Source organism: Bacteroides ihuae (assembly GCF_900104585.1).
GTDB classification, from domain to species: domain Bacteria; phylum Bacteroidota; class Bacteroidia; order Bacteroidales; family Bacteroidaceae; genus Bacteroides; species Bacteroides ihuae.
In genome coordinates this window covers 980,417-1,038,087 of the sequence record NZ_FNVX01000004.1, presented here as the reverse complement: position 1 = coordinate 1,038,087, position 57,671 = coordinate 980,417, and the positions used below count along the sequence as shown (strand labels likewise).

Below are 57,671 nucleotides of genomic sequence, written 5' to 3'. Positions count from 1 at the left end.
CATTGATGTGAAGCCTGTTTATACAAAAGAAGATCTTGAGGGAATGGAGCATCTTAATTATGCTGCCGGACTTCCTCCCTATCTTCGTGGACCTTATTCGGTGATGTACACCCTTCGTCCCTGGACTATCCGCCAGTACGCAGGTTTCTCTACTGCCGAAGAATCAAATGCTTTCTATCGTCGTAACCTGGCTTCCGGTCAGAAAGGTCTTTCTGTTGCATTCGACCTTGCTACACACCGCGGCTATGATCCTGACCATGAACGTGTGGTCGGTGATGTTGGTAAAGCAGGCGTTTCTATCTGCTCTTTAGAGAATATGAAAGTATTGTTCGATGGCATTCCATTGAATAAAATGTCTGTATCTATGACGATGAACGGTGCGGTACTTCCTATCTTGGCATTCTATATTAATGCCGGTTTGGAACAAGGTGCTAAACTAGACGAAATGGCCGGAACTATTCAGAACGATATTCTGAAGGAATTCATGGTTCGTAATACCTATATCTATCCACCTGCATTTTCAATGAAGATCATCTCAGATATCTTTGAGTACACTTCTCAAAAGATGCCTAAGTTTAACTCTATCTCCATCTCTGGTTATCACATGCAGGAAGCTGGTGCTACGGCTGATATTGAGTTGGCTTATACATTGGCTGATGGTTTGGAATATTTGCGTGCGGGTGTTGCTGCCGGTATTGATATCGATGCGTTTGCTCCCCGTTTGTCTTTTTTCTGGGCTATTGGTACAAACCATTTCATGGAAATAGCTAAGATGCGTGCTGCACGTATGTTATGGGCTAAGATTGTGAAACAGTTCAATCCGAAGAATCCTAAATCTTTGGCTTTGCGTACTCACTCTCAAACATCAGGATGGTCACTAACTGAGCAAGATCCATTTAATAATGTGGGACGTACTTGTATCGAGGCTATGGCTGCTGCACTGGGACATACACAGTCTTTGCACACCAATGCGCTTGATGAAGCGATTGCTTTGCCAACCGATTTCTCTGCACGTATTGCCCGTAATACTCAGATATACATTCAGGAAGAAACATACATTTGCAAGAATGTAGACCCGTGGGGAGGTTCGTTCTATGTAGAGAGCCTGACAAATGATTTGGCGCACAAAGCTTGGGAGTTGATAGAAGAAGTAGAAAAGCTAGGTGGTATGGCTAAGGCTATCGAGACAGGTATTCCAAAGATGCGTATCGAAGAAGCTGCTGCCCGTACACAAGCTCGTATCGACTCGGGTTCACAGACTATTGTGGGTGTGAACAAGTATCGTCTTGAGAAAGAGGCCCCTATCGATATTCTTGATATTGACAATACTGCTGTTCGTAAAGAACAGATTGAAGGCTTGAAAGAGCTTAAAGAAAAACGTGACGATGCAAAAGTACAAGCAGCCCTTGAAGCCATTACTAAATGTGTGGAAACAAAAGAAGGTAACTTGTTGGAACTGGCTGTAGAAGCTGCTCGTGTTCGCGCTACTTTGGGAGAAATCTCTTATGCTTGCGAAAAGATTGTAGGACGTTATAAAGCAATAATCAGAACTATATCAGGCGTGTATTCAGCAGAAAGTAAAAATGATGCAGACTTCAAGCGTGCTTGCGAACTAGCCGAGAAGTTTGCCAAGAAAGAGGGACGTCAACCTCGTATTATGGTGGCGAAGATGGGACAAGACGGTCACGACCGTGGTGCCAAGGTAGTAGCAACAGGTTATGCTGATTGCGGATTTGATGTGGATATGGGACCTTTGTTCCAAACTCCTGCTGAGGCTGCTCGCGAAGCTGTTGAAAACGACGTTCACGTAGTTGGTGTTTCTTCACTGGCTGCAGGACACAAGACATTGATTCCTCAGATCATGGAAGAATTGAAGAAGCTTGGTCGTGAAGACATCCTAGTGATTGCCGGTGGTGTAATTCCTGCACAAGATTATGATTTCCTTTATAAAGCAGGTGTGGCTGCTATCTTTGGCCCGGGTACTCCCGTTGCCAAAGCTGCTGGTCAGATTCTGGAAATATTGATGGGAGAGTAATCGTTCACTGATAATCTCTTAATAATTTAAAAAGGCTATCTCCATTGTGAGATGGCCTTTTTTTGACTTATACTTAAGCTTCTTGAATTACAGTACATACAATTTTGGATATTAACTCTTGTTTTCCATACAATTATGTAGGACTGTTATTCAGCACGTAGAGATATACTTATCCCAATATCCTATACCTTTTCTCCTTTAAATCAGCTGATAATAAGGTTTGTACGCTTATAAACCGATTCACTCCTTCCTAGCTAACTTCCATGCTCTTTCCTTTTGGTCTGTTTTTTGCGTTTGCTTTATCAACATAGCAAGACTATGTATAATACGGCTTATGATATTAAATTGGAGAAGAAACTTTTGTGAAAGGTATTCCAGACAGAATTATTGCGTAACCGGGGCAACAATTTTGTTGGGATTGAGTGTGCTTTTGCTATTTACCGTTCTTCTCTCATTCTCAATAGGGCGATACTCTGTACCCGTGGCTGATATTGTGAGTTATCTTTTTACGGGAAAATATAGTGATGCGAATCTGCCTCTGCTTCTGAGTGAGATACGTTTGCCACGTATCTTGGGGGCGGTACTTGTAGGCGGATCCTTGTCTGTATCGGGTGCTGCTTATCAAGGCATTTTTCGGAATCCAATGGTCAGTCCCGATATCTTGGGAGTTAGCTCGGGTGCCGGCTTTGGAGCATCGTTAGCTATCCTGCTTTCGTTTGGTCTGGTTGGCATTCAGAGCATGGCATTCATTATGGGTCTTGTTTCTGTTTGCATAGCGTTATCTGTTAGCAAGATAATGGGTGGCACACACGACCGTATTCTCATGTTGGTACTTTCGGGTATGATTGTCGGATCCATGTTTACTGCTCTGATTTCATTGATGAAATATCTAGCTGATAGTGAATACAAACTCCCCGATATTACATTTTGGTTAATGGGTAGTTTAACTGAAGTTACTCTGAGAGAATTGAAGACTGTATTCCCGTTTATTGGTTTGGCATTGATACCACTGCTACTCTCATCGTGGAGGCTCAATGTACTCTCCTTTGGCGACGAAGAAGCACGGGCGTTAGGAGTGAATGCTGCTCGGTTGCGTGTCATTGTTATTGCTTGTGCATCCCTTATTACAGCTTCAGTAGTTAGTATCACAGGACTTATCGGTTGGGTCGGATTGATTATTCCTCATTTCGCTCGTTTTCTGGTGGGACCTAATCATAAAGTCCTGTTTCCTGCATCCTTCCTGGTGGGAGGTATCTTTATGTTGATTGTTGATGACCTGTCGCGCTCTGTTTCCTCACTAGAGATACCTCTAGGTATTATCACTTCACTCATTGGAGCACCCATGTTTCTCATTATTTTGCGTTTATCCTCTAAACATACATGGTAAATGATGAAATTAGAAATTAAAAATGCATCTCTGGGCTATCATCGAACGATGATTCTTCAAAACGTCAATATGGAACTCCATACAGGCGAAACGATTTGTGTTCTGGGGCGAAACGGTTCGGGTAAAACCACTTTGTTTCGCACTCTGCTCGGTTTGTTGCCTTTGCAATCGGGAGAGATTTTGCTGGATGGCAGAAACCTGTCTTCTTGGAATCGCACTCAGTTCGCCCGTAAGGTAGCCTATGTGCCCCAAGCCCGGTCATTACCTTTTCCTTTTACGGTGATGGACGTTGTTCTGTTTGGACGAACCTCCCACCTGAAGCCGTTTGCCTCTCCCGGTAAAGAAGACAAAGCCATTGCCGAGTGGTGTTTAGATAAACTCAACATTATTCACCTGCGTAAACGAGTCTTCACGCAGTTAAGCGGAGGAGAACAACAAATGGTCATTGTAGCCAGGGCACTGGCCCAACAGCCTTCGTTTCTTGTTATGGACGAACCTACCTCGAGCCTTGATTTTGGTAATCAGATAAAGATTATCAGACAGGTCAATGAGTTGAAAGACGAATCACTAGGTATTTTGATGGCCACACATTCGCCCGACCACGCCTTTATGTGCGATGCCAAAGTAGCCGTGGTGCAAGAACAGAAAGTGATGGTACAAGGAGATTGTAAGGAAGTGATTACCGAAGAACTTTTAAAAGAGATTTACGGAGCAGATATTCGTATACATGCATTGACTCACAACGCAATACTATCTCGCAAAATATGTATTCCCGAGATTTAACAACACATTAAATTCATTTTATTTAAAACAAGAGAACATGAAAGAAGCATTTGGAAATTACTATCCGGTATCGATTGTCGGCACAGGTCCAGGAGGTCCAGATTATCTTACAGTAGACGCAAAACGAAGATTGAATGAAGCCGATTGTATTTTGTATGATTGCCTGCCTGCTGTTCACATACTTGCCGAGGCTGGGCCACAGACAGAAGTGCGCTTCATAGATAAACATCCGGAGGGGGAAGAAGAGCCGGTTGATCTGCTTAAAATTGTAGAGCAGTTATATCATGAAGGCAAAAAAGTAGTAAGGCTGAAAGCTGGTGATGCCATGATGTTTAATGGGGGTGGGGTCGATTGTGCACGACTAAAAGAGATGGAGATCCCTTTTGAAATGGTTCCCGGTTTAACCGCTGCCGCTGCCGCCGCAAGTATCTTTGCTATTCCTATCACAGAGAAATTCGAAAGTAATAGCATTGTATATGCTATTGGAGATCACATCGAAGACAACTGTGCACATTTTCGTGACATCTCTAAACTCTTTAAACATGGAACTACTTTGGCTTTGTACATGGCTTATGACAATCTGAAGGAAATCTTCCGTGCATTCGAAGAAGAAGGAGTACCAACCGATATGCCGGTGGTCATTGCTTCCATGATTTCACTCTCGCACGAAGATTGTGCTTGTGCTACACTAGAAACCGTTTTTGATGTGATCAATGAGAGAGAGATGCTTGCGCCGTTTGTGTTTTTCATCGGCAAATACGTTAAGATTCTTTCCCGATAAGGGAGAATGCCTTTTTTTATTATCCGTTATCTTTCACAGGTATAACGGCCTTGTTTACAGGTATTGATTTTATTATTCTAAATTCCTAAAAAAAGACGAGTATGAAAAGACGTTTAGCATTTATTGGTGCTCTTAGTTTGTGTTCCATGATTTATGCCCAAGCCGAGAAGGATGCACCGGAAGATTCTATATCAAGAGTATATACGCTAGGGGCAGTAGAGGTGATTGGCAAAACAACCAAAGCATCCGTACCGGACAAACTGGATATGATACAGATGCGCGAGTTCAACAGAGACAATCTTACGGATGCGGTGAATCTGATTCCAGGCTTAACCATCTCCGAAACCGGAGCCCGAAATGAAGGGGCATTCTATTTACGAGGATTCAGCATGCTTCAGACTCCTATCTTTTATGATGGAGTGCCCATTTATGTACCCTATGACGGAAATGTAGACATTACACGGTTTACCACTTTCGACTTGGCTCAGATCAGCGTATCGAAAGCCTTTACCTCTGTTCTTTATGGTCCAAACACGATGGGTGGAGCTATTAATTTAGTGTCGCGCAAGCCGGCAAAGAAGCTTGAGATAGATGGCATCTCAGGAATGAAGTTCAGTAAGGAAGGTCTGAATGGATACAATACCGGGATTAACATTGGTTCCCGCATGAAGAAATTTTATTTTCTGGGAAGTTTTTCTTTTCTCGATACAAAATTCATGTCACTCTCTGATAAGTTCACCCCTACCGACTACGAAGATGGTGGACGAAGAGAACACTCTGCGGCAAAAGATCTCAAAATTAGTGCAAAGGTTGGCTATACTCCCAATGCTACAGATGAATATTCGGTGAGCTTTATCATTCAGAATGCAGAGAAAAACATTTCTCCATCCATCTTGGGAGGACAGTACAGGGATTATCCTAAGTATGATAAGAAGAGTGTTTATTTTAAGTCCAATACCTATCTGGGTCTTGCCACAAACATTAAGGTTACTGCTTTCTATGATAACTACTATAACATCATGGATCAGTTTGATGACAAGACTTATTTGCTGCAGAATACTAAAAAGGCATTTCATAGCATTTATAATGATTACTCATTGGGCGGATCCTTTAATCTATCCAACGAATCAATAAAGAACAATGTGCTTCAATTCGCTTTTCACGAAAAGTACGACTCGCACAAAGAGCATAACGGAGGCATTGCGGCCAATGAGACAACCGGACAGACTGCTGTAACCGGAGAACCCATACAAAAGTATCTGGATAATACCATTTCGGCGGGACTAGAAGATACCTATACCTTCAATAAATACATCATCGCAGTGGCAGGTCTTAGCTATAACTCTCGAAGCAATAGCAAGGCGCAGGAATATGGCACGCACTACCTCACGGGAGAAAAAAATGTGCTGTATGACTTTCCAACAGGTTCTGATGACGCTTTCAACTATCAGTTGGCTACCATCTTGCACGTGGCTAAGGGACACGATATAACCGTCTCTGCTTCTCGTAAGTCGCACTTTGCATCGCAAAAAGATCGTTATTCGAGCAAATTTGGTTCTCAAGAGCCCAACCCCGACCTCGCTTCGGAGTTTAGTTGGATATTCGACATCACTTACGAAGGTAAGATCACCGATAAGTTTCAGTACCAAGCATCTGTGTTTCGTAACAATGTAGACGATGCCATTTATCAGATAACCGTTGGTACGCAAGATAATGGCGACCCCATCTATCAGAATCGGAATGTAGGTAAATCAGTCTTCCAGGGCTATGAACTATCTTTTGGTTGGGAAGCAATGAAGAACCTCACCCTAGGGGGTAATTATAGCTACATTCACAGAGAGAATAAAGAAGATAAAACAGTGAAGTTTGTTGGCGTTCCCGATCATAAGTTCATTGCTTACGGCAAATACAAACTATCTTCTTGGGATGCCTACTTCCATTTCGATACGGAAGTAAATAGCAAAAGATACGTAACCAGTACTGGTACTACAGTACCCGGATATATGTTGATGAATGCAAAGATACATTCTCAGGTATGGAAAGGACTAGCTTGCGAAATAGGTTCGAGAAACCTTTTCGATCGAAACTACTCTATTTCACAGAACTACCCGCGTGAGGGACGAACCTTCTTCACGTCCGTAGTGTATAACTTCTAAAAAGATTGTTTGATGAATAAGATAAAAAAATCAGCGATATGTTTACTTGTTCTGTTTGTTTGCCTCCTTTCAGCCTGCCGCAATAAGGCAGGCAAGGAGGTAGCTGGCAGCACTCGGACGATAACAGATATGGCAGGAAGAAAAGTAGAAATCCCTCAGCACATTCGTTCTGTGTTTGTTGACCGCCATTCCTCTCAAATGTTTTATGCCTTTGATACAGTTATGACAGTGAACAGGGTGTTCAATTACAATGAATCCGAGAAGAAATTTCTCAAGAAGTCCTTCTACGAAAACAAACCTTATGCTATAGAAGGAGGTTCGGAAGAAATCATCCGATTGAAGCCAGACGTAGTCATCTACTCTCAAGTGCTTACGAAAGCGAATATCGAGGCAGTCAATGCGTTGCAGGCTAAGATACATATACCTGTCATTCTGCTTGATATGGATATCAATAAATACAAAGAGATTTTAGCCTTTATGGGGATAGTGCTCAACAAGCCCGAAAAGGCAGAGGAACTTATCAGCTTTATAGAGACTTACATCGATTCAATTCCTGTCAAAGCTCATACCATTGCCGAGAAAGACAAGAAACGGATCTATTATGCTGAAGGGATGAGAGGCCTGAAGACCGATCCGTCCGGCTCAGTGCATAGCCTGCTGATTGATTTGGTCGGTGCGAAGAATGTAGCAACTGTCGATGTATTACCCGAGAAAGGAATGTCCAATGTATCGATAGAACAAGTTTATGCATGGAACCCTGATATTGTACTGGTTTGGTCGGGTAATTTTGACGGATTAGACTCTTATAAGTTTATTCGCACCAGTCCCATCTGGACACAACTCAAAGCCGTAAAGCAAAATATGTTGTATCAGGTTCCTTGGCGTCCGTTTGGATGGATAGACCGTCCGCCGGGCATCAATCGTCTGATCGGTTACATTTGGCTTTCACATTTACTATATCCTACTGTATATAAGTTCGATATGCTTGCAGTAACGAAGGAATTCTTCCATAAGTTCTATCACTATGACATGAGTGATGCTGAGGCACTCGATCTATTGAACCCTCAACCGTCCATCAATGAGCTACACTAATTTTATTAAAACACTCTCCAAATATTAAACTATGTTATAAAACACATGTTTTCGCGCACAGTCCTTGCAGATATCAAAAAACTCCGTATATTTGCACTGTGTTTTTCATAGTATTAGATTTAAGGTTAACAAAGGTTGGAGTCAGGCGTGACTCCTTTTTTTATGCCCATACCTCACCTCTCTTTCCTGCTTTTTCCCTACCTTTGCCTAAACAAAAGAATTAAAATGATAGTTTGCATTGCCGAAAAGCCCTCTGTGGCACGTGATATAGCCGATATACTCGGAGCTCGAACCAGAAAAGATGGATATATGGAAGGTAACGGATACCAGGTGACCTGGACATTCGGCCATTTGTGCACCCTGAAGGAACCGCATGAGTATAGTCCGGCCTGGAAGTCATGGAGCCTGAGCAGCTTGCCAATGATTCCGCCACGCTTCGGCATCAAACTGATTAGTAACCCTACTTACGAGAAGCAATTTCATATCATAGAGAAGCTGATGCAGGCGGCAGATGAAATCATTAACTGCGGTGATGCCGGGCAAGAGGGAGAGTTGATTCAACGTTGGGTGATGCAAAAGGCCGGAGTTCGTTGTCCGGTGAAGCGTTTGTGGATCTCTTCCTTGACAGAGGAATCTATCAAAGAAGGATTTGCCAAACTGAAGGATCAGTCGGAGTTTCAACCACTCTACGAAGCCGGATTGTCTCGTGCCATTGGCGACTGGACGCTAGGCATGAATGCCACCCGCCTTTATACCATTAAGTACGGGCAGGGTAGGCAGGTGCTTTCTATCGGTCGGGTACAAACGCCTACGCTGGCACTCATCGTTAACCGTCAACTCGAGATAGAGAACTTTAAGCCCGAACCCTACTGGGAATTGAAAACGGTTTATCGGGAAACAACTTTCTCGGCCACCAAAGGTAAGTTCACCACTAAAGAAGAAGGAGTTGCGTTTCTGGAAACAGTGAAACAATCCGATTTCGTGGTGACCGATGTCTCTGCCAAGAAGGGACTGGAGTATGCACCCCGCTTGTTCGACCTTACCTCCCTTCAGGTAGAATGCAACAAGAAGTTTGCTTACTCTGCCGACGAAACACTGAAACAGATACAATCACTCTACGAGAAGAAGGTAACCACCTATCCGCGTGTAGACACCACCTATCTGACCGACGATATGTATCCTAAATGTCCCGCTATCTTAAAAAACTTGAGAGACTATGCCGTGCTCACCGCTCCGCTGGAAGGTGGAAAGCTGCCTAAGTCAAAGAAAGTGTTCGATAATGCGAAGGTGACCGATCACCATGCCATCATCCCTACAGGAATATATCCTCAGAACCTTACCGATATGGAGCGACGCGTGTTCGATCTCATCGCCCGTCGGTTTATTGCAGTGTTCTATCCCGATTGTAAAGTCTCCAACACCACCGTATTGGGCGAAGTGGACAAGATCGAGTTTAAGGTAACGGGTAGACAGATTCTGGAACCCGGTTGGCGAGTAGTGTTTGCCAAAGAGCAGATAGAAGAGAAAGAAGGTGATGACGAAGAAAGAGTACTTCCGCTATTTGTAAAAGGAGAGAGCGGCCCCCATGTGCCGGACTTGAACGAGAAGTGGACACAACCCCCTAAAGCGTTTACCGAAGCAACCCTGCTACGTGCCATGGAGACGGCAGGTAAGCTGGTGGACAATGATGAACTACGTGATGCGTTGAAAGAGAATGGCATCGGTCGCCCGTCTACCCGTGCCGCTATTATCGAAACCCTTTTCAAGCGAAACTATGTTCGCAAAGAACGCAAGAACCTCATTGCCACCCCCACCGGTGTGGAGTTGATACAGATTATTCACGAAGAACTACTTAAATCGGCCGAGCTGACAGGTATTTGGGAAAAGAAACTTCGTGAGATAGAGAAGAAAACCTACGATGCCCACCTGTTTCTCGAGGAACTCAAACAGATGGTATCGGACGTAGTGCTGAGCGTGCTTACCGATAACACCAATCGCCGCATTACCATTCAAGAAGCCGTAGTGGTAACCGAAGAGAAAAAAGAGCCAAAGAAGCGAGAACGTAAAGCGGTTGCTCCGAAAGAGAAAAAAGAAAAGCCCGTAGTTGCGAAGTCGCCTGCTGAGAATGTGCAATCCATCCCGGTGAGCATCCCTACTGCTGACCCGTTGGTAGGGCAACCCTGTCCCCTTTGTGGCAAAGGCACCATCATTAAAGGCAAAGCCGCTTACGGTTGTTCCGAGTGGAAAAGCGGTTGCTCCTTTCGACAAGCTTTTTAATTAATCTATACAAATAGACCTTTTCAAACAGACCATACTACTTAAGCGTGGTGAACTAGTTAGTTCACCACGCTTAATTAACTAGTTCACCGCGGTGAACTAACTAGTTCAGCAAATCCCTCTCACAAGGCTTCTGAACGGTCTTCCTGAAACTTGACAAAAAGCCTCTCGTAAGCTCCTTTTTGTCAAGAGACGAATTATACACAATTAACGGAGGATGCGCGTTTCAAAGACAAAAAGGAGTTAGCGGGGTAACATATAGACGAAATATCTTTTTCATTAGGAGTTATTCCGATAACAAATAAGCATATTGCCAGAGAGCAACCGTCTCTTGGAGCAAGAGAACCGTGCAGATTACCCAACTGAACCGTTCTTTTACCCACTTTCCACCCTTCTTTCGGCTAATTTTCACCCAATAAAAACAAAAAACGGGGGAAGTTGTTGCTTCCCCCGTTTACCGTAGTTTAATCTCAAACTACTTTATGATTACACTCACAAAAGTAATACATTTACTTGGCAAAGCCAAGTGTTTGAGGAAGAAAAATCAATCCTTACTTATTGTTATGCTTCGCTAACATAATGTTTGTTGAGCATAATAATAAGTTGGCTTTTTATTCAGCTATAAAGAGTAAAGTGATGTAGAGAAGTCAAGGTTGAGCTCTTGCTGCAGCAAGAGTAACAGCAAGAGTTATCAGGTAAAACTCTGTGTATAGAAATTCTTGAAAAATTATCTGATATTGCTCTGCCATTGTAAGATAGGTTGTTGAGGCTTGTAAGGTGCAAAATATCAGCATGGGCGACCATTTTCGTGGTTTCACGAAAATGGTTCAGCTTGGCAGTGGGGCAAAACGTGAAGAATTAATCTTTTTGTTTCGCTATTCTATAACATATTATTTCATATATTTACAACATGTATGGTTTTGTTTAAGGTAATAAAACATATTTGGTATGAAAAGTTATATCGTCCATATCTTATGTATATCAGAGTATTGAACGAATACTTTTCTATTCCAACAAAAGAACTACAATAATAATTATGACGAAAACAAATAAAATAATAGTAAAAACGGTTGCGGTTAAGACATTGCAAGTAAATGGGATAGACTATATCAGTATAACCGATATTGCCAAACAAAAAAATCCATCGGAACCAAAAGATGTAGTTAAGAACTGGATGCGTTTAAAAAACACATTAGAGTATCTCGGTTTATGGGAACGTTTGAACAACCCTCGATTTAAAGGGGTCGAATTCGACCCCCTTTTAGCAGAAGCCGGGAGTAACGCCTTTACTATGAGTCCATCTCGTTGGGTAGAAATTACAGATGCTATAGGACTTATAACAAAAAATGGTGCTGGTGGCGGTACTTATGCTCAAAAAGATATAGCTTTTAAATTTGCTAGTTGGGTTTCCGTAGAATTTGAGTTGTATTTAGTAAAGGAATTCCAACGCCTAAAAGAAGAAGAACAAAAACAGATTGGATGGAGTGCAAAGCGCGAACTATCTAAGATAAATTATCATATTCACACTGATGCTATTAAACAAAACCTTATTCCTGCAGAATTAACCCCGATGCAAACTTCCGTGATATATGCTTCCGAGGCCGACGTGCTCAATGTAGCACTCTTTGGAATTACCGCTAAAACATGGCGTAATCAGAACCCCGAGATGAAAGGCAATATTCGTGATTATGCTAGTATCAATGAGTTAATTTGCTTATCGAACATGGAAAACATCAATGCTGTTCTGATTAATGAAGGTTTGGAACAATCGGAACGATTAATTAAACTGAATGCTATAGCTATTCAGCAGATGAAAGTGTTACATGATGTAGAAAACAAGAAATATTTGAAGTAGCTGGTTTACCGATAAAAACAATTCGGAGGAAACAGTACTGACTCGTCTCTCTTCTTTGGGTTTTCACAAAAACGTGCCTCCTTATAATGCCTATATGCAGGGTCAGTTGGTGGATTTGCCATTTCTTGGAAGTATTTATCTTAAAGATGATAAGTTATGCGAGGAAGAGTAAATAAGAGTATTGCTGTTATTGGTGAAGGGGAAAATGAATGGCTCAAGAATGGAAGAATCAAAATAGGATATAATCATGCGGTGAGGGACGGTTTATCAGTTCAATTACTAGAAGGCATTCATCAGATGAATTATATCTTTCGGCAATAGTGTTTCTTTTGTGTCGCCTGAAGGCTGATGCTTTAGAAATAATTTCGCCACTATGATATGATTCTTCGGAAATGGTAATTTTTCGGCTTTGGCTTTCAACTCCGACAATAATCGATCACTGTTTTCTCCGGTTGGACAACAACAAATGATGTATTGTCACCTGCGAGTGTTTTGGTAAGTCATTCGCTCTCTTCTATTCTATCTACAAATTCCATACTGCTTATTATTATGCTATACGAACATAATGTTTGTTGAGCATAATAATAAGTATTGTGCTATATTTTTTGGTGCAAGCTTAGTCCTATTAAAAAACTTCTTATATTTGTATTCTACTTAAGTAAAGATAACAGAATGCAAAATGAAAAAACTTATATCTTTGGAGGTGTTGCTTATTTATGTAATAAATGCTTTTGCACAACAAACCACGATTAACTCTTTGCTCATAGATGAACAGACGAAGGCTCCCCTTATGTATGCAACAATATATATAGGTACGGATCATGGCACAATATCCAATCAAGAAGGTGAGTTTTCGATTACTGCTTTACCTACAGATATGCTACGTATTTCTTATGTCGGTTATGAAACACGGAATATAAAAGCCTCAAATGCTCCTGCTACCATTTCACTGAAACCTTTGGTCGTCAATTTGAATGAAATAGTAGTAAAGCCAATAGATATGCATGAATTCTTAATGCGAGTTCATGATAAATATAAGAAAGATAATGATACATTCGGAAAGGTAACAAATTCTTTTTTTTATAGGCAGATTACTCAAACAAATTCTGTCTGCAATGAAATCCTTGAAGCGTTTTTAAATGCAAAGCCACATCTTAGCATCCTAAATATAGAATTGATAACAGGTCGTTATGCCGATCTGCCAAGTGACTCCGTGCATAAATACATGCATTTTAAAAACTTCTTTTATCAATCCCAGCTTCGTCCAGTTGTATTGAGCAAAAAAATTAAAATAAAGAACGATACATATATACAACCTTTGTTTAAAGACTATGATAAATATTATACGGTTGATTATGATATTCTCTACAACCCCAATGATGCTTCCACGATTTATAAGATTAGCTTTAATCCACGGAAGGGAATTGTGAACCCAGTTATAAGAGGTGACGCGTTCATTGATTCTTCTACTTTAGAGCTAAAGCGTTTTGAAAGTGACGTTTTAAATAATATTATTATATTAACTGATTATGAGACGGGTGAGAAAAAGCGGATAAATGATGTTAAAACACATTTCGAAATTAATTATAAAACAATGGGGGGGGCTTCTTTTGTTGAATCTGTGATAGTAGACATGCATTACTATGTACAAAAATCCGGAAGGATGGATATTCATTCTATTATGTATAATATGGGGAGTGAAATGAAAGATAGTACAAAAAAACTTCATAGAAAGAGCAATCTATTGGAAGAGGTAGCTAGCCAAGAGTACAATCCTTCTTTCTGGAAAGAAAATGCCATTATTAAGCGTACCCCTTTGGAGAAATCTGTTACTGAAATGTTTGAAAAGAAAGATTTATTTGGAACATACTCGCTTAAAAGATAGAAAATATGAATTATGAGGCTTTGAAACGACTTTATGATTATACGTATTTTAGTGTTTTATAGCACTAATTTTAAAGAAGCTGCTTTTTAGTTTGTAATAAAATATTATATCGATTATATTAAGCTTATTTATCGAGATAATACTTCCTCAAATTAAACAGCCGTAACAATATAGCTTCTAAGTACTTTAGTGCAACTATTAGACAATATCTAATTTATCCAATTACAGAATAAAATATTATTTACTTTTTTACGTTTAAAAAGACAATGAAAAATATATTATCTAAAAGGCTCTTCTCTATTTTGATTATTCTTTTAATTATATTAATTGACCAAATTATAAAAATCGTAGTAAAAACGAATATGTGCTATGGCGAAAGCGTACATGTGACAAACTGGTTTTATATATCTTTTGTAGAGAATCCAGGCATGGCTTTTGGACTGCAAATAATCCCTAAAATACTTCAAACGTTTTTCCGGATTATGCTTTCCTGTGCTTTTATATGGTACATTTCAATAATTGTAAAAGCTAATTATAAATATGGTTACATAGCGTGTACTTCATTAATCTTTGCCGGGGCAGTAGGTAATATTATTGATAGTATTTTTTATGGTGTCATTTTCAATCAAAGTTCACAATACGAAATATCTACGTTTGTACCTATTGGAAATGGGTATCAGGATTGGTTTTATGGGAAAGTGGTAGATATGTTTTATCTTCCTATGGTAGAATTTAATTGGCCTAATTGGACACCAATTATAGGAGGAGATAAGTTTGTGTTTTTTAGTCCCGTATTCAATTTTGCTGATGCGTCTATTAGTTGCGGTATAATTCTCCTTATTGCTTTTTATTCTAAAAGTTTTAGTCATAGTTTCGAATTGGTAAAGGAAAAAATAGCTAACTACTCAGGTCCTTTAAAATTGAAATAGTATTGTAATTGGTGTTGGTATTCGGTTGATAATCTATCGGTCATTTTTTCTTTGTATTGGTCTTTACCTTTGCACTGTGGAAGAATAATTGAATGATATCCCCTTTATCCTCTCTAGTTTATATGAGGAGTTGACTTCCCTTCGCAACCAGTTTTCCAGTGTTGCAAAGGAGAAAAAGACTCTTTTCAAAGAGTTGGCTTCCAAAGATCGTCTTCTTGGTTTGAAGGATCAAGAGATAAAACGACTCACCAGTGAGAACCTCAAGCTGCAAAAGAAACTATCCTCTTTTGAACTTCCTGTGAAGAACAGCTGCAATAGCAGTATCCCAGCCTCAAAGAATCCGATTGCAAGGGCACAGATATTGCGCACCCGTTCGCTCCGCCGGAAATCGGATCTGCCCACCGGAGGGCAGCCCGGGCATGAGGGTCTCACTTTGGAGTATTGTCCTGATTCCGATGTTATTCAAACCCACGTGTGCGAGTATTGTAGGCATTGCGGCGGTTCTTTGTTAGGGATTCCATCCAGAGTCAGGTCATTGATCTTCCTCCGCTTACAAGGAAATACGATCTCGAATTGCCCATTCACAGGTGGCGGGAGCTGATGAGACAGAGGTGTCAATTAACGGCAAGAACCAGTGGACATGGGTGTGGCAAAACAAAAAGCTTAAGTATGTCTATCAGAGCCCTTGCAGAGGGAAAGCCGCCATTTATAAAGAATTCCCCAAGGGATTGCTCAAGGCCACACTGGTGACCGATCGTCACAGTTCCTATTTCTGCATACCGGTAAAGGATCATCAGATTTGTCTGGCTCATTTGTTGCGGGAGTTGAACTATCTGAGCGAACTCAATAGAAAGCAGACATGGTCCCAAAGATTTCTAAAGTTACTGCGGGATGCCATCCACCAAAGGAAGAATACCAAGTGGGAAAATATACCAAGGCAGGAGTTTGAGCAAAAGCTCGATGAGCTGTTAAACGAACCCTTGTGGCAGTACCAAGAAGAGTTTTGGGGATTCAGAAAAGCTTTGGCAAAAAAGAAAGACTATATATTTAAATTCTTCTCCGACCCCGATGTGCCATACGATAACAATGCTTCAGAAAGTGCGATAAGAATTATCGACACTATCCAATATATTGTGTCTTGTTTATTTGTTTTATTTCCAAGGGCTTGCTTTGTATGATGACTTTATCTCTTCTCCCATACCTCCTTTGTAATAGCGGTATTTTTTTGATATAAAGTTGTCTTTCAGGTACTCATCCCCATTTGTATTATCGGAATATCGATCTTTAATAATTTCGCATCTTTTCTTTTTCTCTTCAGCATTATTTGTATTAAAGGATGGAATCCAACGAGTTGTTTTAAGAACATTCACATCGGTAGCTTCATTTAGGACAACACAGGGAAAATTTTGTGGAGTATCCAATGCATTAAACTTATCGAATAAATCATCCATACAGTTATACGGACCTGTAATAATCTTGCTAATACCCTTTTCGTGCCTTAGTAAGCTTCGGATAAGTATACCACCAAAGAAATCTCCTTCAGCTACTTTACTGCTTGGCTCTTTTCTGTATTCGCTTTTGCTTTTGAATGTTATGTCCACTCCACTCATGTGAAAAAACCATTCGCCGACATTTGCCGTTCTTGGATATGTAACAATATCTCTATGCTCTCTACTATAGTAATAAAATTCTATCTCCAAAAAATCATATCGGATATCTCCTTTTTGGATATGATGGTTTTGGAATAATACTGTCGCCAATTGCTCGAATCTATTTTTCACTTCTTTATCAGAGGCTAATCCGCTTAAATCTAGTAACTTTTCTAAATCTGTTTCCATAATACTTTTCTTAATGAGACAAATGTACTAATAATCTTTATATGTTTACATTCTTATACCAGTTTCCTCCATTTACCTTAGTTCAATCCGAATATGCTTTATGGTTACATTAATAATATTGATACATTTATTTGCTAAGATCAAGTGTTTGGGCAAAAAAAATAGAGAGAAGAAACAAAGTAGTTGGCGGTATAAATGTTGAAGTTGGCGGAATAAAGCTTCTTATAAGTAACATTAAACATATAAAGGCTACAATAAGGCTAGAATTGGTTAATATTAAAATTCCCTCAAGTTGCTGCAACAAGAGTTGCAAGCAACTTGAGGGAATGAATTACTTAATAGGAGTAGAAGCGTCATTATGCTTCTCATACAACTCGTCAATCATGCCATCTGCAAGACCAATCACTGGTACATGGATGTATTCCGCTCTTATCACCTCGGCAATGGTAAGAAAAATCTCAGCAGCCGGCACAATCACATCTGCACGATCTGCCTTTAGACTAAATGCTTCCATACGTTCCTCCGGTGTTAAGAGGGTTAATTGATCACATATAGTCTTTAAAGAACTCACTGGCATTCTCAACTTCTTCTTGTCTTTTTTGCCCGCCAAGCGATACAATCGGTTGATGTTACCGCCAGAGCCAATGATGTTCACATGATCCAGTCCTGTAGTCAATCGGCTAAGATCATCTTTCATTTGTTCCCAGATGCCTTCCTCAACAGCATTTCTCAACATTCTTACCGTACCTACATTGTAAGAAAGTGACTGTTTCAATTCCCCGTCAATCTGCAAGTTGATCTCGGTGCTACCGCCACCTACATCCACATAGACATAATTGCCTAAACTTTCCGTGGAGTTTTCAAGATGATACTTATAAATTAGTTGGGCCTCTTCCTGACCATCAATTATCTCAATCTCAAGTCCTGTAGCCTTCTGAATCTTCTTGATAACAGACTTACCATTGGTGGCCTCCCTCATAGCCGAAGTAGCGCAAGCCCTATAATCCGTTACCTCATAAATCTTCATCAACTGTCTGAAAGCTTTCATCAAACGTAATAACTTCGTTGACTTACCGTCAGAGAGTTCTCCTAGGGAAAATACATCAAAGCCCAGTCGCAACGGTACTCGTAGCAGCAATACTTTAGAGAACTTTTTATTCATCTGCATTTCATCGGACTTCACTCTCTTTATCAACAAACGCACTGCGTTAGAACCAATGTCAATTGCAGCATAACATGTATCTGCCATAATTTTTCTCCTTTACTCTTTTAGTTTATAATCATTATATAACTCCTCTTGAGAACGAAATGGCAGAGTGTTTCCATCTTCTCTTGTCCATGGTCGGTTTTCTCCCGTGCCATCCACCACACAACCCTGACAGGTATCACGAAAACCGAAATCAAATACCTTTTGTAGATTCTCCTTAATTAACGGATCATAAACAGGGGTAATCACCTCCACTCTATTATCAAGATTACGTCTCATCCAGTCAGCCGAACCAATAAAGGTTTTATTCTCTCCGCCCGCAGCAAAGATAAAAATACGGGCATGTTCCAGATAACGGTCAATGATGCCATTGATCCGTATTGTATCGCTCAACCCAGAGATGCCCGTTAGTAGTGTACAGTTGCCCCGCACCAAGAGCTCTACAGGCACGCCGGCCTTCGACGCTTCATAAAGCTTCTCTATAATAGCATCATCCGTTACATGATTCACCTTTACATGGATATATGCAGGCAGTCCTGCTTTCTTATTCCTTATCTCGTCCGAAATCAAGCTAAGGAAGCGTTTCTTCATCTCATTAGGAGACACGAGCAATTCCTTGAATCGTTGAGATAGATAAGGCTTTTCAATAAAATCGAATACACTGTTTACATCCCGCACTATACTAAGCTTAGCGGTCATCAACAAGTAATCTGTATACATTGAAGCATTCCCTTCATGAAAATTGCCTGTACTGATGCAAGCGATGTCTCCGCCTCTCTTCATACTTATATGGGTAATCTTAGAGTGCACCTTCACTCCCTCTAGTCCGAAGAGAACCTGAATACCGGCATCTTGCATTTTCTTTGACCAGTTTATGTTTGAAGCTTCATCAAAGCGGGCTAGTAACTCGATGACTACCGTTACTTTTTTGCCGTTGAGCGCAGCACAAATCAATGCTTTGACCACTTTCGATTCTTTAGCTAGGCGATACAGAGTTGTTTTGATGCTCCTGACCTCCTTACTGACAGCAGCTTCCTGCAGCACACGGATATAATAATCGAAGCTATGATAAGGGACATGGATATAGCGGTCTTGCTTCTGAATCAATTTCAGCAGACTCTCGTCTCTCTTTAATTCAGGTTTCAGGATCGGTACCCATGCCGGATATTTTAGGTCTTTCCGCCCACAGTCTGGGAAAGACATCAGATCTTTATGATTGTGATAGCGTCCGCCCTTCTGCACTGTGTCCGATTTATCTAGGTTCAGACGCTTCATGATACGACTCAATAAGTCTCGTGGCATTTTAGTATCATAGATCACTCGGAGCGCATCTCCTCTCTTACGACTTTTCACTGCTTTTGAAATCTTTTGTAACCGTCCGTTACGCAAGTCATTATCAATTTCCATTTCGGCATCTTTGGTGAACTTAAAAGCATATGCGTCAAAATGGTTGTAGTCCATGCCAGAGAAAATCATCGGTAGACAAAAACGAATGATGTCATCCAGATACATCAAAGAACTTCCTCCTTTACTTCTATCCGGTAAACGCACAAAACGCCCACATGTTGAAACGGGTAGTTCTATCAATGCATACTCCGGCCGACGTACTCTGATGTGAGCAGTCTTCTTTTTTTCATCCTCTTCACTGTTCTTTTTTACCTGCATTTTTATTGCAAGATAGATGTTTTCATCCGTTGCTTCCGTAAGTTGCTTTACGGCAGAAAGCCATATCGGGCTGACAAAGCCACTCAATTGCCTGCGAAAGAAGTTTCGCACAAAAATTTGCTGTTCAACGTCTAACTCATTCTCGTTAAGCAAATAAATATTCTCCTCACGCAAACGGGAAGTAACTTCCTTTATGGCTGATTCATATTCTATCGAATACTTACTATTCAACTGATGTATTTGCTTAATCAAGAGTTTGGCGTGCTCACGTTCCAGACGAAGACTTCTATCCTCATATTCAACAATGCGGCTAAGCGTTGCCATACGTACACGGAAAAATTCATCCAAATTATTGGAATAGATACCTAAGAATGATAACCTTTCGAGTAAAGGAACATTTGGCTTCATCGCTTCGGATAAGATGCGGCGATTAAAATACATCCAGCTCAAATCTCTATCTATACTAGGGATGGTCTTTTTTTTGTTCATATGGGGATTCTATGATTTGTCACAAATATAGATAATATGTATTACAAGGATATTTCAATTGCTCATTTTTCTTTCTTTTTGCGTTAAAGCTAATAGAAAATAGGATATCGCCATAACTATTCACATACTAATTCTTAATATGGAAAGGACTGTCTTTCAATCAACAATAAAAAAAGGAATGGCTTTTGTAACCATTCCTTCCTTCATACTATGTAGATTAGACTTTATTCGTTAATTTTACTCATCGTTGCTATTGAGTTCAGTACTTTGCAAGAAAATCCCCATTCATTGTCGTACCAAGCCACGACTTTCACAAAAGTCGGACTTAGTTGAATGCCGGCTTTTTCATCAAAGATGGCTGTGTGAGAGTTACCGATAAGATCTGAAGAAACAAGATCTTCGTTGCTGTATTCTAGGTATCCTTTTAGTGGGCCTTCGGAAGCTTCTTTCATTGCTTCGCAGATTTCTGCATAAGTTGTTTCTTGGGCTAAACGAGCGGTGAGGTCAACTACGGAGACATCTAGTGTGGGAACGCGGAAGGACATACCGGTCAACTTTCCATTCAATTCAGGAATGACTTTACCGACTGCTTTTGCTGCACCGGTAGTAGATGGAATGATATTGCCTGATGCAGCACGTCCACCTCTCCAATCTTTCATGGATGGTCCGTCAACGGTCTTTTGTGTTGCTGTGGTAGAGTGTATCGTGGTCATTAATGCCTCGAGTATTCCGAATTTATCATTTAAAACTTTGGCAACAAGTGCGACGCAATTGGTGGTGCAGGATGCATTTGATACGATTTGTGTTCCTTTGATGTACTTGTCATCGTTAACACCCGGAACGAACATTGGCGTGTCGTCTTTGGAGGGTCCGGACATCACTACATATTTGGCTCCGGCTGTAATATGTCCTTGTGCTTTTTCTTTGGTTAAGAACAGACCTGTAGATTCAACAATATATTCAGCTTCCACCTCTTTCCAATTCAGATTAGCCGGATCTTTTTCTGCTGTAATCCGTATGCTGTTTCCGTTGACAATAAGTTTGCCATCTTGAACTACCACACTGCCATCGAACTTTCCATGGATGGTATCATGGCGTAGCATATACGAAATATACTCTATGTCGAGGAGGTCATTGATACCAACGATCTGAATGTCTTCTCTGTGTTGAGCAGCACGAAGTACTAAACGTCCGATACGGCCGAAGCCGTTAATACCTACTTTAATTGTTTTCATAATTGTTGTTTTAATAATTAAACATTCTACTTCTCTCTTTTGTTAATACTGCAAAGTTACGAGAATAAGTATTTGTCTGCAAGGACAAAAAAATGGCAAATACTGCCACTTTATGATTATTCGTATTTTTAAGATATATCTTTAATAATTGTTGTACTATGCAAAAGGAATATGAAGTAAGGCATATTGTGATATTAGCTCCTGAGAATTCAACGCTATTAAATATTGCCGGGCCGTTAGAGGTCTTTGATAAAGCAATAGACAAGTTTGATACGATCAAAGATAAAGTGAGCTTTAAGTATGAAACGCACGTCGTTTCGGCGGAGAATAGAAAAATGATCACGACTTCCGGAGGCTTGTCTATCTTATCGGAGGGTAGCTACAAGGCAATTGATTATCCGATTGATACTCTAATTATTTCCGCACTTCCAAAGTTGCAGGATTACAAGATGAGTCAGGAACTGATTGGATGGTTAAAGAAGCAATCAGGGAGTGTTCGTCGAATCTGTTCGATCTGTTCTGCTGCCTTTTTTTTGGCTGAGGCTGGTTTGTTGGATGGTAAAGAGGTGACTACGCATTGGGCAAAAAGTGAAGAATTAGCCCAAATGTATCCTTTGGTCAAAGTGAATATAGCTCGTATCTTTAGTAAAGATGGAAATATCTATACTGCGGGAGGGATCAGTTCCGGGATGGATTTGGCCTTGGCTTTAGTGGAAGAAGATTGTGGTAAATCTTTTGCTTTGTACGTTGCCCGATGGATGGTTCTATTCCTTAAACGTCCGGGTAATCAAGCTCAGTTTACGACTCCTTTGGACTGCCAAAATATTAATAATATCTCTATGCGCAAAGTTTGTGAATGGTTGCTTAATCATTTTAATGAAGATTTGAGGATAGAGGCATTAGCCGAATATGTGGCAATGAGTCCACGTAATTTTGCCAGGGTCTTTGCCCGTGAATTAGGCATTACTCCTGCGAAATATATAGATAAAATGAGAGTGGACTATGCTTGTCAATATTTAGTAGAGACACAATCGTCCTTGGACGAGGTTGCTTCTCATTGTGGATTGAAAAATGTAGATAATATGCGGCGTCAGTTTATTAAGGTGCTGGATACTACGCCTGCTCAATACAGAAGAAGCTTCCTTTCGTCATTCGGATGATTATGCTTTGAATAGTTTTCCACGTAATGAACCATAATAGGGCTTGTGTGTCTGACTTTTACTAAATTGAGTAGACAGATCCTTTTTTATAATACTATATTGACCTGTATTAAAGCGTTTAATTCTATAAATAAATTTCTGCTTAATTATTTCGTTTATACGTTCAGTAATGACATTATCGGTAGGTTTATAATCCTGGGTCAGTCGCAAGAACATTACTATCTTCTATTTGTTCTTTTAAAATATTGGATATAAAACTTGTAATTTATGAAAAAGAAAACATCTTGCCTGATTTTATCAATGATAGCGTTTCTGTTTTGTTTTAATGGGAATGTTTATTCACAAACAAAAAGTAAGGAAAATATGAAAACAGTAATAGGAGTGGGAAGTAAAGTTCCTTCATTTTCGTTGAAAGATCAGTTTGGTAAGACTTTTGATCTTGATGCCGTGCTAGGTGAAAAAAATCTGGTGATTTATTTCTATCCTAAAGATGATACTCCCGGTTGCACGAAGGAGGCTTGTGCTTTTCGTGACCAGTTTGAGGTTTTTGCTGATAAAAATACGATGATTATTGGTATCAGTGGGCAGTCGGTAGAGAGTCATCTGGAGTTTGCTAATAAGTATAAGCTGAACTTCACGTTACTTAGTGACGAAGGGAATAGTGTTCGCAAACTGTTTGGCGTGCCATCTAGTGCTCTGGGCGTAATTCCGGGTCGCGTCACTTATGTTGTGAACAAGAAGGGAATGGTTGTCTTTACTTTTGACTCTCTGACCAAAGCGGAACAACACGTTGAGGAGGCTTTGCGAATTATTAAGACGTTGGACTAATACGTTGGTTGAACCTTCTGCTTAATCACTAAACATTCAAAGACTATGAAGATTGCAATCAGTGGAGCTAGTGGCTTTGTCGGTAAGCATCTTACCGCTTTTTTCACAGGACAAGGACATCAGGTTGTTCCTTTGGGAAGGGCAATGTTTAGAGATCATATGTCAGGACAGTTGATGCATATATTATCTCATTGTGAGGTGGTGATTAATCTGGCAGGAGCTTCTATAAGCCATCGTTGGACAGCGGAGTATAAAGAAGAGCTTAACCGTAGTCGGATACATGTTACCCGAAGAATTGTTCAGGCACTGAATGGATTGAAGCAGAAACCATCTTTGTTGATTTCTGCTTCTGCCGTCGGTTATTATCCTACAGAGGGATGTTATGATGAAGACTCAGTAGAGCGTGGTACTGATTTTCTGTCGGATCTTTGTCGCCGATGGGAGAATGAGGCCTCAAAATTGCCTCAGGAAACGAGATTAGTGATTACTCGTTTTGGGGTGGTGCTTTCTCCTGATGGTGGGGCTTTGCAGCAAATGCTTCGTCCGCTACAGATGAAGATGGCCGTGACCATTGGTCCCGGCACGCAGATGTTTCCCTGGATTGATATTCGTGATTTGAATAAAGCAATGGCGCATATCATTGCTACACCTTCGCTCAGTGGGGTGGTTAACTTGGTCGCTCCTGAAATGTTGACTCAGGCTCAGTTAATGGGTAAGTTGGCGCAGAGACATGGAGCTTATATTGAGTTTACAATGCCAGCTTCTTTTTTTCGTTTGCTGTTAGGAGAGGCTGCCGAGTTTATTACGAAAGGGCAGTGTGTACGCCCGAAGAGGCTAGTTGAATCGGACTTTAACTTTTCGTCTCCTACCATAGATGATTTCTTATCCGACATAGATGTCCAAACAGTTGCAGAGCTGGACTTGAATCGATACATGGGAAAATGGTACGAAATCGCTCGTTTTGATCATCGCTTTGAGCGGAATATGGTTGGTGTTACTGCCGACTATATGCTATTGCCTGATGGTAAAGTTCGTGTAGAAAACAGTGGTTACATGAATGACTTTGACGGGAAGCGGAAAGTCTCTGTCGGCAAGGCGAAGTTACCTGATGTCAATCAACCCGGTAAGTTGAAAGTTGCTTTTTTCTTGTGGTTCTATGGCGATTACTATGTGCTGGAACTGGATGAGGAACGTTACAGTTATGTGTTGATCGGTAGTCGTTCTGATAACTATTTATGGATTCTTAGTCGTACGCCATTTCTTGCTGATGAAGTGAAACAGCACTTGCTAGAGCAAGCGGAACGCCGTGGATACGACATTTCCAAACTTATTTGGGTGAAGCAAAAGTAATATTACTTTTTTAGGAAATGTTTCAATACCTGTATGGGCGCATATACAATCATTCGAGGCCCTATGTATCTCATTATCATGCGCATCTGTTTACGCATCTCAGGTTTGTAACAATGTATTTTGCAATGTTTGCATGTGCCTTTTTGCTCTCCAAAAGGGCATTGCTCTAAACGATTATGTGCATACTCTATCAATGCTTTGCATGTATCGCATAGTTCGTCATTCTTCTCTTTCTTACGACAATAAAGCCTTATCATAAACTCTACTGTTCGTTTTTCTCTTTTTATTTTCGTCATAATCTTAAGAATCTCTGCATCCGTTCGATGGTGCTATTTATATTGAACTTTTTACTCTCCAGAAATGTTTAAATAGAAAACCTACTCACCATGAAAGCGTCGGTTTTATTGTTGCTGATCTTCTCTGTTTGCTGCTTGAAGGCACAACCTCAGTCGGCAAATAAAACTATTGACACAATCAAATCCAATCAGAAAGTCATTGTAATGAAAGAACTTACCTCCGAAGAGAAACGTGTGATCATCAATAAAGGTACGGAACGCCCATATACAGGTATCTATTATAAACATAAAGAGGCAGGCGTGTACTGCTGCAAACAGTGTGGTGCGGAACTTTATCGTTCGGAAGATAAATTTGATTCCGGTTGTGGCTGGCCTAGCTTTGATGATGAAATACCTAAAGCAATAAAACGTGTCTCTGATGCCGACGGGAGGCGAACAGAGATTCAATGTGCCCGTTGCGGAGCTCATTTGGGGCATGTGTTTATTGGCGAAGGGTTCACACCTAAAGACACAAGACACTGCGTAAATTCTATTTCCTTGGATTTTGAGCCGAAGACCAAATAGAATGCTTTCTTATTTGTCGTTCCTTACCGGAAGTATTTCCCATAACCATCGGGGGATGAGTTTCCAGAAGAAGACTAGAATGGCATATCGAAAATCAATTACAGCCACCCGCTTCTTTCTATCTAGCGCTTTCACGATACATCTTGCTACGTGATCGGTTTGCATCAAGAGCGGATATTTTCTGTCTTTTAGTAAAGCGGTTGCTGCAAATCCGGGACGGATGTCGGTGAAGCGTATATTGAGCTTTTCCAAATGATTCAATTGTGCCAGTGCGTCTATGTAGGTATTCTGAAAACGTTTAGTAGCAGAGTAAGCAGGGGCCGAACCAAGTCCTTTGGTTCCGGCAATAGAACTGATTACTGCCAGATGTCCGCCTCCTTGCACTTTAAAATAATTAAAAGCACTTGTTACCATACGTATAAAGCCTTCTACATTCGTTTTAGCAGTATTGATTTCAATTTCCGGATTTAGACTGATGTTCTGGTTGCCAACTCCTGAACTCAACAGAAAGAGATCCATCCCTCCTAATTTTTCAATGAGTCGTTGCAATTTCTCCGCTCCATCGATAGCTGTAACATCGAGTGACTCAATCTCTATTTTATCGGGAGCCAGAGAACGGAATTCTTGCAATGCCGACTCTCGTCTGCCTGCCACGCCTACTCGCCAGCCTCTTTCAAAATATATCTTTGCCACTTCATATCCAATACCGGAGGTTGCACCTACTATAACAACTCGCTTCATACGTGACTGTTTTTTATTCTTTAATGATTAACCCTAGTAATCTGGCTAGTTCAACGGCTTGCATGGCGTTTACCGCAGCTCCCCGAAGTTCACTTCCATTGAGACGTATCCCTGTGATGTCGCAAGAAGATAGGTCGATGTATTTTAATGGTGTCAGGGAAAAGTCTGCTTCGGTAAAGTTACAATTATCCAATGCCACATGCTCTAGTATGCATTGATCGAAAGCACATCCTCTAAAGTCATTATTAATAAAGTTTGCCCCACGTATCTTACTACTTGAGACTAAAAAATAAGGCGCGCTGCATTGGCTGAATGATACTTGATTGAATGTGCTGCCCGTTAGGTTTGTGCCCATCAATTTGCAATCAATGAATGTCACCCTATTGAAACTACAATCTTGCAACTTGATGTTAGAAAAGTCACAATTCTTAAACTCTACATCGCAGAATCTGGCTTTCTTAAACTCACATTCCCTGAAGATACAATGATTGAAGATACAAGTTTGAAAAGATAGCTGATCTTTCGCCATACCTGTTACAGTCTGGTTTCTAAAGAACTGTTCTTCTATCTCTTCGTCAAATAGATCAATGGTGCGACATAAATTTTCATTCTCAGGAAGAATCTTGGGTAATCGGGGATCGGCTGTTTTCATCTGTTTTTTCTTTTTTGAGATCTGAATATAGACAAAAGTAAGAATATCTTTTTGAATAATGTATATTTGTGGCAAGAACAATGCGAAGATTTGCAATGTTCTATTATTATCCTTTAATCATTAAAAGAATTCGGAAGATGAATACTAAATTGGTCATGTTTGTGTGTGGTATGCTTGTTGCCGCTTCTGCTTGGGCAGGGCCTTACGATACCGATACGTTTAAAACGAAGAGTAATAAAGAGGTCGTGATAACCTTCATTAAGCACGGTAGCCTGATGCTTACGTATGGAGGGAAGCATATTCAGATAGATCCGGTTTCTCAGTATGCTGATTATGCCACTTTTCCTAAGGCCGATGTCATTCTAATTACGCATGAGCATCCCGATCATCTGGACTTGAAAGCGATCCAGACAATCACTAAAAATACGACCGAGTTGATAGCCAATGAAGCTAGCCAGAAGAAAATAGGCAAAGGAAAAGTGGTGAAGAACGGAGATAAGGCAACAATCCTGGGAACTGTGACGCTCGAGGCTGTTCCGGCATATAACACTACACCTGAAAGGAAGATGTATCATCCCCGTTATCGTGACAATGGCTATGTGCTTACCTTCGATGGGCTGCGTATATATATCGCCGGCGATACTGAAGATATTCCCGAGTTGAAGAACCTTAAAAACATTAATGTTGCATTCTTACCTGTCAACCAACCTTACACAATGACTGTAGAACAGGCTGCTAATGCAGCAAAAATGTTCTCGCCTAAAGTTCTCTATCCGTATCATTATAGCACTACCGTTATTGAGGGATTGAAGAATGAACTGAAATGCAATACCGAAATTGAAGTTCGGATCAGGCAAATGCAATAAAAATGACGTGATTATCTTATCACGTCATTCACTTCATCCATGTCGAAAAACAATGGATTCTATCTTATTTGCGAAAGTGACTTCTTATTTTTTGGTAAGCTTCTGTGTATAATTCCTCGTCTTTACCTTTTAGCGGATAGCTCTTTGCCGGTAGTATCGGAATAACTTTTACCGGATGATTCTTTGCATCGTAGATATTGCCACAAATAGATTGGAATACCTTTCCGTCAACAGGCTGGTAGAAAGGTTCTTCTACTGATTCCAAACCTTTATTGCGTGGCTGAGCACCATGTACAAAGGCTTCATCATCACCGTAAAATCCAAGCTTCTGTAACCAGTAATTTGTTTGTAATGACATGGAAAGAACGCATTCGATGGATGGATTTTGTTCTAATACCCATTCAATATGCGATAATCCTTTGATGGCTTTTTCTTCCGGAATAAGTACCCTTTTCCCTTTAGGAGCAGGCGTTACGTAATCATTGCACAGGTTCGTGATATACATTTCAGAAGGCTTAACACTGTTAAGAGTGGCAAAAGTCAAGTGATTGAATAAGTTGCGTGCTTCTACGTTGCGGCTACGTTCACCGTGGTCTTCAGGAAAACTGCGGAAATAATAGTCGGCAAACATGGCAACCTCTGTTGCGGTATCCGACCATTGTAGGTTAGAATCTTCGCCTATCACTAATACTTTTGCCGGTTCTGCAGGTTTTAAGTCTTTTGATCTCATATCTTATTTTAAATTAATTCATTCGGTAATAGTGTACAAAGATACGCTTTTATATTAGTAAACAATTCGACTTAATTCATTGTTTTACTTCTCAATCAGAGCAAGTTTGTTTGCTCTAATGATAAAAATAGGAAATATGCAATCAGAACCTTTAAATGAAATGCTCTCGAATGCGATATTAACCGAGGAGCAACGAGCTAAATTATCACCCACAGATATATTAGATCTCTTAAAAAAAGGGAATAACGATTTTACTGAAAATAACTTAACGGTTAGAAATAACACCCAAAGAATACGAGCTGCGGCCATAGGGCAATATCCTTTAGCGGTAGTACTTTCCTGTCTGGATTCGAGAGTTCCGGTGGAAGATATTTTTCATAGAGGAATCGGTGACTTGTTTGTAGCCAGAGTGGCGGGTAATATTGTGAATGATGATATTCTGGGTAGTCTGGAGTATGCTTGCAAAATATCGGGTGCTAAACTGATACTTGTATTAGGACACGAATATTGCGGCGCTATCCAGTCTGCTATTGACAATGTAAAACTTGGTAACATTACTACGTTATTATCAAAGATACAACCTTCTGTAGAAGCAGCATCGGAGATACTAAAAGGCAAACATTCATCTTCAGAATCTGACTTTGAAAATCTTGTCTGCGAATATAACGTAAAGAGGTCGATAGAGCAGATACGAAAAATGAGTCCTATCCTCAAAGAGATGGAAGACGGAAAGGAGATCCTTATTGTTGGTGGTGTGTATGATATGAAGACAGGAGAGGTACACTTCCAATTGGCGGAAATGTCTTATGAAGGCGTTAATGAATAAACTGATGTAAAGTCACTACTCTTGTTTTTCGGCATTTGGTAATCTTTGCTGAAGAACAAGAGTAAGTGAAATACTTGCAATAGCTATCATTCGTGTAATGCTTCTAGTTTCCCATGCGGAAGTCCGAAACACTATTCTGTTTCAAACTAATTTCTTCAAAATTGGTTACACTTCCTTTTTCCATAGGGCATTGTGCGCTAATCCCTAACCAAATTTCTTCTGGATAATTATTCTTATACAAGCGTACCATATGCCATTCTTTGTTATCAAGAGAATAATAGCTTCCAACAGTACGGGTGTCTGATGAGATTTTCATGTAAGCCCAAGGAATGTTGATGATATCGTGGTTATTGTCATCAGAAGTTCCAATGGTTCGCACAGTTACCATACGATGATTACCTCGCTCATCTTGTTCAAAACAGAATTTCTGCCAGAAATTATCATTTACATAAATATAAAGTACTCCAGCATTGTAAAGTCCTGTTTCGGTGAACTGTGGTGCTACTTTTGCCGTAAATGTAAAGGGTTTGGTGTTATCTACTTTTGTCAATAAGATAGGAGCAGTATTATTAGACAACTGACTGTTAGGATCACAGAAATAATCTTTCTTCTCTCCTACACGAAATTCTATTTTTTCTTTGTTGTCTATGCTTACAAGAGTGTCGGCTCCATTCACTGCCTTAGTAAAATGAATCCCTGAAAGTTTTATATCACAAGGTATTCCATTGATACGAGCGGAATCAGTTGCCACTTTATCTTCTTTTTTAGAAGAAGTACTTGAAGTCTCCTTATTACCGCAACTGCTTAAAAGCGTTGCTCCCAGAATTACAGACATAAAAAAGTTTTTTCTTTTCATATTCATTATTTATTGATTGTCAATACAAATAAGTATTTTTGTAATATTTCAATGTTGCAAAGTTAACTTAAAGACAAGGTTTTTGCAATGCCTAAAATTAACCAATTATTAGCTATCATATGACAACTATATCAGCGCAGGATGAATTATTTTCTACTTTGCTGGAACAATCTTTTTTCGATGCCGAACATAGAGAAATATTGCTTTCTAAATACAGCCAGTTAGCTAAAGCGTATGTTGATATAGATCATAGCATAGCTGTATTGTCTGACTTTCAATATAATAAAAGTTATATCTATGCCGGAAGTTTTGGCGATATCTTTGGCTTGCCTTCTCATAGTCTTTCAATTGACTCTGCCTTTGAAGAATGTATTTTTAGTAAAATTCATCCTGATGATTTAAGAGAACGGCATATTTTAGAGTTGCGTTATTTTCAATTTCAGAAGAATCTTCCTCCGGAAGAACGTCACAAATATAATACGTTTAGTTATATTCGAGTTTGTAATGCCTTGGGTAAATATCAGTATATCACTCACCGGACTTTCTATCTGACAAGCTTGCCTAATGGTAGTATTTGGTTGGCTCTTTGTTTGTATGCTCCTTCTATGGAACAACATCCTCGACAAGGAATTGATGGCAAAATCATTAATAACGAGACGGGAGAGATATTATCTATTGAAAGATACAAACAATATGATTGTACATTACTAAGTGGTCGTGAATTGGAAGTTCTGACTCTTGTAGCGCAAGGAAAAGGAAGCAAACAGATAGCCGAACAACTGAATATCGCACTTTATACCGTTCATCGACATCGGCAAAATATCATAAAGAAAATGCAAGTAACGAATGGCGCTGAAGCTGTGCAAACGGCACTCGTTATGGGGCTTATTGTCGTTTGATACTTTCTTTAAGATGATCTTAATCTCTGCTATTGAAGCGATCAGAACTGTTAATCATGTTATATCTGTCGGAATTTCATGCAACTTGTCTGGGAGAAGATTTGGAATATGATGCTCTGTCTCCGATTCACTAATTATTCTCTTTGTTGCGTTGCCTGGCAAATCCTTCATGAACCGCTTTTTCGTCAAGTAAACTCATTGCGATAATACCCGTTGCCAAAGCAGCAATACAGATCCATAGTATGGCAGGAAGCGATAGGCTTAACATTTTCCCGAAAACGGATGTAGAAAGAACCCCACCCATTACTTGAAAGAATTCGATGGTGGAAACCAGTATTCCCATTTGGGTGACTGAGATGATGGCTTGAGGCACAATGTTTACGACTGGGAAGTTCATGCCAATACCCAATCCGGCTAATAATAGTGCCACTACCATGAGTGGCATTGAAATATCTGTGCCAAAGAACAAGAGCACGGCAAAACCGGCAATGGCAATAGAGAAATTTATAATACTTGATTGACGATATCGTTGTGAGCGCGATACTATTGCTCCACCAGCCATTCCACCAACGACCATTGATAGTGACATGGGTAGCATCATTATTCCGGAAAAAGAAGCACTTTCCTTCAATACAATCTGCAGAATATAAGGGATGTATAGTATAAGCCCGAATAGAGCGACATATCCCATTGCTGCTGCAATTGCTGCCTTTTGGAAGACTTTGTTTTTTAATAGGCCCGAGGGCAGCATGGGCGAATGTGACTTTTGTTCCAATTTGACGAACCAGATTGTTAAGCAGATAGAAAGGGCGGCGAGAATGAAGAGTAGGGGAGATGTCCATGGCAAAAGTCTTCCTCCTTCGGTGAGGCAGAACAAGAGTGGAAAAACAGCTGCTAAGAAGACCAATATACCTTTCACATCCAAACCATTATTAGTGGTGTCAGCATGTTTGAGTAGTGATAGATGGCGGTTTAATAAATAGAAGGCCACAATACCAATCGGTATATTGATGAAGAATATCCAATGCCATGACATGTATTCCGTTATCACTCCACCCAATACAGGACCGAGTAAGCTGGCCAGTCCATGCATTGATGCAAGGATGCCTATGTATTTTGCTCGTTGCTTAGGAGGGAAAAGTTCTGCAGTAATGATAAATGTGCTCGAAGCCAGTACTCCTCCACATGCACCCTGCAACCCTCTGATGAGAATCAGCATTGGCATATTAATCGATATAGCACACAATATGGATGTAGCCAAGAAGCCCGTCATTCCCCATAAGATGACAACTTTCCGTCCAAAAACATCCGAAAGTTTTCCGGCTATAGGAATTGCTACGGTAGAAAAAAGCAAGTAGGATGTGAATGGAAGCGAATAATACTCCATACCCTGCAAATCCCCTATGATTTTGGGCATGGCTGTTGCAACGATCGAATTGTCGAGTGCTGCAAGTAGTAAGCTTAACATTAATCCTGCCATGATAGCAGGCACGTTTTCTAAAGAATTCTTTTCTGCGTGCATCTTGAATAGGTGTTTTATCGTTCAGGTGCAAAAGTATAACTTGTATTGTACTTAGCTTGTTCATTCTCTAAATTAAATTTTGCAATTCTTGCTATATTGTCAATTTCTACCAAAACAGCTATGATACTCATTAAAATTTTAATCTTATGCAGAAAGTCTTTGGATGATTATATTCTTATCTTTACCGCCTAATACGAAAGCTTAAAAACTGTGGTATGAAAAACGTTATAATCTTCTTTTGCCTCATAATTACCCTTTGCTTGCAGGCATGCACCTCTTCATCTAAAGAAAAGCAATATACGATAGGAGTCTCTCAATGTGTGCTAAACGATGCTTGGCGTCAATCAATGATTAAAGAACTAATGATTGAAGCATCCAACTATGATAACATTAAGATTATTGTTAAGGATGCAAATAACAGCAATGAAAGACAAATAGATCAGATACGTGAGTTAATGGGAATGAAGGTGGATGTACTTATTATCTCTCCTTTTGAATCGGAAGCCATAACTCCCATCGCTGAAGAGGCTTATAAAGCGGGGATACCGACTATTATAACTGATAGAAAAATTAATTCGGATTTCTATACTTCATTTGTTGGAGCTGATAACTATGCAATTGGTTTTGCTGCCGGAGAATATGCTGCTATTCACGTGCTGCCAGGATCTACTGTTCTGGAAGTTTGGGGATTAAAAAGGTCTTCACCGGCACGTGAAAGACACCAAGGTTTTATTGATGCCATGAAAGCGCGTACCGATGTTCGCTATGAATCATTTGAAGGTGATTGGCTTTACAAAAAAACAAGAAATCTTCTTCCCAAACAGACAGGAATAGATCGATGTACTTTTATTTATTGCCATAATGATATGATGGCTATTGCAGCACGAGAAGTTACGGACTCTATTAATCATAATCGTTCAAAAGAAAAGACTCAAATCATTGGCGTGGATGCAACAGCGGGTGCAGGGCTGGAGGCAGTTGCAGATGGGCGTATTGACGTCTCCTTTCTCTATCCGACAGGTGCTGAGGAGTTGATAAAAATATCGATGGATATAATAAACGGTAAGCCTGTTCCTAAAAAGATCGCATTGCAAACATCGCTAATCGACATGAAAAGTGCAAGAAATATCTTGTTAGCAACCAAGCAGCTACAAAACTATCAAAAAAGAATTGAGGGGCAACGCTCAAAGATTGATCAGCTATTTGATCGGTTCGTGTTTCTTCGCAGCTCGCTAACCATCATCTCTGCTTTGATGATCGCTTTTGTACTACTTTCTGTTTACGCCTTTTTTATTAATAGGAAAATGCAACGAGTAAACAAGAAACTGATAGAGAAGAACAAAAAGGAAGAAGAGCAAAACAAAAAACTTATCTCACTAAATGCTGAAATAGAGCAAGTTACAGCACAAAAGCTCCAATTCTTCACAAATGTGTCACATGAGGTGCGTACTCCGCTTACTTTAATATTGGGGCCCTTGGATCGCCTTATCAGACTTTTGCACAATTCCCCTTATCTGCCTGACCTGGAGTTGATGCATAAGAATGCTGATCGCCTGCTGAGAGTCATTAATCAGATTCTGGACTTTCGAAAGGTAGAAAGCAATCAGCAAGAGCTTAAAATTGAGCAAACGGAACTGGTTAGTTTTGTGGGAGAAGTAAAATCGTATTTTGAAAACATTGCTACGTTACGGCATATCACATATACTTTTTCCTCTGAGATGAAAGAATGTTTTTTGTGGATAGATCAAGATTTGATGGAGAAAGTATTAGTGAATCTGTTGTCCAATGCATTTAAGTTTGTTTCGGAAGGAGGAATCATTTCTCTTGTTATTAAGGGTGAAGGCGATAAAGTTATTATAGAGGTGGAAGATAATGGTTGTGGTATACAACCTGATAAGATCGGTAATATCTTTAATCGTTTTTATACAGAAAATAGCTCTGCTGGGACTGGTATTGGACTGCATCTGGTTAAAGAGTACGTATCCATGCATAAAGGAGAAATAGCTGTAGAAAGCACTCCTGGTAAAAAAACGGTATTTACTATTACTTTAAATAGAGATAAGCAAATTAGTCAAGGAGATAACGTACGTGAAGTTGATTTATCGCTAAAGTCATACGTTACTACTGTATTGGATGACCAAACAGAGAAGAACTTACTTTCTCAAGCCTATTCTTATATCATCTTGATAGTAGATGATGATGAGGACGTGCGCATTTATTTGCAGAGAGAACTTCAGGAGAACTTTAAAATTCTAACTGCATCCGATGGTGAACAAGCATTGGACATTTTAAAATCCGAAGAAGTCTCATTGGTGCTTAGCGATGTTATGATGCCTCGGATGAATGGCTTTGAACTGTGTCGGGAAATAAAAAGTGATGTTCTAATTAGCCACATACCTGTAGTGTTACTAACTGCACTTTCTGATGTCCGGCAACAAATATATGGTGTAATTGGCGGAGCAGACGGCTATATTCGGAAGCCTTTTCATATTAATTATTTGAAGATAAAAATTATTAGATTACTGGAAGAACGAAAACGACTTCGGGAACAACTGCTTGATAAACTTCAAAAAGGTAATGTGCTGCAAATTGACCCTGAAAAGATTGATAGTTTAGATGATGTCTTTTTGAAAAGGTTTATGGAACAGATTGAGAAGGTCTATTCAGATTCAGATTATAACATTGAAAAACTGAGTGAAAGCTTAGGGTTATCCAGAGGACATTTGCATAGAAAGATAAAAGACTTAACAGGAATCTCCCCTGTGGAATTCTTAAGAAATTATAGACTTAATAAAGCAGCTGTTTTGCTTAAACAGAAGAACCTGAACGTGAATGAGATAGCTTATCAAACGGGATTCTCTTCACCTGCATATTTCTCTAAATGCTTTAAAACGGTTTATAATAAAACTCCTTCCGAATACCAGGAAGAGGATTAATCGCTCATTTTAATTTTAATAATAAATGTCTTATCTATATCTTATTTGTTATAGATAAGACATTTGTGATACTTCTTGTCTTTTTTGTTATCTCCTCCTTGTGTAACACTGCTTACTTTTGGGCAAATAAAATTCATTTGTTAATGCTAAATTCAAAACCTATGAGTAGAACACATCTTTTCTTCTTGCCCAAATGGTGGATATGGGTATTCCTACTGTTTATTGTACCGGTTGCTATGGCACAACAAGTCAAAGTAAATGGTGTTGTAACTTCAAAAAGCGATGGTGAACCTATTATAGGCGCCAGCATTTTAGAAAAGGGTACGACCAATGGAACAATTACCGATTTACAAGGTCGCTTTACGTTGTCTGTTAAAGATAATGTGGAAATGATTATTTCTTATGTAGGGTATAAAACAATAACGCTACATGCCAAACCTACGATGAAGATTATTTTGGAGGAAGACACCGAAATGTTATCTGAAATTGTCGTTACTGGTTATACTACACAGCGAAAGGCCGATTTAACAGGGGCTGTATCTGTGATAAATATTAGTGAAATACAGAAACAGGGAGAAAATAATCCTATTAAAGCATTACAAGGTAGGGTTCCCGGTATGAATATTTCTGCTGACGGTACTCCCAGTGGTTCATCAACTGTACGTATTAGGGGGATAGGAACACTGAACGATAATGATCCTTTGTATATCATTGATGGGGTACCGACTAAAAATGGTATGCATGAATTGAATGGCAATGATGTAGAGTCTATTCAAGTTTTGAAAGATGCTGCATCAGCTTCCATCTATGGTTCAAGGGCTGCCAACGGAGTTATTATTGTTACGACCAAGAAGGGTAAAAAGGGACAAGTAAAAGTGACTTTTGATGCTTCTCTAACCGTTTCCAGTTACCAATCAAAATTAGATGTGCTCAACTCTAAAGAATATGGAAGCGCTATGTGGCAGGCATATGTGAACGATGGCATTAATCCTAATTCAAATGGCATCGGTTATCTCTACAACTGGGGATATGACAGCAATAATCAGCCAGGCCTTAATGGGATGAAACTACCCAAATACCTCAATAATGATAGCACAATGCCGGCATCAGACACCGATTGGTTCAACGAGATTACTCGTACTGGTGTCATTCAGCAGTATAATTTATCGGTAAGTAATGGAAGTGAGAGGGGTAATTCATTTTTCTCTGCCGGATATTATCATAATGATGGTATCGTGAAATATACCGATTTTGAGCGTTTCTCGGCTCGTATGAATACGGACTATAAGTTAATCGGAGATATGCTAACAATCGGAGAAAACTTCACGCTTAATCGCACGTCAGAAGTGAGCGCTCCGAGTAATATCATTAGCGATGCACTTGATATGCCTTCTATTATTCCTGTACACACTACAAGTGGAGGATGGGGAGGCCCTGTTGGAAATCTGCCTGATCGAAATAATCCCGCACGTGTGGTGTATGACAATCGTAATAACAAATATACCTATTGGCGTCTGTTCGGTAATGCTTTTGTCAATCTGAACTTATCTAAAGGTTTTAAGATACGCTCAAATTTCGGTTTGGATTATGCAAACAAGCAACAACGTAACTTTACGCTCCCTTATGAAAATGGATATAAGAGTGATGATCTGAGTGCTGTAACAATGAAGCAAGAGCACTGGACCAAATGGATGTGGAATGCATTGGCTACTTATGAAATAGAGAGTGGGAAGCACCGTGGAGATGCTATGTTGGGGATGGAACTTAATCGTGAAGATGATAGCAACTTTTCTGCCTATAAAGAAGACTTTGCGATATTAACCACAGACTATATGTGGCCTGATGCGGGAACAGGGCAATCGCAGACTTATGGTAGTGGAGAAGGATTCTCTTTACTCTCTTATTTTGGTAAGATAAATTATTCATATGCGGATAAGTATTTAGCATCTTTGACTTTGCGTAATGATGGTTCTTCCCGATTTGGTAAGAATAATCGCTATGCAACTTTTCCAGCCGCATCATTAGGATGGCGCATTACTGAAGAAGCGTTTATGAAAGCTTCAAAGACTGTTATCGATGACTTGAAACTAAGAGCATCTTGGGGAAAAACAGGAAATCAAAATATTGCTAATCTAGCTAGATATACTATTTATGTTTCAAATTACGGAACAAATGACACTTATGCTGGTGGAACTTATGGAACGTCTTACGATATTGCTGGAACAAATGGTGGCGGAACGCTTGCGTCAGGCTTCAAGCGCAATCAGTTAGGTAACGACAATATTAAATGGGAAACAACAACTCAAACTAACATTGGCTTGGATTTTTCACTATTCAGTCAGTCACTATATGGTTCGGCTGAATACTACTATAAAAAGACTACAGATATATTGACCGAAGTGACTGGTATTGCTGCCTTAGGTGAAGGAGGCAGCCAGTATGTAAACGCCGGTTCTATGCAAAATAGAGGGGTAGAATTAAATTTAGGATATCGTAATAAGACAAAAGCCGGATTTAATTATGATATAAACATGAACTTGTCTACTTATAGGAATAAGGTTCTCTATGTGCCTGAAACAGTTGCGGCTGCAGGTACTTTTGGCGGCAATGGTGTGAAGAGTATAGTAGGACATTCGATCTATTCTCAGGCTGGATATGTAGCTGACGGAATATTTAAATCACAAGAAGAACTTCTTAATCATGCCACTCAGGAAGGAGCCGATATCGGGCGTATACGTTACAAGGATTTAGATGGGAATGGCGTCATTAATGAGAGTGACCAAACCTGGATATACAATCCTACTCCTGATTTTAGTTATGGCATCAATATGTATTTCGAATATAAAAACTTTGATCTATCACTCTTTTGGCAAGGAGTACAAGGAGTTGATGTGATGATGTACGATGTGAAGAAACAAACAGATTTCTGGTCGGCCTCCAATGTGAATTATTTGAATAAAGGGAAGAGAGTTTTGAAAGCATGGACACCTGCCAACTACAATTCTAATATACCTGCTCTCACCACTACCGATACTAATAATGAAAAACGTCTTTCATCTTATTATGTAGAGAATGGTTCTTTCCTGAAGCTTAGAAATGCACAAATAGGTTATCGACTTCCTCATGAAGTAGTTAGTAAGTTGAAGATGCAAAGTGTACGTTTCTATGTTAGTGGACAAAACCTCTTGACAATAAAGTCGAAGAGCTTTACCGGTAAGGATCCTGAAAATCCACTTTATGGTTACCCAATACCTTTAAATGTGACGCTTGGCTTTAACATTGGCTTTTGATAATCTTAATATGCATTATTATGGAAAAGAAATATTTATTTGTTCTTGCATTAGTCTTTTTACTATTAACAAACAGTTGCTCTGATTTTCTTGATAAAACACCTCAGGGAGTTTTAACTGATGAAGAAATCTCTTCACCTGAGTATGTTGATAATCTGGTCACTGCTGCTTATGCTATATGGGTATCGGGTGATGATATGAACTCATCCTTCACACTGTGGAATTATGACGTAAGATCTGACGATTGTTATAAAGGAGGGTCGGGAGCAGCCGATGGTGATGTTTTTCATTTTCTTGAAATAGCTCAAGGAACACACTCCACTGACTGGAATATAAATGATATCTGGGTTAGATTATATAAATGTGTGACCCGTGCTAATACGGCGTTGCAGTCACTTAATAGTTTAGATGAAAAAGAATATCCGCTGAAAGAAGCACGTATTGGAGAAATGCGTTTTTTGCGGGGCCATGCTTTTTTTATGCTGAAAGAGTTGTTTAACAAGATTGTTATTGTTGACGAGACTATCGCCACTGAGGATTATACTTCTTTGTCCAATGTTACTTATACTAATGATGAAGAATGGCAAAAAATAGCTGACGATTTTAAGTACGCATATGATAATCTACCTGAAGTTCAAGGAGAAGTTGGACGACCAACCAAAGCTGCCGCCGCTGCCTATCTGGCTAAGACTATGCTGAATAAAGCTTATAGGCAGGATGAACAACATAATGTAACGGAAGTAAATCAAAGTGATTTAGAGTCTGTTCTTACCTATACAAATGATGAAATAATGGCTACAGCCGGCTATGGGTTAGAATCGGATTATAGCATGAACTTTCTTCCAAACTATGAAAATGGAAAAGAATCCATTTGGGCGATACAATATTCAATTAATGACGGGACCAAATACGGTAATTTGAATTTTGGTATGGAGTTGACAGTACCCCAATATTTAGGATGTTGCGATTTCCATAAACCTAGTCAAAATCTCGTAAACGCATTTAAGACGGAAAATGGTTTACCTGCCTTTGATGATTATAATATTGATAATTATGATAGTACAGAGGATAATTCTGACCCTCGTTTGTTTCACACTGTTGCAATGCCTGGTTTTCCTTATAAATATAATACCAACTACGTCTATACAAAAGATTGGAATCGTAACCCGGATTATTACGGAGTATATGCATCATTAAAAGAAAACGTAGATCCTGATTGTACTTGTCAGGCAAAAATAGGGGGAACCTTTTGGGCTAACTCTTTGAATCATATTGTGATCCGCTATGCAGATGTGTTATTGATGAGAGCAGAAGCATTAATAGAGCTTAACCGTTCAGGGGAGGCATTACCACTTATTAATAAAGTGAGAAGTAGAGCAGCAGCAAGTACTAGTCTGATCTTTGACTATGCTCCTAGTCTAAAAATCTCTACTTATAAGAATGGTGAGAATTGTACGTGGACTGAGGATTTTGCTAGAAAAGCGCTACGCTGGGAACGGCGTTTAGAATTCGGTATGGAAAGTTCTCGCTTCTTTGACCTAGTTCGTTGGGGAATAGCCGATCAAGTTATCAATGCATATTATCGGTCTGAAGAAAGCCGTAGGACATATTACGGGGATGCTTCTTTCACGAAAGGTAAAAATGAATATTTGCCAATCCCATATAGCCAAATTACTGCAAGTGGTAATTTGTATCAGCAGAATAACGGTTGGAATTAATTTATTAATATTAAAGAGCTATGAGATCATTTTATAAATATATTTACTTCTTTTCAATCATTGCATTTGCTGTACTGATGGGTAGCTGTGATAATAGTAACACATCCGAGCTTAATTTAGATTGCGATGCAAATATTACGTCTTTCAGTCTTGATGGATATGAAGGTACCATAGATCAAACAAAGGGAACAATCACTGTTCAGGTTCCTGATGGAACGGATGTTGCTGCCATGACTCTCGAGTATATTTTATCAGATGGGGCAGAAGCTGATTTGGCAAATAAAAGTACGATTAATTTTTCCTTACCGGTAGCTCTGCTTGTCAGTAATGGAGATGTCTATAGGAAATACACCGTTATAGTAGAAATAGATAAAGCTAAGATGCTTAGTTTCAAGATTAATAATTCATATATAGGAACGATTGACGATGAGGCGAAAACAATCACAGTCTATGTCCCAAAGGGTACAGATGTAACTCAACTTACAGCAACATATACGATCACAGATGGTGCTGCAGCTACCCCTGAAAACGATGCACTCATTGATTTTAGTAATCCGGTAACATTTACTGTTACTCATCGCACTGCGACCTCTACATATACCGTTTCTGTTATTCCAACGGATATAAAGTATACCGCTTTTGTTGGTACTGCCTCATCAATTGATGAAATAGAAAGCCCTGAAGAAAAAGCTGCGGCAGTATGGATGCTCCAGAATGTCTCTGGTGCAGAATACATTTCCTTTGCCGATATTAATAATGGTAGTGCACAATTAGGCAAATATTCGATGATATGGTGGCATTGGCATGTAGATGGATATTCTGATGCCACAGGAATGCCAAGTGGAGCTACACAAGCAATACAGAAATTCAAGGATTATTATCAAAGTGGAGGCAATTTGCTGTTAACCCGTTTTGCTACCAGATATCTTGCTTCATTAGAGATTACACTAGACAAAGCATCGCCTAATAATTCTTGGGGTGGAAGTGAAGATAATTCTGAAATAGCAGGATCTCCTTGGGGAATCTCCTTCAAAGGGCATGCGGACCATCCTTTGTTTGCAGGTCTGCAAACTGCGTCGGGCAAGGATTATGTTGCGTACTTATTTGATACAGGATATGCTGTTACTAACAGTACGGCTCAATGGCATATTGGTTCCGATTGGGGCGGATATAACACTAAAGAAGACTGGCAAAACACAACAGGTGGCATTGCCCTAGGACGAAGTGATGGTGATGCAGATAATGAAAGCGGAGCTATAGTTATCGCCGAGTTTCCCAAAAGAGGAAATTCAGGGAAAGTCATTAGTGTAGGCTCAGGAGCATTCGATTGGTATGGCAACGGGGTAACTACTACAGGCACCTACAGATCGAATCTTACGACAATGACTAAAAATGCCATTGAATATCTTAGTGAATAAGAAATAATACAAATTATATTTTAATACATTATCATGAAAAATATGATTCTTTCCATTACATATATACTTGGAATGTCATTATCAATTATTGCTTGCAATGATGATAATGCTCCAGTCGCAGATGATAAAAGTCTGAGTGAAACAACTACCTTTAAAAGTGTGTCTGAACCTAATATCTACAACTTATACTATAAACCTGCAGTGGGATATGTGGGTGATCCAATGCCTTTCTATGATGAAGCGAGTGGTAAGCAATACATTTTATACTTGCAAGATTGGCGCGATGGGGCTTCCACTTATCATCCTATTCATTGCGTTAGTACCTCCGATGCTTCTTCTTATACATCTTATGGAGAGGCAATAGCTTGTGGAACACTCGACGAACAAGATCCTGCTCTTGGTACAGGAAGTACGATCCTCAAAGATGGTACTTATTACACCTTTTACACAGGGCATAAGGATAATGCAACTAGCTCACAGCCAAAAGAGGCTATCTTACTGGCAAAATCGACTGATTTAAAGACATGGAAAAAAGATCGCTCGTTTCGTTTGGATGCTCCAAGTGGATATACGTCCAATGATTTTCGTGATCCGGAGGTCTTTTACGATGATGAGGCTGGATTATACAAAATGTTGGTTGCGACTAAGAAAGGTGGAACAGCTATTATTGCTCAATTTAGCTCAACTGATTTGTCTAACTGGACTGTAAATGAACCTTTCTTTCATAATGTGTGGGGCCGATTCTATGAATGTCCCGATGTGTTTAAGATGGGGAATTATTGGTACATGATATATTCAGATAAAGATATAACACGTCAGGTACAATATTTTTATGCGCCTACATTGGCAGAGTTACAACAGAGAGGTGATGCGTACTTTCCACCCAATGAAGGGAAGCTGGAGGGCACGGCATTCTATGCGGGTAAGACAGCGGGGGTAGCGAATGAACGATATATGTACGGATGGTGCTTTACAAGATCAGGAGAAGACAATGCGGGAACAGGCGATTGGGCTGGAAATCTAGTAGCGCATAAGCTGGTTCAAAATAGTGACGGTACTCTTGGACTTGCCATTCCTGATGCAGTAGAACAGAAATTTAAAACCAGCCAAACACTAACAGAACGCAGCAAGACAGGTGAGGTGAGTGGTAGCATTTTAGATGGATATACACTTAATGGAGGATCTTCTGTCCGCTTCTCTCGGTTGGAAGCAAATAATAAGATTACAATGAAAGTTCAAGCATCGGATAATAACGAAGCTGTATTTGGTCTTTCATTTGTTGATTGCAGTGACCAAAATATAAAATATAATATTTATATTGAAGCACGATGGAAGGTGCTAAAATTCGATAAGGTCATCACTGATTCTGAAACGGGTCAAGAATCGAGAATAAACATCAATAATAACGGTTTTACTCCTTCATCAGATGCTAGCTATACGATTACAGTTGTAAACGAACAGTCGGTCTGCGTTGTCTATATTAATGGGCAATATGCATTCACCAATCGTATCTATAATATGCAGTATAATCCATGGGGCATTTTTTCATCGGATGGCTCTGTGAGTATTGCTGATATAACATTAAGTTCCTATTAAAAAAACTTTTTAATTAGTACACATGAAACAACTTCATCTAAAACTTCTTATGCTAACTCTCATGGCTACTTCTGCAATCTTGCAAGTGTATGCTAATGATGGAAAACTGATCATTAAGCATTTGGGTGATAAACAAAGCATTATACATCTTAATGCGTCTGGAAAATATCTACTATTACCGGTTGAGGAGAAATCGGGAGAAGCCAAATTCTATGTAATATCGAATAATGATGTTGTTAAAACAATCAATATTCATTTGGCAACCGATAAGGTGGACTATTACGTGCCGCTTGACCTGTCTCTTTATGATTTGAAAAGCTTATTGTTTAATGTTCAGCAGGTATCCGATTCTGCTATCTGTTGGAAAACACTTCAGCTATCCAACACATTCGATACCTCAAATAGTGAGCAATACAGGCCTCTCTATCATTTCACTCCATTGTATGGGTGGATGAACGACCCAAACGGCATGGTCTATAAAGATGGAACATATCACTTGTTCTATCAATATAATCCTTATGGGTCAATGTGGGGAAACATGCATTGGGGGCATGCTGTTAGTAAGGATCTAATAACGTGGAAGAACTTGCCTGTAGCTATTTCACCAGATGGCCTTGGAGCTATTTTTAGTGGCAGTTGCGTTGTTGATAAGGATAATACTGCCGGTTTTGGGGCAGGAGCCATCGTCGCTTTTTATACCTCGGCGGGAGAGCGACAAACTCAAAGTATGGCTTATAGTCTGGATGATGGACTTACTTTTAAAAAATATGACCGCAACCCAATATTGACCTCTACGATAAGAGACTTCCGTGATCCGAAAGTAATCTGGCATAAAGCATCCAATAAATGGATTATGGTGTTGGCCGCTGGGCAAGAAATACAATTTTATTCATCCACTAATCTGAAAGACTGGGTGTATGAAAGTAACTTTGGAGAAGGACAAGGCGCTCATACCGGGGTGTGGGAATGTCCTGATTTGGTTGAAATAGCCATTAAAGGAACAACAAAAACAGAATGGGTACTGATCTGTAATTTGAATCCGGGGGGGATCTTTGGCGGATCAGCCACTCAGTATTTTGTTGGCTCTTTTGATGGTAAAAAGTTTATCAATGAATCGCCAAGCAAAACAAAATGGATGGATTGGGGTAAAGATCATTATGCAACCGTGACTTGGAGTAATGCTCCACAAGGACGGAACATAGCATTAGCGTGGATGAGCAACTGGGATTATGCGAACAATCTGCCAACAAGCCAGTATAGAGGAGCTGTCTCTATTCCTAGAGAACTATCCCTTTATACTTATGAAGGAGAGACTTATTTATGTAGTGTACCTGTAGCAGAAATGCTCCAATTGAGGGAGAAGTCCAGTAAGAGGAAAGGGTTTAAAGTAAATGCTTCACAACAGGTAAAGCAACAATTACACTTAAATAATTGGGGAGCTTATGAACTGGAGTTAAACTTCAAGAACGTCGATTCAGAGATGATGGGCTTTAGCCTTCAAAACTCAAAAGGAGAAGAGGTTACCATGAGTTTCAATATATATGATAATCGATTTGTGATGGATAGGCGGAATAGTGGAAAGACTGACTTCCATAAAACTTTTGCTACTTCAACTTGGGCACCGATACATAATAAAGGAAAAGAATACTCATTGCGAATCTTTGTAGACAAAAGTAGCATTGAAATATTCGATGGTAATGAGAAGTTTGTCATGACTAACCTCGTTTTCCCTTCAGAGCCTTACAATAGTATTAATTTCTATACTAAAGGAGGGTCATATAGCGTCACATCTTTTACGATTTATAAATTAGGACTGAAAAATTAATCCCCAATAAAATAGGTATAGTATGAATAATATTAAGAACTCTTACATCAAGTTGATCCCTGTAATGCTGGCTTTCTTTGCCATGGGGTTTGTAGATCTCGTGGGCATTGCAACCAACTATGTGAAAGCCGATTTTGCACTGGATGATACCACAGCCAACCTGTTCCCTTCTATGGTTTTCTTCTGGTTCCTCATCTGCTCGGTGCCAACAGGTATGTTGATGAATAAAATTGGTAGAAGAAAGACGGTGTTATTAAGTTTAGTGGTAACAGTGTTTGCATTACTGCTTCCTGTGCTAGATTATAATTTCTACATCATGCTTCTTTCTTTCTCTCTTTTGGGAATAGGCAATGCATTAATGCAAGTTTCACTGAATCCACTGCTTTCGAATATTGTTAGCGGAGATAAACTGGCTAGTTCGCTAACCTTTGGACAGTTTGTTAAAGCTATAGCCTCTTTTTCCGCTCCTATTATTGCCGCTTGGGCGGCTATGCAATTTAATAATTGGAAAATATTATTTCCCATCTTCATGGTTGTAGCCGTAGTGGCGGTTGTGTTTTTAGGTATCACTAAGATTCAAGAAGATGATGAAAAAGGAGAAACGTCTACTTTTACACAATGCTTTGCTTTGTTAGGCGACAAGCTTATCTTTTTCTCTTTTGTTGGTATCATGTGTCATGTTGGGATTGATGTGGGTATAAATGTAACTGCTCCTAAGATTTTGATTGAACGCTTAGGTATGACGCTAGCCGATGCCGGATATGCTACCAGCATCTATTTTCTGTTCCGTACCATTGGTTGTTTCTCTGGTACTTTCATTTTAGCAAAGCTGTCTTCCCGGATTTTTTTTGCTGTGAGTACATTGATGATGTTTGTTGCTATGGGCGGACTTTTTTTCGTAGAAAGCAAAACGGCTATTTATGTCTGTGTAGCATTAATGGGGTTCGGTAATTCTAACGTTTTTCCAATTATTTTCTCACAAGCCTTGCTTCACTTACCTGAAAAGAAGAATGAAGTTTCCGGACTTATGATTATGGGATTGTTTGGCGGCACAATCTTTCCTCTTGTTATGGGAGTTGCCTCTGATACAATGAAATCTCAGGCAGGTGCCGTCGCTGTCATGTTAATGGGTATTATTTACCTCATTACATTTACAACAAGAATAAAAAAACAATTAATTAAATAGGAATGAAAAATATGATTGTAGGTTTAGGAGAAGTTCTTTGGGATGTGCTTCCTGAAGGTAAGAAACTAGGTGGGGCACCAGCCAATTTTGCCTATCATGTATCACAGTTCGGCTTTGATACATGCACCGTGAGTGCTGTAGGAGATGATGAACTTGGAGCAGAAATTCTTGATGTTTTTGCTAAGAAAAAGCTAAATTGTTTACTTCCCTTGGTTGATCAGCCTACCGGTACCGTACAGGTACAACTGGATAAAGAAGGCATCCCTCGTTATGAAATAAAGGAGAATGTGGCTTGGGATAATATTCCTTTTTCTCCAGAGTTGGAAGAATTGGCCCGAAAAACTCAGGCGGTTTCATTTGGTTCATTGGCACAACGTAGTAAAGTGAGTCGTGAAACGATTAATCGCTTTTTGGATGCAATGTCTACCGAAAAAGATACTCTTAAGATTTTCGATATCAATTTGCGACAGAATTTTTATACGAAGCAAGTATTGGAAAATTCGTTTAAGAAGTGCAATGTACTGAAGATTAATGATGAAGAATTAGTCGCTATCAGTCGTCTGTTTGGATATCCGGGCGTGGACTTGGAAGATAAGTGCTGGATTCTGATAGCGAAATATAATCTTAAGATGTTGATTTTGACTTGCGGAACAAATGGAAGCTATGTCTTCACTCCGGGTTTGGTTTCTTTTCAGGAAACGCCAAAAGTAAAAGTCGCCGACACTGTTGGAGCAGGCGATTCTTTCTCGGCTGCTTTTTGCGCAGCATTGCTCAAAGGAGTCAATGTAGCCGAAGCACACAAATTAGCCGTTGAAGTTTCGGCTTATGTATGCACGCAAAACGGAGCGATGCCGGAAATACCGGAAGAATACAAGAATAGATTAATATAGATCATTCTTTCTTCTTGAAGACCAAATGTTCCATTAATAATACAGTTATAACGCCCATCACAAATCCGTTTGCCAAGAGTGGACGGAGAATGTGTGGGATGGAAGCTGTTACCTCCGAAGGCATAAAGGCCACTACCAATGCAATCATGATAGGAAAGGCAACAATCATACAGCTATTGAAATCCGGTAATGCCTGGTCTTGCGCCACCAACTGAAAAGCCGATGAAAGCTGTGTGGTCATAAGATACAGCAGGATTACCCCCATTACGGGTTTGGGAATGGCTGATAAGAAAGTGATTACGCTCGGAAAGAAGGCGCACAGAATGAGCCCTGCCGCTGCCGGAATAAGTGTGTAGCGAGATGCACAGCCCGTGGTCATGATAACTCCCGGGCTAAGTGAAAAGTCAACAGGACCGATTACTCCTGTTGCCCCCGAAAGTATATTCATAAGACCCGTGAGGCGAAGCCCGAGACGTGTTCTTTTCTCCATACCACTTACACCGATAGCGGTGCCAACTGACTGTACGGAGCCAAGCTCATTAATAAAAAGAGCAATGTAGCAGAACAAAAACGAAAGCATTATGCCGGGGTCAAAAGCTAGGCCGGGTATCAAGAAAGAACCGGTTGCACTACTTGCTGCGCTGTCTCCAACTGGCGTTAAGGAAGCATCTCCTATGATGATTATATAGAATAAAGAACCAATAATTAACCCCCATAATACGATGCTCGACTTCCAAATACCTCGCAACAATTTGTTTCCGAGTAACATCAGGAAAGTTAGGCACAAAGCGAAGCAGAGTGAAAAGAAAGGGTGCGCTTTATTCGCAAACAAAAGGTTGAGAATGGTCGGAGTCAGCGTAAAGGATATCAGAGCAAGAATGACAATAATGATTCTGACCGTAAATACTTTTTGAAGATACTTTATCCATCCACTGAAAGAGATGAACCACATGAAAGCTCCTCCACAGATTATGGCCGTGTATACTTCAGTTGCCTGAGAAGCCTGAGTAGAAATAACACCAATGAGTAAAACGGCAGCCGGACCGATCACCACAGGCATCTTATGGCCGAAGAGCACTTGCAAGACAAGGCCTACACCAGTCAGGGCAAAAAGCTTTTGAGTGTAAAAGGTGCGTTCGGCTACAGTCTCCAGTTGAAAGTTTCCTACCACCGCACTAAGTATCAATACGATAGGGATCGTTATCAGAAACCATTGCATTCCATACATTAGCATAGGCCATACACCGGGTTTATCATCATTCTTATATTTTAAGGGAGTGGGTTGAAAACTCATCTTTTTAAATTATTTAGTTAAACAATCGCGTTTGCGTCAGAAGCGCTGAAGTATCGAGAAACACAAAGATATTCTTTTTATGCAATAATAGAGATGAATTCCGCTAGCTAATCCTGCTATCTTTCTTTAATTATTAGCACACTCTCTGTCAGATTCATGAAATCTTTTTTCCGTCTTTGTTTGTTGTTTTATAAAAACAGAAAGATTATGGATATAGTGCATGATAAAGAAAAAGGGATTTTTGAAGTAACAGTTGACGGAGTGACTGCCCACCTCTCTTATGTAATCGTTGACGGAGCATTGGATGTTCGCCATACGATTGTTCCTGAAGAAATCGGTGGCAGAGGTATTGCATCCGCTCTAGTGAAATCGGCGTATGATTATGCTTTAGAGAATGATTACACCCCCATGGCTACTTGCTCTTATGCCGTTGTGTGGCTCGAAAGGCATCCTCAATATAAGGGCAAAACAGGCGCTGATTATGCTGGTGAGGGCACATGCGCGCTGTGATCTTCGATTAGAAAGACAGACGTAAGAGTTGCATGAAAGATTGTAGAGATGATTGGTAATCACTATTTGTGCTATTAACAAGATAAATATCGTCTTGTAAAATCCTAGCGTTAGGATATTACCCCTTTTGCTACCGACTCTACAAACTCAATTGGGTGCTGAATAATCTTTGCCGTTTCCTCTACTGAATAACCTTGTTTCAGATAACGTGCAGCAATTACAGCCATCGACTCGCCAATCTCTATAATGTGATAGTCCGGATCATAAATACGAACTACGCGCTGTTTCCATTCGTGCATTTTGGCTTGGTGAAGATAGTTGATATCTTCAAACGAGTTAAGTTTATCAATGAAGGCATCAAAATCGTCCACTTCAAAATACAGCTCCATATTGTGAGAACGTTCCTTGATGGAATCCTTTGGGAAGTCCGCTAACCAATCAAAATCCTGCTGAATGCAGAATCCTCCACTAAATGTAACATTTCGACCAAAGTCCATTGTTACCTTTTGCTCAAATAGTTCTTGATAAAACCGTTTGGAACGATTTACATCTTTTACTGCTAAAAGGGTACTTACGTATCGCATACTTATATCGTCTTTTGATTCTTCCATTCTTCGGCCGTTATGGAGAAACATTCCATGTCCATTATTGTACCGTCAAATCTTACTTCACATTGCCTAAGAGAGCCTTCATGATAGAAGCCGCATTTTTCAATTACTCGCCAAGATCGCCGATTATCGGGATAGCAAGTACAGCTAATCAAATCCAAAGCTAATTTGTTGAAGCCGTATGAAACTACAGCATTGGCGGCCTCTGTCATAAACCCCTTTCCCCAATGTTCTTCTGCCACTGCATATCCTATCATCATGGCTTTAGGGTTCTCACGACGTGGATCCGGCATCAGCCCGATAGTACCGATCAGTTTATTACACTCTTTAAGGACAATCCCAAATATATTTTCTTGTCCAATGAATATCTGTTTCATGATTACTCTGGTTTCCTCAATGCTTTCGTGAGGTTTCCATCCAGCCGTAATTCCAACATTAGGATTGCGACTATATTCATATATGTCTTCTGCATCCGACTCCTCAACGGTGCGAAGTACAAGTCGTGCAGTCTCAATATTTCCCATTTTCATCTCTTTTTAAATTAAAAGATTCCTATTAAACTCATCAAAATGTTTTATTATTGGTAGATCAAACGACTCGAAATTTTCGTTCGTAGATTTTACGATAATAACAGTTGCCACTTTGCTATTAATAGCCGCCTGTATCCCTGAATAAGAATCCTCGAAAATGATTGACTCCTCTTTATTCACCCCTAATCGATGAATTGCTTTTTCAAATATATCCGAATTAGGTTTCCCCTTTATTGAACCATCATCATAAATAATATTTTCCAGCTTAAAATAAGAGAGTAAATTAAACTTCTCGATGAAAAAATCTATATTCGTTTTCCCCGAAGCAGTCGCTATTCCCATAGGTATCTTTTCGGCTTTCAAATATTCTAAAAGAGATTTAGCTCCGGGGGCAAGTTCCATTTTGTGTTTAAGACATTCTTTTCTATAAAGGACCTCTTTCTCTTCAATAAGTTGATTCACTTCCGAATCATTCAACTTACGATTAAATAGAATTTCGAAAGTATCTTTTCCATTTCGTCCATGAATGTATTCTCTCTTCTGTAACTTAGTAAGTTTGATGTTTTGTATTTCTAGATATTCATCCCAGGAAGATTCTTGATATTCTGAATCCCAGAATAATGTTCCATTAAAATCAAAAATTACTCCACCTTTTTCCATAGAAAATCTTGTGTTTTTAATATTTATAGTCTCTATCTAACTAATAGTCTAATTTATCTCCAATTGTTTTTGCTTAATTTGTGAAGCAATAGATGTAAAGATAGAACTATAAATTCTATCTAAGAATAATTAATCGGTTGTTGTTTTTGCCATAATTCATATATAAAGATAGTATTAATTCTTCGAACGATCTTTATTTGGCATTGGTTTTTGGCTCTTTATTTTTTCTCTTTGTTTCTTCTTCTTTTCCAGCATAATCCCATTTTTGGATTTTGCGCATAAATAAGCAGGAAGAAAATTAACCGTATTCTCTTCCTGCTCTAATTAATTTTTAACTTAGGTTTATCTATTCCTATTTTCAGTTATCTTCTCTTAACTATAAGTATGACACTTACATTGCCTACTATCCAATAGTCTTTGAAACTATTGTACAGGCTTAATTTTTGAGCATTGTAATATAAATCAAAAAATGTTGTGCCCAAAAAATTAGATATGTAATCCCAAACCTCTTTTATTTGAGTCTGTTCTGTAATAGGATTTAATAAATAAACGGGGTATATCGCTCCTGAATCATTAAACCAGACGTTAATGTTACTTGAGTTAACGTTTGCATTGATATTCATATTTGTAGCGTTTGAATTGTCACGTTCATTTGCTTGAGCAAATGTCGTTGTTGCCCCAAATAGAATAATCGCTAAACTGAAGATTGCTCTTAATGTTTTCATTTTGATTTTAGTTTTAAATTAAACAATTTGTATTCTCATGAGATACAGCAAAGGTATAATTATATTTACTTTTCTATATGAACTTTGGTTAATAAGCCCTTTTTGGTAACTATTTATGAACCAGAGTTTATTTAATAAATTTGTGTTTATTGTTTTAATGTGTTTCTTTATCTTTCTGGAATTATAATGCGTTGTAATAATTTTATATATAGCTGCATATCTAATGCTCTCTTCTTATTGATAATGCCTTTTTTTATTTTATATAAGAATCGAGATGTTATTTTTGTTTGTCTTTTTGAATAAGTCTCTTCCTGATTCTACACAATGCTTGGGGCGTTATATTTAAATATGATGCTATATATTTTAGTGGTATTAATAAAAAAATATGGTTGTACCTTTTTCTGAATATTTTGTAACGTTCTTCTGGATTTATTCTTAATAAATATATTTCATATTTTAATTTATCGAATGTTATTCTATTTATATATGTTTCCAAAAGCTCATTTTGCTTTGATGTTTCATCTAGGATATTATATTGTATTGTTAAAATAGTGCAATCAGATATGGCTTGCAGCTGCTCTTCTCTATTTTCAGGATCGGTATGGAGAGATAAAATTTCATTTGAGAATGTGAAACGTAGAGTTTGATCTTCTAATTCTTCATAATTAGTAAAGTAGCGTACGATACCGTTGATTACTATGCAAAGCGTTTCATTAAGTAATTTATTGGGAATAATACTGCTTTTCTCATATTTAATGACTTTAGAAGATTTAAGTAATATCTCTAAGGTATCATCTTTGGGCGAAATTCCTATGGTATTAGATAAGTCTTGTATGCACTTTTTTGCGTTGTTAAGGTCTCCATTGTTCATATTAAGTTGTTGTTTTGCTTAACTGTCAAACAAATGTAATGTAAAAATTCTATTTTTTTTGAGTTATACGTACGAATAATTCATAAATATTCTCTGTGGTTGTAGTTTAATGAATTTGGGTTCATAAATCATTTGTATAGCTTATATACATGAATAATTTATATAAATAAATGTATCTATTCTGTATCTTTGTAGACTGTTTATTCTTTTTATTTATATAGATCATACTCGTGTTTTTATGTGTCAATAATTGTTTTTTTTATGAAGTTTACTCGAATGTTTTTTTTACTAATTACCGTATGCCTTTTATCGAATTGTGAAACAACCGATGAAACTGTTGATGGTAGTACAGCTACCTATTATTTGTGCAGAACACAATGGGAGAGCCTTTTTACTGACAATATTGGGGTGAAATGTAAACAAGAGTTTTCATTTAATAAAGATGGTACTGGCGTGGAGCTTTTTACTGCGTATAAACTTAGTCAGACGGAAACTAATGAGTATTCATTTAACTGGTCATGGGCTTCAGGATATTTTGATTCGATTATTATAACGTATAGTACGAATAATCGTGTTCTTTTTGATAATGTAAGGGTTGAGTATTCTGTATTAACTGGTTATCTTGATGGCAATTATGTTAATTTCTCATCAGATGGATTGCCTTGATTTCTTTGCTAAAGGGGATAAATAGAAATATTGCTTTATTTCAAAAATATAAATAGGCCTTACAAAGACAAATACAATTGAAACAGATAGTTATACCTGTTTCAATTGTTTCAGAATAATGTGTTTAATTAGAGACAATTTATTCTTTTGGAGTTTAATTAAAATAGCCGATTTAGATATTAGTTAGTATCGTTATTTTGGTGATGACTTCACGATACGGATAGTAAGGCGGTTCCATAACTAAATCTTCCACTCTCAGGAACCAATAAAAGTATTTTATCTCCTGTTTTCAAAGATTGGTTTCTCATGAATTCTTCGAGTGCAATGAATATAGAGGCTGATCCTATATTACCAACCGATGTTAGGTTAGTAAACCATTTCTCCTCTTTTAAATCTATATTTCGTTTCTCAATTTCTTCCAAAAGTTTGTGGTAAAAAAACATTGATGACACATGTGGTATTACATATTGAATATCAGTAGCAGGTATATTGTGTTTCGCCAAGCATTTCTCGATGTGATTTACCCAATAACTTATAATATACTGTTTTAGTAATTTTATATTTTGTTTGACTGCAAAGATTGATTTCTCTATTAATGCTGAATTTTCGAATGATTTCCAACTTATAACTTCGCCATCTTCTCTGAAATTCCCACCTAAAAGCATGCAAGTAGGTAGTTCATTGGCGAATGATTCCATGTCAATCCATTCGATTTTTAGAGATATATTGTTTTTATCTGGCTTGCTTCCTATTAAGCTGGCTCCGGCGCCATCACTTAGCATGAAACGTAGAAAATCTTTTTCAAAGCCATAATAGGGATTTTCACCAATATCGTGGCATTTTTCGTATTCAGTATCATAATGTTTTGAGAGTAGTGTTGCTGATACTGATTCAGAGGCACAGCATACGGCATTTTTTTTGTCTCCTAAACAAATTGATTGGTAAGCTATCTTTAAAGCTTGCAATGAAGTTAGACATACACCTGCAGTAGAAAATAATTCCATGCTTCCATTCTTTAGTAGTCCATGTACCATTGATGCATGAGAAGGTAAAATTTGATCTGGGATAGAAGTCGCAGTAGTTAAGAGTTCTATTTTATTCAATTCATTACTGGACTTGAATAGCCCTTTAATTGCATTTGCTGCCAGTTCAGCATTCGTGTGAGTAATGGTTTGTTGCTTTGTTAAGGCATAATAACGCGTTGCTATTCCATTTTGCCTTAGCACAATGTTTTTTACTCTAGAATGTTTTTCTTGAATTAATCCTAAAAAATCTTCCATTTCATCATTGTGTATAGGGTCGTTAGGAAGAAAAGTGCTTAGACAATTTATAAAAGCTTCATTTTTCATTTTTTATATCATTATAATAAGAATAGAATATTTTTTTTAGTTCATTTGTGTCTAGTCCTTTTAAAAGGCTTTGCTCAAAGGATAAGCCTGAATATGTGTATCTAAATTTTTGTGCAGTTACTTTTGTATCACAAGAAGCTTTGATTTCACCAACTTCTTTGGCTTTTTGTATTATGGTTTCCCATAGTATTAGCTCACTACTAAAAATATCTGTTATCTTTTTGTCAAATCCCGGGTAATATTGTAGTGCTTGGTATATTAAACTAAAATATGCTCGGTGTAAATTTTCAATTTCAAATGATAGTATTTTTTCCATAGTGTAATCAACTCTCTGTAGGTATTCAGCTATGAATTTCTTTAAAGTAGTAGATTTGATCTCTGAGAATTTGTAGTTAGTGGATTGCGTTTGCAGAATGAATTTGTCTATAACTGCTTGAAATATCTCTTCTTTGCTTTTTAGCTTATAAAATATAGCTCCACGCGTTAAACCTGTTTCCAACTCTAGCATTGAAGTTGAAACCTTTTCATAGTTATAAGTAAGAAACAGTTTAAAAGCTGGAACTAAGATACGGTCTAAATTATAATTTTTCACTGCAATATTTGTTTGTGTTTATTGTTTTTCTTTTTCATATTTTTCATATAAATCTTTGTAAGATTCGTTTAGTATTTCTTTCATGTTTTTAATACCTAATGAATCGATCCTTTTATTAGCATCTTTTAGATTCTCTATTAAGGTATCATAATAATGTTCTGGTATGCCAAGTTTTATAAATTCATCTTTGTTTAAAGGCATATACAGGTGATTGTTTACAACTTTCAAATTCGTTACGATTACTTTCGTTATTCGTTCTAGCTCTTTTCCTTCTTGCTTCATTCGAATACTATCAGGCAATTGGCGAATTTGCTTATTACTGTCTAAAGTTTGGATTATTTGGTTGGTAGTTGTTTTTTGATTTTGGCAAGAAGCAAATGCTGTAGCACAAATAATCCAAACTATATTAATGATTACTCTATTCATTCATTGTTAGTTGTATCCTACATAGTAAGCTGAGCCACCATTAGAATCAGTTGTGCTAAAATATACTCCAATACTTGTGTTGGAAGCAACAATTGGGACATAAACCGCTGTGTTGCTGGCTAATGTGCCTGTGGCAGTCTTGGCTCTCCAATTGTTTAATGATTTAGTTTTGCAAGTATATACAGGGACTAAAGCAGCATTTGTTCTACATACGAATTTTACCCCTTGCATGCCTGTTGGTGCCCATAATCCTGATTCTGCAAACTCTTGTCCGTTTGTACTTAATGTTCCAGATGGCATTGAAGAACGTGTGGAATTACTCCAAGGTATAGTTTCTTTCAAGGCTTTTTGAGGATCTGTTAGCTGCAATTCACTATTTGGAGTTTGTTGCACTTTTCTTATTATATTGTTTGTGGCTTGTATCTCTTTCAATGCTCCATTGTACCACGATTCCGAAATTCCAAGCTTTTCAGCCTCTTTCAGTGAGATGTTTAAGACATAAGTATCAGTTTTAAGTTCCAGATACTTAACGAGAACAGTATTTACTTCTGCTCTTGTTTTGTATACCTGACTGGGATTTTCCGTTTGATTAGAATCTGTGCTCAAGAAATCGTCGTCTTGTGAACAGGAGAACATCCCTAGGGCTATAAATAGTAGTACCCCGGCTGCAAATAAAGAATTTAGTTTCTTCATGGTTTTTCATTTTTAGTTATTTTAGTATGCAGGCCTAGCATAGTGGAATTATTTATCCCACGCATCAAAGTTATTTAATTATTATGATCATCATAATAATTAATGGTTATTTTTTGTTAAACGATTTATAGGGTTTTGGATAAGCTCTTTCTTGCTGTAGGAGAGTTGGATCTCGTATACACGTCAAATAAAAGTATGCTGAATGCCCAGGAGTATTAGAGTGTATTATGTTAGCACATAAAAAGATGAAGCTCATTCTTCAAATATCTGCTTTTAAGGGAGTATATATTGTCGATACGTTTTTTTCCAATATGTGACGCACTGCGGCACATATTGGAAAAGTCTAATAGAGCAAGCGAATAACTTAGAAAATAATCATATCCGCTAGCTGGACAAAATAATCGTTCGACCATATTTCCTAGTCAAAGAAGCCACTATGATAGAAGCCTGCCAAAGTTATTTGTTGCATCACTTCGTGCAGCGCATTGGTGTAATCATTATTGGTGTTAATCTGTAAGCCTTCGGTAAACTCCGTACTATAGATCTAATAAAACCTTGAGATTCAACTTAACAATTTTGTCTCAAGGTTTTCTATTATTTCATTGTTTTCGATGATTTGACAGATTTCATGGTTTTCAATGTTCTCAAGGATTTCAAAGTATTCCTGCTGATTTTAATCTGTCGGGTAACAACTCCGCTACATCCATCGTATAATCCGTGTCGTAATCATGGACGTGCTCTAGAAAATAAATCATCCAGCTGCGGAAGTCTACACTACTAGCTTTACAACAGCCCATAAAGCTATAAATAATAGCGGTACTTTCCGCAGTATCATCATTCTGACAAAATAAGTAGTTCTTCCTACCTATGGCTAGCGGCCTTACTGCATTTTCAATTCCATTATTATCAATATTATATCTTCCATCCAGATGATAGCGTGATAGTTTATTGAAACGCTTATAAGTATACAGGATTGCTTTTTCG

Annotated in this window: 50 protein-coding genes and 1 pseudogene (2 of these 51 running past the window's edge); 30 read left to right on the top strand and 21 right to left on the bottom strand. The window is 38.8% G+C overall.

The annotated features are described in order from the left end of the window. The 13 genes from scpA to BQ5338_RS05070 all read left to right on the top strand — a co-directional run. Positions 1-2,035: the 3' portion of a methylmalonyl-CoA mutase gene (scpA, locus tag BQ5338_RS05125; protein WP_071145697.1), read on the top strand. 110 nt of this gene lie to the left of the window's left edge; the window shows 2,035 of its 2,145 coding nt (coding positions 111-2,145); its start codon lies off the left edge, out of view; the stop codon is at positions 2,033-2,035. Positions 2,036-2,369: 334 nt separating this feature from the next. Next, complete coding sequence (locus BQ5338_RS05120) at positions 2,370-3,422, top strand: FecCD family ABC transporter permease (protein ID WP_078063396.1); 1,053 nt, start codon at positions 2,370-2,372, stop codon at positions 3,420-3,422. After that, complete coding sequence (locus BQ5338_RS05115) at positions 3,423-4,205, top strand: ABC transporter ATP-binding protein (protein WP_235816370.1); 783 nt, start codon at positions 3,423-3,425, stop codon at positions 4,203-4,205. It begins immediately after the preceding gene. A gap of 37 nt (positions 4,206-4,242) precedes the next feature. Then, positions 4,243-4,986: a uroporphyrinogen-III C-methyltransferase gene (locus BQ5338_RS05110; RefSeq protein WP_071145696.1), complete on the top strand. Its 744-nt coding sequence runs from the start codon at positions 4,243-4,245 to the stop codon at positions 4,984-4,986. A gap of 101 nt (positions 4,987-5,087) precedes the next feature. Further along, positions 5,088-7,142: a TonB-dependent receptor plug domain-containing protein gene (locus tag BQ5338_RS05105; RefSeq protein WP_071145695.1), complete on the top strand. Its 2,055-nt coding sequence runs from the start codon at positions 5,088-5,090 to the stop codon at positions 7,140-7,142. Positions 7,143-7,154: 12 nt separating this feature from the next. After that, a complete protein-coding gene (locus BQ5338_RS05100; protein ID WP_071145694.1) occupies positions 7,155-8,234 on the top strand; it encodes an ABC transporter substrate-binding protein in 1,080 nt (359 codons plus the stop codon). Between the two features lie 225 nt (positions 8,235-8,459). After that, positions 8,460-10,511, top strand: coding sequence for a DNA topoisomerase 3 (locus BQ5338_RS05095; RefSeq protein ID WP_071145693.1), 2,052 nt, complete (start codon positions 8,460-8,462; stop codon positions 10,509-10,511). A gap of 1,036 nt (positions 10,512-11,547) precedes the next feature. Then, a complete protein-coding gene (locus tag BQ5338_RS05090) occupies positions 11,548-12,366 on the top strand; it encodes a KilA-N domain-containing protein (protein ID WP_071145692.1) in 819 nt (272 codons plus the stop codon). Positions 12,367-12,522: 156 nt separating this feature from the next. Then, a complete protein-coding gene (locus tag BQ5338_RS16810; protein ID WP_159431307.1) occupies positions 12,523-12,687 on the top strand; it encodes a hypothetical protein in 165 nt (54 codons plus the stop codon). Positions 12,688-13,045: 358 nt separating this feature from the next. Beyond that, positions 13,046-14,251, top strand: coding sequence for a carboxypeptidase-like regulatory domain-containing protein (locus tag BQ5338_RS05085; protein ID WP_071145691.1), 1,206 nt, complete (start codon positions 13,046-13,048; stop codon positions 14,249-14,251). A 266-nt stretch (positions 14,252-14,517) separates the two neighbouring features. Then, on the top strand, positions 14,518-15,180 hold the full coding sequence (locus BQ5338_RS05080; protein WP_071145690.1) for a lipoprotein signal peptidase: 663 nt from the start codon (positions 14,518-14,520) through the stop codon (positions 15,178-15,180). An 88-nt stretch (positions 15,181-15,268) separates the two neighbouring features. Beyond that, positions 15,269-15,781, top strand: coding sequence for a hypothetical protein (locus BQ5338_RS05075; protein WP_071145689.1), 513 nt, complete (start codon positions 15,269-15,271; stop codon positions 15,779-15,781). Beyond that, the gene (locus tag BQ5338_RS05070; RefSeq protein WP_071145688.1) at positions 15,768-16,358 is read left to right on the top strand and encodes an IS66 family transposase; all 591 of its coding nucleotides are present in this window, start codon (positions 15,768-15,770) and stop codon (positions 16,356-16,358) included. Before BQ5338_RS05075 ends, BQ5338_RS05070 begins: the two co-directional genes overlap by 14 nt. Here the strand turns inward: BQ5338_RS05070 and BQ5338_RS05065 are convergent. The 4 genes from BQ5338_RS05065 to gap form a co-directional block, all read right to left on the bottom strand. Next, positions 16,332-17,018 (bottom strand): hypothetical protein, encoded by a 687-nt coding sequence (locus tag BQ5338_RS05065; RefSeq protein ID WP_071145687.1) that lies wholly within the window; start codon positions 17,016-17,018, stop codon positions 16,332-16,334. The genes BQ5338_RS05070 and BQ5338_RS05065 overlap by 27 nt on opposite strands. Before the next feature lie 331 nt (positions 17,019-17,349). Continuing rightward, positions 17,350-18,267: a Ppx/GppA phosphatase family protein gene (locus tag BQ5338_RS05060; protein WP_071145686.1), complete on the bottom strand. Its 918-nt coding sequence runs from the start codon at positions 18,265-18,267 to the stop codon at positions 17,350-17,352. 12 nt (positions 18,268-18,279) lie between these two features. Then, positions 18,280-20,379: an RNA degradosome polyphosphate kinase gene (locus BQ5338_RS05055; RefSeq protein WP_071145685.1), complete on the bottom strand. Its 2,100-nt coding sequence runs from the start codon at positions 20,377-20,379 to the stop codon at positions 18,280-18,282. 224 nt (positions 20,380-20,603) lie between these two features. Next, positions 20,604-21,614, bottom strand: coding sequence for a type I glyceraldehyde-3-phosphate dehydrogenase (gap, locus tag BQ5338_RS05050; RefSeq protein WP_071145684.1), 1,011 nt, complete (start codon positions 21,612-21,614; stop codon positions 20,604-20,606). A gap of 158 nt (positions 21,615-21,772) precedes the next feature. Between gap and BQ5338_RS05045 the strand changes: the two genes are divergently transcribed. From BQ5338_RS05045 to BQ5338_RS05030, 3 genes are all read left to right on the top strand, one after another. After that, complete coding sequence (locus BQ5338_RS05045) at positions 21,773-22,774, top strand: GlxA family transcriptional regulator (protein WP_071145683.1); 1,002 nt, start codon at positions 21,773-21,775, stop codon at positions 22,772-22,774. 363 nt (positions 22,775-23,137) lie between these two features. Then, entirely contained in the window at positions 23,138-23,602 is a 465-nt protein-coding gene (locus BQ5338_RS05035; RefSeq protein ID WP_071145892.1) for a peroxiredoxin, read from the top strand. 45 nt (positions 23,603-23,647) lie between these two features. Beyond that, positions 23,648-24,952: a TIGR01777 family oxidoreductase gene (locus BQ5338_RS05030; RefSeq protein ID WP_071145681.1), complete on the top strand. Its 1,305-nt coding sequence runs from the start codon at positions 23,648-23,650 to the stop codon at positions 24,950-24,952. Positions 24,953-24,954: 2 nt separating this feature from the next. Here BQ5338_RS05030 and BQ5338_RS05025 read toward each other — a convergent pair whose 3' ends face one another. Further along, positions 24,955-25,248: a nitrous oxide-stimulated promoter family protein gene (locus BQ5338_RS05025; RefSeq protein ID WP_071145680.1), complete on the bottom strand. Its 294-nt coding sequence runs from the start codon at positions 25,246-25,248 to the stop codon at positions 24,955-24,957. Positions 25,249-25,452: 204 nt separating this feature from the next. Here BQ5338_RS05025 and BQ5338_RS05020 point away from each other — a divergent pair. Beyond that, positions 25,453-25,803: pseudogene (locus tag BQ5338_RS05020) on the top strand (methionine-R-sulfoxide reductase); the annotation flags it as partial. 18 nt (positions 25,804-25,821) lie between these two features. Here the strand turns inward: BQ5338_RS05020 and BQ5338_RS05015 are convergent. Then, entirely contained in the window at positions 25,822-26,553 is a 732-nt protein-coding gene (locus BQ5338_RS05015) for an SDR family NAD(P)-dependent oxidoreductase (RefSeq protein ID WP_071145679.1), read from the bottom strand. A gap of 13 nt (positions 26,554-26,566) precedes the next feature. Continuing rightward, positions 26,567-27,205, bottom strand: a complete 639-nt coding sequence (locus BQ5338_RS05010; RefSeq protein WP_071145890.1) for a pentapeptide repeat-containing protein — start codon at positions 27,203-27,205, stop codon at positions 26,567-26,569. Positions 27,206-27,342: 137 nt separating this feature from the next. On the opposite strand from BQ5338_RS05010, the gene BQ5338_RS05005 reads away from it, so the two are divergent. Continuing rightward, a complete protein-coding gene (locus BQ5338_RS05005; RefSeq protein WP_071145889.1) occupies positions 27,343-28,071 on the top strand; it encodes an MBL fold metallo-hydrolase in 729 nt (242 codons plus the stop codon). Positions 28,072-28,135: 64 nt separating this feature from the next. Here BQ5338_RS05005 and BQ5338_RS05000 read toward each other — a convergent pair whose 3' ends face one another. Further along, the gene (locus BQ5338_RS05000; RefSeq protein WP_071145678.1) at positions 28,136-28,801 is read right to left on the bottom strand and encodes a hypothetical protein; all 666 of its coding nucleotides are present in this window, start codon (positions 28,799-28,801) and stop codon (positions 28,136-28,138) included. A 136-nt stretch (positions 28,802-28,937) separates the two neighbouring features. Between BQ5338_RS05000 and BQ5338_RS04995 the strand changes: the two genes are divergently transcribed. Continuing rightward, the gene (locus tag BQ5338_RS04995) at positions 28,938-29,627 is read left to right on the top strand and encodes a carbonic anhydrase family protein (RefSeq protein ID WP_071145888.1); all 690 of its coding nucleotides are present in this window, start codon (positions 28,938-28,940) and stop codon (positions 29,625-29,627) included. 103 nt (positions 29,628-29,730) lie between these two features. Here BQ5338_RS04995 and BQ5338_RS04990 read toward each other — a convergent pair whose 3' ends face one another. Next, a complete protein-coding gene (locus tag BQ5338_RS04990; RefSeq protein WP_071145887.1) occupies positions 29,731-30,483 on the bottom strand; it encodes a DUF1349 domain-containing protein in 753 nt (250 codons plus the stop codon). Positions 30,484-30,602: 119 nt separating this feature from the next. Between BQ5338_RS04990 and BQ5338_RS04985 the strand changes: the two genes are divergently transcribed. Next, positions 30,603-31,382: a response regulator transcription factor gene (locus BQ5338_RS04985; RefSeq protein ID WP_071145677.1), complete on the top strand. Its 780-nt coding sequence runs from the start codon at positions 30,603-30,605 to the stop codon at positions 31,380-31,382. Positions 31,383-31,512: 130 nt separating this feature from the next. On the opposite strand, the gene BQ5338_RS04980 is transcribed toward BQ5338_RS04985, so the two are convergent. Beyond that, a complete protein-coding gene (locus BQ5338_RS04980; RefSeq protein ID WP_071145676.1) occupies positions 31,513-32,904 on the bottom strand; it encodes an MFS transporter in 1,392 nt (463 codons plus the stop codon). A 215-nt stretch (positions 32,905-33,119) separates the two neighbouring features. Here BQ5338_RS04980 and BQ5338_RS04975 point away from each other — a divergent pair, with 215 nt between their 5' ends. From BQ5338_RS04975 to BQ5338_RS04940, 8 genes are all read left to right on the top strand, one after another. After that, the gene (locus tag BQ5338_RS04975) at positions 33,120-35,840 is read left to right on the top strand and encodes a substrate-binding domain-containing protein (protein ID WP_071145675.1); all 2,721 of its coding nucleotides are present in this window, start codon (positions 33,120-33,122) and stop codon (positions 35,838-35,840) included. Between the two features lie 236 nt (positions 35,841-36,076). Next, positions 36,077-39,130 carry a SusC/RagA family TonB-linked outer membrane protein gene (locus tag BQ5338_RS04970; RefSeq protein ID WP_071145886.1) on the top strand — a complete coding sequence of 1,018 codons (3,054 nt, stop codon included), beginning with the start codon at positions 36,077-36,079 and terminating at the stop codon, positions 39,128-39,130. 20 nt (positions 39,131-39,150) lie between these two features. Then, positions 39,151-40,848: a RagB/SusD family nutrient uptake outer membrane protein gene (locus BQ5338_RS04965; protein ID WP_071145674.1), complete on the top strand. Its 1,698-nt coding sequence runs from the start codon at positions 39,151-39,153 to the stop codon at positions 40,846-40,848. A gap of 20 nt (positions 40,849-40,868) precedes the next feature. After that, positions 40,869-42,266, top strand: coding sequence for a DUF4960 domain-containing protein (locus BQ5338_RS04960; RefSeq protein WP_071145673.1), 1,398 nt, complete (start codon positions 40,869-40,871; stop codon positions 42,264-42,266). Between the two features lie 33 nt (positions 42,267-42,299). Then, positions 42,300-43,862, top strand: a complete 1,563-nt coding sequence (locus BQ5338_RS04955) for a glycoside hydrolase family 32 protein (RefSeq protein ID WP_071145672.1) — start codon at positions 42,300-42,302, stop codon at positions 43,860-43,862. Between the two features lie 22 nt (positions 43,863-43,884). Further along, positions 43,885-45,687 (top strand): glycoside hydrolase family 32 protein, encoded by a 1,803-nt coding sequence (locus tag BQ5338_RS04950; protein WP_071145671.1) that lies wholly within the window; start codon positions 43,885-43,887, stop codon positions 45,685-45,687. Between the two features lie 22 nt (positions 45,688-45,709). Continuing rightward, positions 45,710-46,873, top strand: a complete 1,164-nt coding sequence (locus tag BQ5338_RS04945; protein WP_071145670.1) for an MFS transporter — start codon at positions 45,710-45,712, stop codon at positions 46,871-46,873. Positions 46,874-46,875: 2 nt separating this feature from the next. After that, positions 46,876-47,763, top strand: coding sequence for a carbohydrate kinase family protein (locus BQ5338_RS04940; RefSeq protein ID WP_071145669.1), 888 nt, complete (start codon positions 46,876-46,878; stop codon positions 47,761-47,763). Position 47,764: 1 nt separating this feature from the next. On the opposite strand, the gene BQ5338_RS04935 is transcribed toward BQ5338_RS04940, so the two are convergent. Then, positions 47,765-49,057 (bottom strand): uracil-xanthine permease family protein, encoded by a 1,293-nt coding sequence (locus tag BQ5338_RS04935; protein ID WP_071145668.1) that lies wholly within the window; start codon positions 49,055-49,057, stop codon positions 47,765-47,767. Positions 49,058-49,264: 207 nt separating this feature from the next. Here BQ5338_RS04935 and BQ5338_RS04930 point away from each other — a divergent pair, with 207 nt between their 5' ends. Next, positions 49,265-49,567 (top strand): GNAT family N-acetyltransferase, encoded by a 303-nt coding sequence (locus tag BQ5338_RS04930; RefSeq protein WP_071145667.1) that lies wholly within the window; start codon positions 49,265-49,267, stop codon positions 49,565-49,567. 110 nt (positions 49,568-49,677) lie between these two features. Here BQ5338_RS04930 and BQ5338_RS04925 read toward each other — a convergent pair whose 3' ends face one another. The 5 genes from BQ5338_RS04925 to BQ5338_RS04905 all read right to left on the bottom strand — a co-directional run bounded on the left by BQ5338_RS04925 (position 49,678) and on the right by BQ5338_RS04905 (position 52,961). Next, positions 49,678-50,178, bottom strand: coding sequence for a VOC family protein (locus BQ5338_RS04925; protein WP_235816369.1), 501 nt, complete (start codon positions 50,176-50,178; stop codon positions 49,678-49,680). After that, entirely contained in the window at positions 50,154-50,699 is a 546-nt protein-coding gene (locus BQ5338_RS04920; protein ID WP_071145884.1) for a GNAT family N-acetyltransferase, read from the bottom strand. The genes BQ5338_RS04925 and BQ5338_RS04920 overlap by 25 nt, the downstream gene beginning before the upstream one ends. A gap of 12 nt (positions 50,700-50,711) precedes the next feature. After that, positions 50,712-51,365, bottom strand: coding sequence for an HAD family hydrolase (locus BQ5338_RS04915; protein WP_071145666.1), 654 nt, complete (start codon positions 51,363-51,365; stop codon positions 50,712-50,714). Between the two features lie 362 nt (positions 51,366-51,727). Beyond that, positions 51,728-52,090 carry a hypothetical protein gene (locus BQ5338_RS04910; RefSeq protein WP_071145665.1) on the bottom strand — a complete coding sequence of 121 codons (363 nt, stop codon included), beginning with the start codon at positions 52,088-52,090 and terminating at the stop codon, positions 51,728-51,730. 277 nt (positions 52,091-52,367) lie between these two features. Then, entirely contained in the window at positions 52,368-52,961 is a 594-nt protein-coding gene (locus tag BQ5338_RS04905; protein ID WP_071145664.1) for a Crp/Fnr family transcriptional regulator, read from the bottom strand. Between the two features lie 261 nt (positions 52,962-53,222). Between BQ5338_RS04905 and BQ5338_RS04900 the strand changes: the two genes are divergently transcribed. After that, positions 53,223-53,627, top strand: coding sequence for a hypothetical protein (locus tag BQ5338_RS04900; protein WP_139265180.1), 405 nt, complete (start codon positions 53,223-53,225; stop codon positions 53,625-53,627). A gap of 209 nt (positions 53,628-53,836) precedes the next feature. On the opposite strand, the gene BQ5338_RS04895 is transcribed toward BQ5338_RS04900, so the two are convergent. The 5 genes from BQ5338_RS04895 to tnpC all read right to left on the bottom strand — a co-directional run. Beyond that, positions 53,837-54,976 (bottom strand): StlD/DarB family beta-ketosynthase, encoded by a 1,140-nt coding sequence (locus BQ5338_RS04895; RefSeq protein ID WP_071145662.1) that lies wholly within the window; start codon positions 54,974-54,976, stop codon positions 53,837-53,839. Continuing rightward, positions 54,966-55,568 carry a TetR/AcrR family transcriptional regulator gene (locus tag BQ5338_RS04890; protein WP_078063393.1) on the bottom strand — a complete coding sequence of 201 codons (603 nt, stop codon included), beginning with the start codon at positions 55,566-55,568 and terminating at the stop codon, positions 54,966-54,968. The genes BQ5338_RS04895 and BQ5338_RS04890 overlap by 11 nt, the downstream gene beginning before the upstream one ends. Before the next feature lie 18 nt (positions 55,569-55,586). Continuing rightward, positions 55,587-55,994 carry a hypothetical protein gene (locus BQ5338_RS04885; RefSeq protein ID WP_071145660.1) on the bottom strand — a complete coding sequence of 136 codons (408 nt, stop codon included), beginning with the start codon at positions 55,992-55,994 and terminating at the stop codon, positions 55,587-55,589. 6 nt (positions 55,995-56,000) lie between these two features. Beyond that, the gene (locus BQ5338_RS04880; RefSeq protein ID WP_139265179.1) at positions 56,001-56,687 is read right to left on the bottom strand and encodes a hypothetical protein; all 687 of its coding nucleotides are present in this window, start codon (positions 56,685-56,687) and stop codon (positions 56,001-56,003) included. A gap of 653 nt (positions 56,688-57,340) precedes the next feature. Beyond that, positions 57,341-57,671: the final stretch of an IS66 family transposase gene (tnpC, locus tag BQ5338_RS04875; RefSeq protein WP_071145658.1), read on the bottom strand. 1,337 nt of this gene lie beyond the right edge of the window; only the last 331 of its 1,668 coding nucleotides appear in the window; its start codon lies off the right edge, out of view; its stop codon occupies positions 57,341-57,343.

Excerpts from the sequence above, each read along its gene's own strand:
- BQ5338_RS04905 (WP_071145664.1), bottom strand. The coding sequence starts at position 52,961 with ATGAACAATGGAGACCTTAACAACGCAAAAAAGTGCATACAAGACTTA.
- BQ5338_RS04945 (WP_071145670.1), top strand. The coding sequence starts at position 45,710 with ATGAATAATATTAAGAACTCTTACATCAAGTTGATCCCTGTAATGCTG.
- BQ5338_RS04885 (WP_071145660.1), bottom strand. The coding sequence starts at position 55,994 with ATGAATAGAGTAATCATTAATATAGTTTGGATTATTTGTGCTACAGCA.
- BQ5338_RS05115 (WP_235816370.1), top strand. The coding sequence starts at position 3,423 with ATGATGAAATTAGAAATTAAAAATGCATCTCTGGGCTATCATCGAACG.
- BQ5338_RS05065 (WP_071145687.1), bottom strand. The coding sequence starts at position 17,018 with ATGGAAACAGATTTAGAAAAGTTACTAGATTTAAGCGGATTAGCCTCT.
- BQ5338_RS05055 (WP_071145685.1), bottom strand. The coding sequence starts at position 20,379 with ATGAACAAAAAAAAGACCATCCCTAGTATAGATAGAGATTTGAGCTGG.
- BQ5338_RS04925 (WP_235816369.1), bottom strand. The coding sequence starts at position 50,178 with ATGGAAGAATCAAAAGACGATATAAGTATGCGATACGTAAGTACCCTT.
- BQ5338_RS04880 (WP_139265179.1), bottom strand. The coding sequence starts at position 56,687 with ATGAAGAAACTAAATTCTTTATTTGCAGCCGGGGTACTACTATTTATA.
- BQ5338_RS05095 (WP_071145693.1), top strand. The coding sequence starts at position 8,460 with ATGATAGTTTGCATTGCCGAAAAGCCCTCTGTGGCACGTGATATAGCC.
- BQ5338_RS04965 (WP_071145674.1), top strand. The coding sequence starts at position 39,151 with ATGGAAAAGAAATATTTATTTGTTCTTGCATTAGTCTTTTTACTATTA.
- BQ5338_RS05045 (WP_071145683.1), top strand. The coding sequence starts at position 21,773 with ATGCAAAAGGAATATGAAGTAAGGCATATTGTGATATTAGCTCCTGAG.
- BQ5338_RS05080 (WP_071145690.1), top strand. The coding sequence starts at position 14,518 with ATGAAAAATATATTATCTAAAAGGCTCTTCTCTATTTTGATTATTCTT.
- BQ5338_RS04970 (WP_071145886.1), top strand. The coding sequence starts at position 36,077 with ATGGCACAACAAGTCAAAGTAAATGGTGTTGTAACTTCAAAAAGCGAT.
- BQ5338_RS05110 (WP_071145696.1), top strand. The coding sequence starts at position 4,243 with ATGAAAGAAGCATTTGGAAATTACTATCCGGTATCGATTGTCGGCACA.
- BQ5338_RS04975 (WP_071145675.1), top strand. The coding sequence starts at position 33,120 with ATGAAAAACGTTATAATCTTCTTTTGCCTCATAATTACCCTTTGCTTG.
- BQ5338_RS04980 (WP_071145676.1), bottom strand. The coding sequence starts at position 32,904 with ATGCACGCAGAAAAGAATTCTTTAGAAAACGTGCCTGCTATCATGGCA.
- BQ5338_RS04920 (WP_071145884.1), bottom strand. The coding sequence starts at position 50,699 with ATGGGAAATATTGAGACTGCACGACTTGTACTTCGCACCGTTGAGGAG.
- BQ5338_RS04895 (WP_071145662.1), bottom strand. The coding sequence starts at position 54,976 with ATGAAAAATGAAGCTTTTATAAATTGTCTAAGCACTTTTCTTCCTAAC.
- BQ5338_RS04985 (WP_071145677.1), top strand. The coding sequence starts at position 30,603 with ATGACAACTATATCAGCGCAGGATGAATTATTTTCTACTTTGCTGGAA.
- BQ5338_RS16810 (WP_159431307.1), top strand. The coding sequence starts at position 12,523 with ATGCGAGGAAGAGTAAATAAGAGTATTGCTGTTATTGGTGAAGGGGAA.
- BQ5338_RS05060 (WP_071145686.1), bottom strand. The coding sequence starts at position 18,267 with ATGGCAGATACATGTTATGCTGCAATTGACATTGGTTCTAACGCAGTG.
- BQ5338_RS05010 (WP_071145890.1), bottom strand. The coding sequence starts at position 27,205 with ATGAAAACAGCCGATCCCCGATTACCCAAGATTCTTCCTGAGAATGAA.
- gap (WP_071145684.1), bottom strand. The coding sequence starts at position 21,614 with ATGAAAACAATTAAAGTAGGTATTAACGGCTTCGGCCGTATCGGACGT.
- BQ5338_RS04940 (WP_071145669.1), top strand. The coding sequence starts at position 46,876 with ATGAAAAATATGATTGTAGGTTTAGGAGAAGTTCTTTGGGATGTGCTT.
- BQ5338_RS04910 (WP_071145665.1), bottom strand. The coding sequence starts at position 52,090 with ATGAAAACATTAAGAGCAATCTTCAGTTTAGCGATTATTCTATTTGGG.
- BQ5338_RS04935 (WP_071145668.1), bottom strand. The coding sequence starts at position 49,057 with ATGAGTTTTCAACCCACTCCCTTAAAATATAAGAATGATGATAAACCC.
- BQ5338_RS05000 (WP_071145678.1), bottom strand. The coding sequence starts at position 28,801 with ATGAGATCAAAAGACTTAAAACCTGCAGAACCGGCAAAAGTATTAGTG.
- BQ5338_RS04915 (WP_071145666.1), bottom strand. The coding sequence starts at position 51,365 with ATGGAAAAAGGTGGAGTAATTTTTGATTTTAATGGAACATTATTCTGG.
- BQ5338_RS04955 (WP_071145672.1), top strand. The coding sequence starts at position 42,300 with ATGAAAAATATGATTCTTTCCATTACATATATACTTGGAATGTCATTA.
- BQ5338_RS05120 (WP_078063396.1), top strand. The coding sequence starts at position 2,370 with ATGATATTAAATTGGAGAAGAAACTTTTGTGAAAGGTATTCCAGACAG.
- BQ5338_RS05105 (WP_071145695.1), top strand. The coding sequence starts at position 5,088 with ATGAAAAGACGTTTAGCATTTATTGGTGCTCTTAGTTTGTGTTCCATG.
- BQ5338_RS05030 (WP_071145681.1), top strand. The coding sequence starts at position 23,648 with ATGAAGATTGCAATCAGTGGAGCTAGTGGCTTTGTCGGTAAGCATCTT.
- BQ5338_RS05005 (WP_071145889.1), top strand. The coding sequence starts at position 27,343 with ATGAATACTAAATTGGTCATGTTTGTGTGTGGTATGCTTGTTGCCGCT.
- BQ5338_RS05035 (WP_071145892.1), top strand. The coding sequence starts at position 23,138 with ATGAAAACAGTAATAGGAGTGGGAAGTAAAGTTCCTTCATTTTCGTTG.
- BQ5338_RS05100 (WP_071145694.1), top strand. The coding sequence starts at position 7,155 with ATGAATAAGATAAAAAAATCAGCGATATGTTTACTTGTTCTGTTTGTT.
- BQ5338_RS04960 (WP_071145673.1), top strand. The coding sequence starts at position 40,869 with ATGAGATCATTTTATAAATATATTTACTTCTTTTCAATCATTGCATTT.
- BQ5338_RS05090 (WP_071145692.1), top strand. The coding sequence starts at position 11,548 with ATGACGAAAACAAATAAAATAATAGTAAAAACGGTTGCGGTTAAGACA.
- BQ5338_RS04930 (WP_071145667.1), top strand. The coding sequence starts at position 49,265 with ATGGATATAGTGCATGATAAAGAAAAAGGGATTTTTGAAGTAACAGTT.
- BQ5338_RS05025 (WP_071145680.1), bottom strand. The coding sequence starts at position 25,248 with ATGACGAAAATAAAAAGAGAAAAACGAACAGTAGAGTTTATGATAAGG.
- BQ5338_RS04995 (WP_071145888.1), top strand. The coding sequence starts at position 28,938 with ATGCAATCAGAACCTTTAAATGAAATGCTCTCGAATGCGATATTAACC.
- BQ5338_RS04900 (WP_139265180.1), top strand. The coding sequence starts at position 53,223 with ATGAAGTTTACTCGAATGTTTTTTTTACTAATTACCGTATGCCTTTTA.
- BQ5338_RS05015 (WP_071145679.1), bottom strand. The coding sequence starts at position 26,553 with ATGAAGCGAGTTGTTATAGTAGGTGCAACCTCCGGTATTGGATATGAA.
- BQ5338_RS05085 (WP_071145691.1), top strand. The coding sequence starts at position 13,046 with ATGAAAAAACTTATATCTTTGGAGGTGTTGCTTATTTATGTAATAAAT.
- BQ5338_RS04990 (WP_071145887.1), bottom strand. The coding sequence starts at position 30,483 with ATGAAAAGAAAAAACTTTTTTATGTCTGTAATTCTGGGAGCAACGCTT.
- BQ5338_RS04950 (WP_071145671.1), top strand. The coding sequence starts at position 43,885 with ATGAAACAACTTCATCTAAAACTTCTTATGCTAACTCTCATGGCTACT.